Annotated in this window: 51 protein-coding genes and 2 riboswitches (2 of these 53 cut by a window edge); of the genes, 8 read left to right on the top strand and 43 right to left on the bottom strand. The window is 26.6% G+C overall.

The annotated features are described in order from the left end of the window. A protein-coding gene (locus AC07E4_RS09070) for a flagellar assembly protein A (protein WP_478216194.1) crosses the window boundary here: on the top strand, positions 1-1159 show its 3' portion. It extends 839 nt beyond the left edge of the window; the window shows 1159 of its 1998 coding nt (coding positions 840-1998); the start codon falls outside the window, past its left edge; the stop codon is at positions 1157-1159. An 83-nt stretch (positions 1160-1242) separates the two neighbouring features. Here AC07E4_RS09070 and AC07E4_RS09065 read toward each other — a convergent pair whose 3' ends face one another. Then, entirely contained in the window at positions 1243-2100 is an 858-nt protein-coding gene (locus AC07E4_RS09065) for an undecaprenyl-diphosphate phosphatase (RefSeq protein WP_040327292.1), read from the bottom strand. A gap of 925 nt (positions 2101-3025) precedes the next feature. Here AC07E4_RS09065 and AC07E4_RS09060 point away from each other — a divergent pair. Then, a complete protein-coding gene (locus tag AC07E4_RS09060) occupies positions 3026-3580 on the top strand; it encodes a flavodoxin family protein (RefSeq protein ID WP_478216193.1) in 555 nt (184 codons plus the stop codon). A gap of 46 nt (positions 3581-3626) precedes the next feature. On the opposite strand, the gene AC07E4_RS09055 is transcribed toward AC07E4_RS09060, so the two are convergent. The 3 genes from AC07E4_RS09055 to AC07E4_RS09045 all read right to left on the bottom strand — a co-directional run bounded on the left by AC07E4_RS09055 (position 3627) and on the right by AC07E4_RS09045 (position 6981). Next, on the bottom strand, positions 3627-4979 hold the full coding sequence (locus tag AC07E4_RS09055) for an MATE family efflux transporter (RefSeq protein WP_478216192.1): 1353 nt from the start codon (positions 4977-4979) through the stop codon (positions 3627-3629). 152 nt (positions 4980-5131) lie between these two features. Further along, complete coding sequence (locus AC07E4_RS09050; protein WP_040327290.1) at positions 5132-6520, bottom strand: MATE family efflux transporter; 1389 nt, start codon at positions 6518-6520, stop codon at positions 5132-5134. Next, complete coding sequence (locus AC07E4_RS09045) at positions 6517-6981, bottom strand: MarR family winged helix-turn-helix transcriptional regulator (protein WP_051540110.1); 465 nt, start codon at positions 6979-6981, stop codon at positions 6517-6519. Before AC07E4_RS09045 ends, AC07E4_RS09050 begins: the two co-directional genes overlap by 4 nt. A 208-nt stretch (positions 6982-7189) precedes the next feature. On the opposite strand from AC07E4_RS09045, the gene AC07E4_RS09040 reads away from it, so the two are divergent. Further along, positions 7190-8041: a hypothetical protein gene (locus tag AC07E4_RS09040; protein ID WP_478216191.1), complete on the top strand. Its 852-nt coding sequence runs from the start codon at positions 7190-7192 to the stop codon at positions 8039-8041. 89 nt (positions 8042-8130) lie between these two features. Next, on the top strand, positions 8131-8286 hold the full coding sequence (locus AC07E4_RS09035; RefSeq protein ID WP_187372128.1) for a hypothetical protein: 156 nt from the start codon (positions 8131-8133) through the stop codon (positions 8284-8286). Positions 8287-8588: 302 nt separating this feature from the next. Here AC07E4_RS09035 and AC07E4_RS09030 read toward each other — a convergent pair whose 3' ends face one another. The 7 genes from AC07E4_RS09030 to AC07E4_RS09000 all read right to left on the bottom strand — a co-directional run bounded on the left by AC07E4_RS09030 (position 8589) and on the right by AC07E4_RS09000 (position 14922). Beyond that, positions 8589-9962: a Na+/H+ antiporter NhaC family protein gene (locus AC07E4_RS09030; RefSeq protein WP_051540107.1), complete on the bottom strand. Its 1374-nt coding sequence runs from the start codon at positions 9960-9962 to the stop codon at positions 8589-8591. Between the two features lie 84 nt (positions 9963-10046). Next, positions 10047-11114 carry a methylcobamide--CoM methyltransferase gene (locus tag AC07E4_RS09025; RefSeq protein ID WP_040327289.1) on the bottom strand — a complete coding sequence of 356 codons (1068 nt, stop codon included), beginning with the start codon at positions 11112-11114 and terminating at the stop codon, positions 10047-10049. Between the two features lie 236 nt (positions 11115-11350). Further along, entirely contained in the window at positions 11351-11860 is a 510-nt protein-coding gene (locus AC07E4_RS09020) for a GNAT family N-acetyltransferase (RefSeq protein WP_478216190.1), read from the bottom strand. A 38-nt stretch (positions 11861-11898) separates the two neighbouring features. After that, positions 11899-12444 carry a spore protease YyaC gene (gene yyaC, locus AC07E4_RS09015; protein ID WP_478216189.1) on the bottom strand — a complete coding sequence of 182 codons (546 nt, stop codon included), beginning with the start codon at positions 12442-12444 and terminating at the stop codon, positions 11899-11901. Positions 12445-12672: 228 nt separating this feature from the next. Further along, the gene (locus tag AC07E4_RS09010) at positions 12673-12930 is read right to left on the bottom strand and encodes a hypothetical protein (protein ID WP_040327288.1); all 258 of its coding nucleotides are present in this window, start codon (positions 12928-12930) and stop codon (positions 12673-12675) included. A 9-nt stretch (positions 12931-12939) separates the two neighbouring features. Beyond that, positions 12940-13725 (bottom strand): class I SAM-dependent methyltransferase, encoded by a 786-nt coding sequence (locus tag AC07E4_RS09005; protein WP_040327287.1) that lies wholly within the window; start codon positions 13723-13725, stop codon positions 12940-12942. A 348-nt stretch (positions 13726-14073) separates the two neighbouring features. Then, a complete protein-coding gene (locus tag AC07E4_RS09000; protein WP_478216188.1) occupies positions 14074-14922 on the bottom strand; it encodes a Nif3-like dinuclear metal center hexameric protein in 849 nt (282 codons plus the stop codon). Positions 14923-15457: 535 nt separating this feature from the next. On the opposite strand from AC07E4_RS09000, the gene AC07E4_RS08995 reads away from it, so the two are divergent. Beyond that, entirely contained in the window at positions 15458-15985 is a 528-nt protein-coding gene (locus tag AC07E4_RS08995; protein ID WP_478216187.1) for a GNAT family N-acetyltransferase, read from the top strand. A gap of 530 nt (positions 15986-16515) precedes the next feature. On the opposite strand, the gene AC07E4_RS08990 is transcribed toward AC07E4_RS08995, so the two are convergent. The 4 genes from AC07E4_RS08990 to AC07E4_RS08975 all read right to left on the bottom strand — a co-directional run bounded on the left by AC07E4_RS08990 (position 16516) and on the right by AC07E4_RS08975 (position 19304). Further along, positions 16516-16758: a hypothetical protein gene (locus tag AC07E4_RS08990; protein ID WP_478216186.1), complete on the bottom strand. Its 243-nt coding sequence runs from the start codon at positions 16756-16758 to the stop codon at positions 16516-16518. Positions 16759-16871: 113 nt separating this feature from the next. After that, complete coding sequence (locus AC07E4_RS08985) at positions 16872-17270, bottom strand: DUF3888 domain-containing protein (RefSeq protein ID WP_478216185.1); 399 nt, start codon at positions 17268-17270, stop codon at positions 16872-16874. 110 nt (positions 17271-17380) lie between these two features. Beyond that, on the bottom strand, positions 17381-18817 hold the full coding sequence (locus AC07E4_RS08980; RefSeq protein ID WP_478216184.1) for a PH domain-containing protein: 1437 nt from the start codon (positions 18815-18817) through the stop codon (positions 17381-17383). Continuing rightward, positions 18801-19304, bottom strand: a complete 504-nt coding sequence (locus tag AC07E4_RS08975; RefSeq protein ID WP_478216183.1) for a PH domain-containing protein — start codon at positions 19302-19304, stop codon at positions 18801-18803. The genes AC07E4_RS08980 and AC07E4_RS08975 overlap by 17 nt, the downstream gene beginning before the upstream one ends. Before the next feature lie 173 nt (positions 19305-19477). Here AC07E4_RS08975 and AC07E4_RS08970 point away from each other — a divergent pair, with 173 nt between their 5' ends. Both AC07E4_RS08970 and AC07E4_RS08965 read left to right on the top strand, forming a co-directional pair. After that, positions 19478-20110: a hypothetical protein gene (locus tag AC07E4_RS08970; protein WP_478216182.1), complete on the top strand. Its 633-nt coding sequence runs from the start codon at positions 19478-19480 to the stop codon at positions 20108-20110. 170 nt (positions 20111-20280) lie between these two features. Next, positions 20281-21048 carry an SDR family NAD(P)-dependent oxidoreductase gene (locus AC07E4_RS08965; RefSeq protein WP_478216181.1) on the top strand — a complete coding sequence of 256 codons (768 nt, stop codon included), beginning with the start codon at positions 20281-20283 and terminating at the stop codon, positions 21046-21048. Between the two features lie 195 nt (positions 21049-21243). Here AC07E4_RS08965 and AC07E4_RS08960 read toward each other — a convergent pair whose 3' ends face one another. The 14 genes from AC07E4_RS08960 to AC07E4_RS08895 all read right to left on the bottom strand — a co-directional run bounded on the left by AC07E4_RS08960 (position 21244) and on the right by AC07E4_RS08895 (position 41558). Next, positions 21244-21894, bottom strand: coding sequence for an ABC transporter ATP-binding protein (locus AC07E4_RS08960; protein ID WP_478216180.1), 651 nt, complete (start codon positions 21892-21894; stop codon positions 21244-21246). A gap of 4 nt (positions 21895-21898) precedes the next feature. Continuing rightward, the gene (locus AC07E4_RS08955; RefSeq protein ID WP_478216179.1) at positions 21899-22969 is read right to left on the bottom strand and encodes a hypothetical protein; all 1071 of its coding nucleotides are present in this window, start codon (positions 22967-22969) and stop codon (positions 21899-21901) included. A gap of 18 nt (positions 22970-22987) precedes the next feature. Continuing rightward, entirely contained in the window at positions 22988-24112 is a 1125-nt protein-coding gene (locus AC07E4_RS08950) for a hypothetical protein (protein ID WP_478216178.1), read from the bottom strand. Positions 24113-24463: 351 nt separating this feature from the next. Further along, a complete protein-coding gene (locus AC07E4_RS08945) occupies positions 24464-25144 on the bottom strand; it encodes a nitrite/sulfite reductase domain-containing protein (protein ID WP_040327280.1) in 681 nt (226 codons plus the stop codon). A 215-nt stretch (positions 25145-25359) separates the two neighbouring features. After that, positions 25360-26205, bottom strand: a complete 846-nt coding sequence (locus AC07E4_RS08940) for a DegV family protein (RefSeq protein ID WP_478216177.1) — start codon at positions 26203-26205, stop codon at positions 25360-25362. Between the two features lie 318 nt (positions 26206-26523). Continuing rightward, the gene (locus AC07E4_RS08935) at positions 26524-28425 is read right to left on the bottom strand and encodes a magnesium chelatase subunit D family protein (RefSeq protein WP_478216176.1); all 1902 of its coding nucleotides are present in this window, start codon (positions 28423-28425) and stop codon (positions 26524-26526) included. Beyond that, positions 28426-29457: a magnesium chelatase ATPase subunit I gene (locus AC07E4_RS08930; protein WP_478216175.1), complete on the bottom strand. Its 1032-nt coding sequence runs from the start codon at positions 29455-29457 to the stop codon at positions 28426-28428. A 16-nt stretch (positions 29458-29473) separates the two neighbouring features. After that, entirely contained in the window at positions 29474-30442 is a 969-nt protein-coding gene (locus AC07E4_RS08925; protein ID WP_478216174.1) for a TIM barrel protein, read from the bottom strand. A 676-nt stretch (positions 30443-31118) separates the two neighbouring features. Beyond that, positions 31119-32135, bottom strand: coding sequence for a radical SAM protein (locus AC07E4_RS08920; RefSeq protein WP_478216173.1), 1017 nt, complete (start codon positions 32133-32135; stop codon positions 31119-31121). Then, positions 32128-35874, bottom strand: a complete 3747-nt coding sequence (gene cobN, locus AC07E4_RS08915) for a cobaltochelatase subunit CobN (RefSeq protein ID WP_478216172.1) — start codon at positions 35872-35874, stop codon at positions 32128-32130. The genes AC07E4_RS08920 and cobN overlap by 8 nt, the downstream gene beginning before the upstream one ends. Further along, a complete protein-coding gene (locus AC07E4_RS08910; protein ID WP_478216171.1) occupies positions 35867-37009 on the bottom strand; it encodes an adenosylcobinamide amidohydrolase in 1143 nt (380 codons plus the stop codon). The genes cobN and AC07E4_RS08910 overlap by 8 nt, the downstream gene beginning before the upstream one ends. A gap of 655 nt (positions 37010-37664) precedes the next feature. Continuing rightward, the gene (locus tag AC07E4_RS08905; RefSeq protein WP_478216170.1) at positions 37665-38864 is read right to left on the bottom strand and encodes an ABC transporter ATP-binding protein; all 1200 of its coding nucleotides are present in this window, start codon (positions 38862-38864) and stop codon (positions 37665-37667) included. After that, positions 38861-39889, bottom strand: a complete 1029-nt coding sequence (locus AC07E4_RS08900) for a FecCD family ABC transporter permease (RefSeq protein ID WP_478216169.1) — start codon at positions 39887-39889, stop codon at positions 38861-38863. Before AC07E4_RS08900 ends, AC07E4_RS08905 begins: the two co-directional genes overlap by 4 nt. A 220-nt stretch (positions 39890-40109) precedes the next feature. After that, positions 40110-41558, bottom strand: a complete 1449-nt coding sequence (locus AC07E4_RS08895; RefSeq protein ID WP_478216168.1) for an ABC transporter substrate-binding protein — start codon at positions 41556-41558, stop codon at positions 40110-40112. A 234-nt stretch (positions 41559-41792) separates the two neighbouring features. Then, a riboswitch (cobalamin riboswitch) is annotated at positions 41793-41981 on the bottom strand. A gap of 385 nt (positions 41982-42366) precedes the next feature. Here AC07E4_RS08895 and AC07E4_RS08890 point away from each other — a divergent pair. Then, entirely contained in the window at positions 42367-42822 is a 456-nt protein-coding gene (locus AC07E4_RS08890) for a GNAT family N-acetyltransferase (RefSeq protein ID WP_478216167.1), read from the top strand. Between the two features lie 139 nt (positions 42823-42961). Here AC07E4_RS08890 and AC07E4_RS08885 read toward each other — a convergent pair whose 3' ends face one another. The 14 genes from AC07E4_RS08885 to AC07E4_RS08820 all read right to left on the bottom strand — a co-directional run. Beyond that, positions 42962-43933: a stalk domain-containing protein gene (locus tag AC07E4_RS08885; protein ID WP_478216166.1), complete on the bottom strand. Its 972-nt coding sequence runs from the start codon at positions 43931-43933 to the stop codon at positions 42962-42964. Between the two features lie 159 nt (positions 43934-44092). Then, positions 44093-44266: riboswitch (cobalamin riboswitch) on the bottom strand. A 452-nt stretch (positions 44267-44718) separates the two neighbouring features. Then, positions 44719-44895 carry a hypothetical protein gene (locus tag AC07E4_RS08880; RefSeq protein ID WP_478216165.1) on the bottom strand — a complete coding sequence of 59 codons (177 nt, stop codon included), beginning with the start codon at positions 44893-44895 and terminating at the stop codon, positions 44719-44721. 323 nt (positions 44896-45218) lie between these two features. Continuing rightward, positions 45219-46178, bottom strand: a complete 960-nt coding sequence (locus tag AC07E4_RS08875; protein ID WP_478216164.1) for a stalk domain-containing protein — start codon at positions 46176-46178, stop codon at positions 45219-45221. 189 nt (positions 46179-46367) lie between these two features. Next, positions 46368-46544 carry a hypothetical protein gene (locus AC07E4_RS08870; protein ID WP_478216163.1) on the bottom strand — a complete coding sequence of 59 codons (177 nt, stop codon included), beginning with the start codon at positions 46542-46544 and terminating at the stop codon, positions 46368-46370. A 206-nt stretch (positions 46545-46750) separates the two neighbouring features. Then, on the bottom strand, positions 46751-46954 hold the full coding sequence (locus AC07E4_RS08865) for a hypothetical protein (protein ID WP_478216162.1): 204 nt from the start codon (positions 46952-46954) through the stop codon (positions 46751-46753). Between the two features lie 97 nt (positions 46955-47051). After that, a complete protein-coding gene (locus tag AC07E4_RS08860) occupies positions 47052-48749 on the bottom strand; it encodes a restriction endonuclease subunit S (protein ID WP_478216161.1) in 1698 nt (565 codons plus the stop codon). Position 48750: 1 nt separating this feature from the next. After that, positions 48751-50190, bottom strand: coding sequence for a type I restriction-modification system subunit M (locus AC07E4_RS08855; RefSeq protein ID WP_478216160.1), 1440 nt, complete (start codon positions 50188-50190; stop codon positions 48751-48753). Between the two features lie 24 nt (positions 50191-50214). After that, a complete protein-coding gene (gene hsdR, locus AC07E4_RS08850; RefSeq protein ID WP_478216159.1) occupies positions 50215-52608 on the bottom strand; it encodes an EcoAI/FtnUII family type I restriction enzme subunit R in 2394 nt (797 codons plus the stop codon). A gap of 902 nt (positions 52609-53510) precedes the next feature. Next, the gene (locus AC07E4_RS08845) at positions 53511-53879 is read right to left on the bottom strand and encodes a hypothetical protein (RefSeq protein ID WP_478216158.1); all 369 of its coding nucleotides are present in this window, start codon (positions 53877-53879) and stop codon (positions 53511-53513) included. 15 nt (positions 53880-53894) lie between these two features. Further along, positions 53895-54164 (bottom strand): hypothetical protein, encoded by a 270-nt coding sequence (locus AC07E4_RS08840; RefSeq protein ID WP_478216157.1) that lies wholly within the window; start codon positions 54162-54164, stop codon positions 53895-53897. Between the two features lie 865 nt (positions 54165-55029). Next, a complete protein-coding gene (locus AC07E4_RS08835; RefSeq protein ID WP_478216156.1) occupies positions 55030-55515 on the bottom strand; it encodes a hypothetical protein in 486 nt (161 codons plus the stop codon). 16 nt (positions 55516-55531) lie between these two features. Further along, positions 55532-55723, bottom strand: coding sequence for a hypothetical protein (locus AC07E4_RS08830; protein WP_478216155.1), 192 nt, complete (start codon positions 55721-55723; stop codon positions 55532-55534). Positions 55724-56053: 330 nt separating this feature from the next. Next, positions 56054-56533 carry a hypothetical protein gene (locus AC07E4_RS08825; protein ID WP_478216154.1) on the bottom strand — a complete coding sequence of 160 codons (480 nt, stop codon included), beginning with the start codon at positions 56531-56533 and terminating at the stop codon, positions 56054-56056. 573 nt (positions 56534-57106) lie between these two features. Then, positions 57107-57671 carry the 3' portion of an MATE family efflux transporter gene (locus AC07E4_RS08820; protein WP_040327266.1) on the bottom strand. Its footprint extends 794 nt past the window's final position, so only the last 565 of its 1359 coding nucleotides appear in the window; its start codon lies off the right edge, out of view; its stop codon occupies positions 57107-57109.

Here is a 57671-nt window from a genome sequence, read left to right as displayed (position 1 = left end):
TATGTCATATGTGAAAACTCAAGATATAATTGCTAAAATTATTCCAGGCTCCATTGGTGAAGATGGAATAAATATATATGGTGACATAGTAAAGAAATTAACTATAAAAAATACACCCATTAATGTAGGTGATGGCTGTAGAGTTAAAAATAATATAATTACATCTACAACTTCTGGACGACCTGTTGTTCAAAATGGTGTTATATCTGTTAACCCTGTTTATATGCTAGATAATATAGATGAGGATTCTGGTGACATTACTTTTAAAGGTGATATTGAAGTATCTAGTAATATTACAAACAACAACAAAGTTATAAGTACTAATTCCATATTAGTAAAAGGTAATGTTTTATATTCTAAATTGTCTTGTACTGGAAACATTAAAATTTTTAAAAATGTAATAAGTTCAACACTTATTTCAGGTGGAAAAGATTTAAATCCTTTAAAAGAATCTTATCTTAATACATTAAAAATTTATATAAATGAACTAGGTAATATAATAAATGCTACAGAAAGGTTATTAACACATTATCCTAATAAAACTATTGGAGAACTTACTAAAATACTTATAGAAACTAGATATAAAACCTTACCGAAACTTTCAACTAACATTCTGACATATAACTTAAAACAAGGCATTATAAATAGTGATGTTTTAGACTTTATAAAAAATAAACTAGTAGGTTTATGTAGTTTTAAAGTTTCTTCAATTAAAGAACTATATAACTTTAAATTTATTCTTGAAAATGAATTTAAGAATTTAAATGTAAATGTAATAATTCCATCTGATGTTTATATATCTTACACAGAATCAAGTTTAATAAAATCTACAAAAGATATTATTATTTCTGGCAAAGGTTCCTATAACTCTGAAATAAGAGCTCTCTCAAATATAAAATTTCTTGATGAAAACGCTGTAGCTATGAGAGGAACTTTATATGCTGGAAATCATTTAGATTTAAAAACTGTTGGAAGCCCTTCTGGAATAAAAACTAAATTACAAGTTGATGAATTTGGTGTAATAACTGCTGATAAAGCATATTCAAATACGTTATTTACCATTGGATATAAACAATATTTACTTGAAAGACCTATGAGAAACATTAAAATTCAATTAAACTCTCATGGTGAAATAGACATAGAAGGTTTAGATTTATAAATTATACTGGTTTTATATAAATTTTAAAATACATTATAAAAATTAAGAGAGAACAGTATTTTGTTCTCTCTTTAAATCATTTGTTATGCACTTAATGTTATTACTTTTGTAAATACTAGTATTGCAAGTAAAACTCCTGCTGCTACTCTGTATATAGCAAATATTCTCATTGGTCTTTTCTTTAAGAATGTTACAAACTTATCCATAACTATTATTGATACTATGAATGCAACGATAAATCCAATTATAAGAGCTATCCATAATGTTGGAGTCATTATAGAAAAGTCAAATTCAAATAAATCTTTTCCTGATGATCCTATCATTGCTGGAATTGCTAAGAAAAATGAAAATTCTGCTGCTATTGGTGTTGAAAGTCCTGCAATCCATCCACCCATTATTGTAGATGCACTTCTTGACATCCCTGGCCACATAGATAACACTTGGAATATACCAACTTTTAATGATTGCATGTAGCTTATATTATCTATATCTCTTGTAGCATGTTTTTTCTTTCTAAACATGTTTTCTATAACTAATAATAATATACCACCAACTATAAAGCCTACAATTACAGCTTCTGGTTTAAATAGTTTCTTTATATCACTATAAAATAAAACACCAACTATACCTGCTGGAATAGAACCTACTATTACATTTATTCCAAATTTAAAACCTGTTCTTCCTTGTTTACCTTTTGTAAAAATATATTTAAAAAACTCGATTACACTGTCTTTTATTTTTTTCCAATATAGCACAACTACTGCAAGTATTGCTCCAAGCTGAATTACAACTTCAAACATTTTTGCAAATTCACCGTGAAAATTAATAGCACTTCCTACTAAAATCATATGTCCTGTAGATGATACTGGAATAAATTCCGTTAATCCTTCTACTATTGCGACTATAATTGCTTTAAAAATAAATAAAATATCTAATCCCATTATAAATCACTCTTTCTTTCTAAATCATTAACAATATATATCTAAATTAATATAAATCTAAGTTATTTTGACACTATATATCCTATGTAACCACTCCCATCACCATCAAATTAAGTACAACAACCATTATTTTATCACATATAAGTTTACATGACAATTATTGATATTTTATTCCATTTCTTATATCTAGGGTTCCAAGTTCAAATTTAAAGTAATGTCTTTCTCAAATGATAGTACTAATCTTACAGTTTATTTTTATATTTGGAACCAAGTAAGAGTTAAGAGTGAAAAGTGAAAAGTTATAGTTGGTATTACTCACTTCGCTTTTAATATCTAAAAATAGAAATGCTTAAAAACTACGTTTTTATATTGTTTTCAACTAATTTGCTCTGCAAATTTAATAAAAAATCATTCTTTAAAATTGGAAGTCCAATTTTTACATTCACTTTCAATTTTCAATTTTCCATTTTCAATTAAATTAATTAGAATTCTCAGCTGAAACATAAATAACTTAAAGTTTCAACTTGGATACCCTTAAGAGTGAGACTAGCTCGGAATCATTTTATAATAAGTATTCTTTTGAAATCAATATATTTACAGCTTTAAAAAGAGTTTTGAATTCGAGCTTGTTTCACTATAGAATTAAATCTTCATTAAGTTTTACCTGCACTTTAAACTAGACAACCTATCTTAAATCTCTGTACTTGTGATTTTAATTCTTAACTGTTTGCCCTATTAAATTATTGACTAAAAATCTAATTATTTTCATATACCTTATATTAAATAAAAATTTATAAATGTACCATTCATTTGTCTAACATATATCTAATTTAAAATTACATTTATGTAACTTTGGATTTTTCATGTATTTTAAATACATTTATGTTATGATATACAAAATAAAAATAATTAGGGGGATTTATTTATGAAAGCAATATGTATAGTTGGAAGTCCAAACTCTAATGGAAGTACATCATATGTATCTGATAAAATTATAGAAGGTCTTAAAGTTAATAACATTGAAACAAAAAAATATGTTCTTGGGGAAATGAACATAAATTATTGTAAGGGTTGTAATTTATGTCATGAAACAAGAAAATGCATTCAAACTGATGATATGGATAAAATCTTTGCGGATTTATATGATTCAGATATTGTTATAATTGCATCATCTTCATACTGGGGTGATGTTACTGGACAATTAAAAGTTTTTTTTGATCGCTCTACTCCACTTTGTGATACAAATGGTGAAACATTAGTTCCTAAAGGAAAACTTGGAATTTCTGTTTCAATTAGAGCAGGTAGCCATGTTGAAGAAAATATACATTTAATTAACGCTATAGAACATTACTATGGTCACCTAGGCATAAAACCAATTAAAAGATTTACTATAGAAGGTGTAAACACTAAAAATGATCTTATAAAAAAACAAGACAAACTTAATGAAGCATTTGAATTAGGTAAACATATTTTAGTCTAATTTATAATTCAAATAACCTTGTAAATACAACGTTAAAATGTAATATTTACAAGATTATTTTCTTTTTCATGTTTTTAATTGTTTTTACAAGTATAATAGCTGTTATTACGGCTGAAAGTCCATCTGATATAGCTCCTGATAGCCATACTCCTGTAATTCCTTTAAACTTAGGAACTATTATCATACATGGTATCAATATAATTACTTGCCTTAATAAACTTAAAACCATAGCTATTTTCACTTTACCAATTGCTTGAAATAAATTAGATATGATTACTTGAAAGCCAACTAATGGCATCATCATAAGATATATTTTTATACCCTTTACAGTTGTATTTATAAGCTCAGAATTATCATTAAACATTGATATAAGTACTTTAGGTATAAGCTGAATAATTAAAAATCCTAACATAAGAATAATAGTTGCTACTATTACTCCATATTTTACTGTTTCTTTAACTCTCTCATAATTTTTAGCGCCATAATTAAATCCTATTATAGGTTGTGAGCCTTGATTTATACCAAATACAGGCATCATAAATATCATTGAAATACTTGAAATTATAGCCATAGCTGCTATTGCATTATCTCCCCCATAAGTTTTTAATGCATTATTTGATATTAATTGCACAAATCCCTGTGAAATTTGTATACAAAATGGCACCATTCCTATAGTAATTATACTTATTACAACTTCTTTTTTTAATTTCATATTACTTTTCTTAATTTTAAGTATACTTTTTCCTTTAGTAAAATAATATAAAATCCATATTGTAGAAATAGACCGTGCTATAATTGTTGCTATTGCAGCACCCCTAACACCCATATCTAATACAAATATAAATATTGGATCTAATATGATGTTGGCTATGGCTCCTATTAACATAGAAAACATAGCTGTCTTTGGACTACCATCGCTTCTTATTGAGTGATTTAACCCAAAACTTAACATATTAAATACAGTTCCTATAAATATTATTTCTATATAATCTCTAGCAAATCCAATTGTATTTTTACTAGCACCAAATATATTTAATATAGGGTCAATAAATACAAGCCCTACAACTGATGCTAAAAAACTTAGTAATAATAACAATGTTACTGCATTGCCTAAATGATTTTCTGCACTTTCTTTGTCATTTTCGCCTAATTTTATTGATATTTTATAGGAAGTACCTATTCCAACCATCATGCTAAAAGCAGACACTACTGTAACTATTGGCATTGCTATGCCAACACCGCTTAATGCTAAGTTGCCAATTCCTTTTATATGACCTATATACATTCTATCTACTATATTATATAAAGTATTTACAATCATCCCCACTATTGCTGGGATTGAAAACTCTAATAATAACTTATATATTTTCTCTTCACCTAATCGCTTTTGCATATCCATTATTTAAATCCTCCATATCCACTCCTTTAAAACCCTTTTAATTGTATATTCTACATGAAAGTTTAAATTACCTTTAACACTTTTTGACCAAAAATAATTTACTATAAAAAAAAATGATATACCATCTTGTGATATACCATTTCAAAAATAAATTATTTTGTTTCTAATGCAATTTTACCTTCTTCAATTTCATTACCATTTTCATCTTTTAAAGATCTAATTGTTTTTATAAATATTACCGCAGTTATAAGTGCTGATAATCCATCTGCTACTGCTCCAGATAACCATACTCCTGTAAGTCCTTTAAATCTTGGTAATATTAACATACATGGTATTAATATTATAACTTGTCTTAATAAACTTAAGAACATAGATATTTTCGCTTTACCAATTGATTGAAAAAAGTTAGAACTAACTACTTGGAATCCTATAACTGGCAACATCATAAGGAATATTCTTATTCCATGTACACCCATTTCAACAAGTTCTGGGTCGCTATTAAACATTGATATTAACATTTTTGGTGCAAGTTCAACTGCTAAAAATCCAATTGTAACAATAGTTGTTGCTGCTAAAACAGCATATTTAACTGCCATCTTAGCTCTTTTATACTTTTTAGCACCATAGTTAAATCCTATTATAGGTTGTGAGCCTTGATTTATTCCAAATACAGGCATCATAAATATCATTGAAATACTTGAAATTATAGCCATAGCACCAATTGCATTATCTCCACCGTATGTTTTTAATGAATTGTTAGCTATTAATTGAACAATACTTTGTGCAATTTGCATACTAAATGGACTCATTCCAATGGCAAATATACTTAATACAACTTCTTTTCTTAATATCATATATTTTTTCTTAATTTTAAGTACGCTCTTACCCTTTGTAAAGTAATATAATATCCATATAGTTGAAACAATTTGAGATATAACTGTTGCTATAGCTCCACCTCTAACTCCCATATCTAATGCAAATATAAATATAGGGTCTAAAACTATATTTGTTATAGCTCCTATAAGCATAGAACCCATTGCAACTTTTGGGCTACCATCACTTCTTATTGAGTGATTAAGACCAAAGCTTAACATGTTAAATATAGTTCCCATAAAGATTATTTGTACATAATCTTTTGCATAAACAAATGTATCTTTACTAGCTCCAAATATATTTAATAAAGGATCAATAAACACAAGTCCTATAATTGATATTAAAATACTTATTATTAGTAATAATGTAAATGCATTTCCTAAATGATTTTCTGCACTTTCTCTTTCGTTTTGTCCAAGCTTTATTGATATTTTTGCTGAAGTTCCTATACCAACAAGCATACCAAATGCTAATATTATTGTCATAATTGGTAGTGTAATTCCTACACCTGTAAGTGCTAAGTTTCCAACCTTAGGTATATGTCCTATATACATTCTGTCAATTATGTTATACAGAGTATTTACAACCATTCCTATAATTGCTGGAACTGAAAATTCTAAAAGCAATTTAGATACTTTTTCTTCACCTAATCTTTTTTGATGATTCATTCTTCAAACTCTCCCTTCATAAACCAATCACTTAAAACTATTTTCTTTAATACTTTTAAAGTAATATCTGACTCTTCTTTTGTTATTGTTTTACTTATAAGTTCTTTCCAATCATTTAAAACATGAAAAAACTCATTTTCTATATCATGAGCTTTTTTCGTTAATCTTAAATTATATGAACGTTTATCATCTTCTTTCCTAGTCCTTATAACATATCCTTCTTCTTCAAGTTTCTTAATAGCTCTTGCTGTAGTTCCTTTATCAACTCTAACTTCATCAGTCAGCTGTTCTTGAGTTATATTGTCATTTCTATATAAAAATAGTAGAAATAAATATTGTCCTGCTCCAATATTAAACTTAGCAAATTTTTTAGAATAGAACATAATTTGAGTTCTATATATTTCTGCTACATATCTACCTATAGAGTCACAATCAGTTATTTCTATATCATTTATATTCATAAAATTCACCTTCTAAATATTTATAATATAGTTGCGCCAACAACTATATTATCACTAATTAGTTGTCATTGCAACTAATTTAAGAATAAAATTTTATCTTATAAAAAAATTGTCTTATTTTAATTCTTGACATAATTATGTAATCCAATTTATTCTATATTAATAGGATGAACCTATACTTATTTTATATAGAAAAGAGGTGTTATAAATGAGCATTCCTATTTGGAAATATGCTTTATCTATGCTTACATACTTTGTAGTATTGCTATGCATAACAGAATTACTGAGGAAGAAATACAAACTTGCAAATATTGTTTGGATTTGTTCTTTGTTAACATTCCCACTTTGGTTAATGGGTGGTGTTAGTGGTTGGTTCCGTTGGGCAAAAATATTAAGTGTTATATTACCTACAATTGTAGTTGGTTTTTGCAGAATTGCTAACTTTGAAGAAAGAAAAGGTTCATTTTGGGAGTTCTTTCAAAAAGGTTGGATTCTTTGGTTCGTTTATGGAATACTATTTTTAAATATACTAGAAGCAACATTAAAAGATGTAAGTTTAGGAAACTATGCTAATGCAGCTTGTGGTTTTTTACTATGTGCAACTATCCCTTTTGCACCTAAGTTTTGGGAGTATTCAAAAACTGGTGAAGGTGATTTAATATGTTACACAACTGTAGGCTGGAATTTCTTATATACTACTTGGAATTTATGTTTTGTATATGGTGAAAGTCCTAATTACTTTGCTAGTACAATCTGTATTTTAATGGCTGCAGAACTATATCCTATTTTCAAGAAGAAACCTGAATTGTATATTATGTCACGAGTTTACACTTTAGCAACTCATATGATTTTACGTTCTTGTTTTGGAACAATGTTCTTAAAAGTAATGGATGCATCAACATGGTATAATGCAAGTTTTGCAAAATACTGGGGCATTCTAAACTTTATACTAATTATACCTTATTTATTTTGGTATATGTGGCAACTTCACACTGGAAAAGCGGAAATATCATTTAAACGAGGAAAAACAAATAATAATGTAACTACATTAAATACTTAATATAACTTTTGTATAGTAAAAGCCTTTTGTAGCATACTAAGTTTATAAATTAAATATTTATTTAAAACTTTAAGAAAGGACTTTTAAATATGAAAGATAAAAATCAAAAAGAATACACTAAAGAAAATTACTTAAAAAACGGTAATAAAACTCAACATCAATATGCTAATAGTAGTTTTAATACCACAATTGAAGAACCTGGAACAAACGAAAGCGGAATTATTGCTAAAAAGAAAGGTTTTTAGGTATAAAAAACAAGTTAAATATTAATATTTAACTTGTTTTTTTACTTTACATAAATTTAAACTTCTTTATAAAAAACTATATTATTAGTATATGGTTCAAATTTTAAATAACACATTTATCAAATAAAAACTGTTTCTTCATCAATAACCAGAAATTATTTACATAAGTATTTCTTTAAAAATTGATTTAGAAAATTTTTATGAATACCGTTTTAAATAATTACTGATTCCTTTAATAACTTTGTTTTCATTTGATATATTAATAATTTCATTTTTCAAATTGAAACCCTATAAAAATAATTTTAAGCATCTAACTCATTAGATATTCCACTTGAATTTTCATTAAAATTCCAAGGATGTTTTTTTATATATCCATTTCCTAAAGGAGTCATTATTGATAAAACTGCAAATACTATTAATACAAATGAATACCACATATATGGAACTATTTGAACTGGACTTACCATTCCATTTGAAAAACTTCCAGCTATAAGCAGTTGTGCTCCATATGGTATAAGTCCTTGCATTATACAAGAAAATGCATCTAGTAATGACGCTGTTTTTCTTGGATCTATATTATGTTCTTTTGATAATTTCTTTGAAAGTTCTCCACTTACAATAATAGATACAGTATTGTTTGCTGTTGCTGCATCAGTAAGTGCTACTAGTGCACTAATTCCTATTTGAGCAGATTTTTCACCTTTTATTCTCTTGTTTATTTTATATAATAAATAGTCAAGTCCGCCACCTTTAGATACCATGTTTGCAAGTCCACCAGTTAATAAAGATAACACAAATATATCAAACATACCTGTGAATCCTGCATATATTTCTTTAACAAAACCTAAAAATGAAAAACTTCCATAGAACATTCCAATAGCTCCTGAAAGAATAATTCCTCCAGTTAAAACAGCAAATACATTTTTCCCTGCTAATGCCATAATCAAAACAAACATATATGGAACTATTTTTATTAAGTTAAATGCATGACTTTCAATTTGTGGTGTAGTTACTGGTTTACCAAATATGAATAAAAATATTATTGTAACTATTGCTGCCGGTAATACAAATCCTAAGTTAACCCTAAACTTATCTTTCATTGATACACCTTGAGTTCTTGTTGCTGCTATAGTTGTATCTGATATAATAGATAGATTATCTCCAAGCATTGCTCCACCAACCAATGCTCCTAATGCTAATGGCATATTCAGCCCAGCCTTTTCAACAAGTTCAACAGCTATAGGTGCTACAGCAACAATAGTTCCTACAGATGTTCCTGTTGAAATAGCTATAAAAGCTCCTATTATAAATATACCAACTATTATAAATTGTGCTGGTATTAAAGTTAATCCTAAATTTACTGTAGCATCAACACCACCCATAGCTTTTGAAACTGCTGAGAATCCTCCTGCTAATAAATATATGATACACATAATAATTATATTGTCATCTCCACAACCTTTTATAAATGTATCAAACTTACTATCTAAATTTCCTTTTATAAGTATAAATGCAACTATTATTCCTATGATTGCTGCTATTGGTGCTGGAAATTGATAAAATGCCATTTCCTCACCTTTTATAGAAAGTATAATCCCCGATGATAAATATACTAAAACAAATACAACAAATGGTATAAGTGCTAATCCATTCCCCTTTTTTTCATTATTTTTCATTTTATTTTCCCCCTTGTGTAATTAATGACATTCATTAATTACAGTAGCTCATCCTTTTTAAATCCCTATTTTCCTTTAAGTCATTTACTCATTTAGTAAATTTATATCTATAGGATATTTTCCATACTTTTTAGCCGCATCCATAAACATTTCAATATTTTCAATTGGTGTATGCATTGGAATTTGACAGCCTGTACTTAAAACATATCCTTTTTTAGAATCATGACCTTTTCTAATACATGTTTTAACTGCTTCAAAAATTTCTTCCTTAGTACCTGAGTGTACCGCATCTACAGGTGGAACATTTCCTGTTATAACTACTCTATCCCCTATCATATTTTTAGCTTCTTCTAAATCTTCTACATTATCTATACTAAAGTTTGAAACTCCTGCATTAACAACATCTTCCCAAATTTCTTTACTTTTACCACAAATATGTATTCCTGGTGCACTGCCTGTTGTTTCTTTTATTTTATCAATATTCTTTTTTAATGCTGGTAATGAAAATTCTCTAAATTGCTTTGCACTTATTAAACTAGTAGATGATACTGGATCTGCAAATCCTATAGATAAACCAAGTTTAGCTACCTCTTCAATGTATTTATTATTGCACTCTGCAATTATATCCATTAAAGTGTGAACTTTTTTAGGATATTTAATCATCCATTTTAATAAATTTTCTGTTCCTACTACAGATGCTGCCACACTAAAAGGACCTGACATTGCTGCACTAACATCAACTTCATCTATAAGTGCATCTCTTGTTAGAGTCAATGCTTTAAGTAAAGTAGGTAAATTTCCATCTTTTAATGGATTAATTATTTTAAGTGATTCTATTTCATCTACAGATTTAATAGCTGGTTCTATTAAGTAAGAAATTCCATATTCAGGATACCCAACTTTTGCACCCATTGCTTCTGCAACACCTCTAAGACTTGTAGATATTCCTACTCCATCATGACGTAATCTTTTAAACAATGCTATTTCTAAATCGGCCATAAGCTCTGCTGAGTGATAATAATCACTTGCTTTAACTCCAGTAAATGGTGTCATTGTAACTCCCATATCTGGAACGCATATAACTCTATCAATTTCCTGTCCTTTAGAGAATGCTATCATTCTTTCCTTTGGTGTCATTTCTTCTCTAATCAATTTTAAAACCCCTTTCTTAAAAAATATTTATTTTAATATTTTTTACTCTACATCCTTTATATGTTAGCACCCTCCTATAACACTTTCTATAATTATAAATATTTCTAATAGATAAGAATTTCTTATAATTTTTTATAATATTATAAAAAGCAATAAAACCATAACTGATTTTATTGCTTTAATATGAAAAAATTGTATTTTTATTTCAACATAACAAATAATTTAATAGTCTAATTTTATAATTTGTCTAATCGCCACCAAAAACACTCCTCATCTTCCTTATACAAAGTCATACCTAATTTCTTTAATAAATTTTGAGATGGAATATTACTTTTTACCGTATCTGCAATTACACTTTTAACATCATTATTTAAAAATATCCATTCTATGATACATTTTAAAACTTCTTCCATGTACCCTTGTCTTCTATATTCTTTTCTTATAACGTATCCAATTAACACTTCACCATTTTCATCTGGATATCCTTTTATCATCAAATGTCCAATATATTTATTTTCATATTTAGATATTATAATCCATGTTGTGTACCACATATATTCTTCATTATTTTTAACTACATTTTTTAGCCTTATTAAAAAAACATTTCTATCTTTATCTTCTATATTCTTTTCAGAACAACTTAATCCTATATTTTTCTCAAACTTCTTAAAATCATTTATACACAATCTTAAATGTTCTTCATTTAAAGCTAAAATATCCAATCTTTTTGTATTAAGTTTCAACATTTTTATACCTCTTAATTTTTCTCATATAAAATTACTATTTACATTAACATTTCTAATTTCTCTATAATTTTATATATCTCTTCTACTCCTCTATTTATATATTTTATGTCTACATTATTTAATTGAAAAAATGGGTTATACCCTTCTTCGTTAACTATATATAATATTGATATATCCCCAATAGAAGGCAAACTACTTCTTAGTCCTTTTCTAGGTGAAATAGCTTTATTTCTAACATATACTTTTCCAATATCACATTCATCATCACAGAGACATGCATCTATAACTATTACAAAAGCATTTTCATGATGTTTATCTATATAATCAATTTTTTCTCTAAAGTTTTTTGCATGAATAGGATCATCTAAAGTTCCATAAAATTTAATACTCATATTATGTTCTTCCATATAGCTTCCAAGCATTGGAGCAAAACTATCTCCAACACATTTATCAGTACCTACATTAATTATTATTAATTCATCTTTTGCACTTAATTTATAATGCTCTAAAATAAAATTAACTACATCACTAATATTTATTTCATCTAATTTGAAACTTAACTCTTTATATAAAAGTTTCTCCATTCATCAATTACCCTTTCTAATATTAATTTAAGCTTTTATAAAAAATTCCTATAATAGTATTTTAAATTAATTTTAAGAAAATTCAAATTATTTTTTATATTTTATTTGATTTTTCACATAAAGTTTAAAATATATTACTTACAATTTTTAAAACAACTTCTCTTATCTTAAATTAAAATTTCTATATAAAAAAATAAGCTAATATAAAAAATTAGCTTATTTTTTTGCTTAACCTACACTTTTGTATAAATACATTGTATATAAACCAACAAATATAACAAATATTGAACTCATTAAAAACAAAATAGCATCCATTTTCTTTTCATTTTTAAAAGAATTATATGCATAAATTATATTTAATACACCTAGCATTAATAATGAAATTGACATACCTATTTTAGAGTCAATGACTTTAAATAAACATAATACCGCATTAGCTATAAGAGCTATGACTAAAATAATTATTACTACTTTTAACCTCTTCATTTTTGCACCCTATAATTCATTTTTATGTGCAACTAATGTAAATTCACCCGGTATGTTTTTATGTTCATCAAATCTAGGTCCTTCAATAAGTTTTTCAATAACAAATCCAGCCTCTGCAAATGATGTTATTATTTCTCCCATGGTCCAGTATCTTAATAAGCACTTAGGGAATTGCTCTTCACAATTAATTTCCATTAGTTTTTCATAAGCTACTTCTGCCTCATGTAAATCATTTTCAAAGTAATCACCTACTACATCTAAGCTATCAGCATTATTTACAAAGATATCTCTGTCTTTAAATATCTTTCTTATAGGATGAAAATCATTTAAAATTAACTTTCCTCCTACCTTTAACATATCATACACTTTTCTTGAAAAATCATTTAATTCTGAAAAATAATGCAGTATTCCACCTTCCATATATGCAATATCAAAGCTATTTTTAATATTCTTTATATCAACTTCTAAAAAATCAGACACTATATATGTTAAATCTACCTTTGCATTTTTTGAAACTTCCATTGCATAATTTCTATTTTCACTTGATATATCTATAACTGTAACATCTGCTCCAAGTACTGCAAGTGGTACTGCTTTCTTACCACAAGAACCAAGTATATTAACAATCTTCTTATCTTTAACATCTCCTAAAAATTCAATGTGTCTTCTTAAATATTTATTAGGATCATTAACCATATCAATAGCAACCTTATCTGGGTTTCCTAAATCTTTTATCCAATGCTCATTTGCCCTATAATTCCATGCTCTTTTATTAATATCACTTTGTTTTTTCATAAACTTCTCCCCTTTATATACTCACTCCACATTACAGTATAATTTCAATTATATCACAATTATAATTTTTATTGTAAAAGGATATAATGTTCCAAGTACAAATTTAAAGTAATATCTGTATAAAATGATAGGACTAAAATCACATATTAATTCTATTTTAATGTTGGGAACCAATTAAGAAGTAAGAGTGAAAAGTTATGGTAGTTATTACTCACTTTGTTCCTAATATCTAAGATGGAAATACTTAAAAGCTACGTTTTTATGTGATGCTTAAATAACAAATTTATCAATTGAAAAATTTTTTTCTTTCATTAAATTATTATATTTATTTTATAAAATTTTTATAACTTACATATCCTCATATACTGGTTCTCCTTCAATAAAACAAGATGGAATTCCAAGGTTTTGAAAATATATACACATCTTTTGACATGCAAATTTTTCTGTAGAATAATGTGTTCCTCCCAAAATATTAATATGATTTTTTTCTTCAAACTCATGAACTTCTGAATATTTTTTGTTATTTATAGAAACACCTGTGATAAGAATATTTACATTATTTTCAATCATTTCTTTAGCAGTTTCTATGCTATTTCCCCCACCTGCTATAATTGCTACTCTTTCATCTTTTATATGGTTGTTTCCATACAAATAAAGTTTTGTATCATGACCTAAAACCTTGGAAAACTTATTATGCAGTTCTTCCATGGTTTTACATGCTGTTTTACCAATTACACCACTTAAGGCTCCACAATAGTTTTTAAATGGTTTTTCAATTTCTATATCCAAAATATCAGCTAAAGTTTTACTTGTTGAATATTCACCAAAATTATCTAATGGCACATGTAAATTATATATCGATATCTTATTTTCTTTAAATTTTTCTATTAGTTCTTTATCCATTTGATAAAATGACTTTTCTCCTCTAATATCCCAAATAGAAGGATGATGTAAAAACAACATTGAGTTTTTAACACCATCATCAATTATACTCTTTAAAACTTCTTTAGTAGGGAAAACAGCACAATACACCTTTTCAATTTCATTTGTGAAATCACAAACTAACCCCATACTTCTTTCCTTAAAATTTTTAGAAAGATAACAATCTAATTTTGTCATAAAAATTGCCCAAGTATCATTCATCTCATTTGTTATAAAGTCCTTTTCTAATTTATAATACAAATCAATAGCCCTCATAAAAACCCCCCTAATCCTATAAGTATTATATACTTATAATTTTAAGTTGATTATATCTCTTACAATTATTCCTTGCAAATATATAGGAATACAAGTCTAAACTTTAAGTTATTCATGTTTTAGTTGAGAAATATATATTTAAACTATTGTAGAAAAATTAATAATTAACGATAAACATTTTTTTGAAATCAATATATCCAAGTGACGTTTGGCAAAAATGAATTCTCGCCTACAAAGGTGAAAATAGCATTTAAGAATAGACACACTTTTTTTCCTTTCGTAGTCTAGGTTTTAACCTTAGTGATCTTTAATTTTAATAGAAATACTTAGAAACTTAGCTTTAATATTCACTTTCAATTCTCAATTTTTCATTTTCCATTAAATTAATTAGAATTTTCACTTGAAACATGAATAAACTCATCTTTAACTATATATCTATATTAAAAATGAGATGACATTCATTACTTTAATTTACTTTATTTCTAGTTTATTGTATAATAATATAAATTTTATGCTTTTACTTTGGAGGTAGCATATGAATATTATTATTGAATTAGGAAAAGAATCTGATATAAATGAATTAGAAAATCTTTATAATGATTTAAATGATTATTTGGCAAGTGGAATAAATTATCCCGGATGGAAAAAAGGTATATATCCTATAAGAGAAGATGCAGCTAATGGAATTAAAAATAGAAATCTTTATATAGCAAAGTATAATGGTAAAATTATTGGTTCTATTATTTTAAGTAATACGCCTGAAGAAGCATATCATAATGCTACTTGGAACTTCAAATCTGACTATTCAAAAATTTTAGTTATATATACTTTTGTTGTTCATCCAAAGTTTATGAAATGTGGTGTAGGTAAAAGATTAATTGATTTCGCTACTGAATATGCTATTAATTTAAATATAAAATCTATTAGATTAGATGTTTATGAAGGTAATACACCAGCCATTAAGCTTTATGAAAAATGTGGTTTTAAGTATATTGACACTGTAGACTTAGGACTTAAGCATTATGGATTAGAATTTTTTAAACTATATGAAAAATTAATATAAAATAATATAAATAAAAAAATATTAGAACCACATAAAATTTAAGGCTCTAATATTTTCTTTATGCGAAATAAGTTGTTTTAACTATTTTTCTAGTATTCACTATTATGATATCAAAATTTGATATTACTTACTTATTTTAATATTTAGAACCAATTAATAACTAAAAAATAAGAATGAAAAGTTTCTTTACTAACATTATTCATATTTCAGTTGAGAAAGAGCAATTTAAAGTGTTATACAAAAATGAACAATTAACAATGAAGAATAAAACTGAAAGCTCAATTTTTTTAATAGATTTTTAAAATAATTTGTACAACAAATTAATTAAAGATTATATAAAAACTTAGTTTTTATAGATTTCTATTCAAAAATATTAGTAACGAAGTGAGTAATATTAACCATCATTGTTAACTGCTAATTGTTAATTGGTTCCAAGCATTATAATAAAATAAGCTGTGAGATTATTATTGTCATTTGAGAAAGCTATTATTTTGAATTTAAAATTGGAACCCTATATAATCTAATAAAATCTAACCTATAAATATTACAATTGCAACTACTACAATAAATAAAGAAGTTGCACTGTATATTACAGTATCCATTTTCTTTTGATTTTGAAAAGAATTATATGCATAAATTATATTTGATATACCTATCATTAAAAGTGAAATTGGCATTCCTATGTTAGAATCAATAACTTTAAATAAACATAATAAAGATATAACTATTATAGCTATACCTAAAACAATTATTGCTGATTTGAACTTTTTCATAACTCCCCCCACTTATCTACTTTTTTGTATATTGTTATAATTTATATTATATCATACCTACTACTTTTTATTTTTAAAATATATAAATTATAATTATTATATATAAATCTCTATTATAAATACTTATCTTGAAATTTAACTAATTTAGTTCCATAAGGACTAGTTTTAAATGTCATTCTAACTAATCCATCTGGTGGATTATGGGCACCTGTATATGTATCTACTTCTATAATTATATAAAACTCAAATTTTTCACTAGGCCTTTTTATACTAATTACATTTGCATCAAATAAATCAAAGTTTCTTTCTGTACCAAAATACTTTTCAATTGAACTTTGAATATATGGGGATAACATACTCATTAAAGCTTCATGACATAATTTTTGTGACTGCTCATTATTATTATCTTTATAATTTATTAATTCCTCAGCATTAACATTTAAAGTAGAAATATTTAAAAACAAATATACAGTAATAATTATTAAATATACAATTTCTTCAAATCTTTTCAATATATCACCTCGCTTTTATATCTAAACTTTTTGCTTTAAAAAGAGTTTAAATCTCTATAAAATTAAAAAGTATTAGAACCTTAAATTATTTTGATTCTAATACTTTATGTTTATACTCTTAAGTTTTCTTCCATTTCTTTTATAAGTTCACACTCTAAATGTTTTACCTCAACTACTTCCCCAAAGTAATTTGTGCATACATCAACTTTGTAATTGCAAACATTTCTAAATCGTTGTAATGGATTTTGTTTTGTCCCAATTGATTGAACTGTTTTTTGTTTTATTAAATGAGTTGTTTTTACTACTGCTCCACTGCTCATTACTATAACATCCCTATTTAATCCTATTGATGTATTTTTATAATTTCTATATCCCAATAAAATTTGACTTAAAATGCACATACCTATAAGAATTAACTTTAAAGGAATTGTTGGTATAAAATATACTGCTGGACTTATTAAAATTAAAGAAATTATATTTCTCTTAACTATAAATTTAAATATTGATCTTTTAGGAGGATTGTTGAAATGTCCCTCAAAATTAAACTCAGGTAATAATGTATTTATTATATGATTTTTTAATTTTTCATTAGCAACTGGAAATATTATTGCTTTTTTATCATCTTCATCACCATATCCAATAACTATCCCCTCCATATTATACAGTCCTAAAAATTGTCCTAAAAAATTTTGTTTAAGTTTTAACGCCTGTATTTTTTCTATAGGTAATGAATATTTCTTTTTAGTAATTAATCCATACTCTATATTTAATTTATTAGAGCTTTCATAAAGGCTAAAATTATAGTATTTTATAATCTCTATTAATATTGATACTACACTTACAATGATATACAAAAATAAAATCACTAATATAACACTTATAACTATAAATGCTATAGAAGTAGAATTTTTTGCAATATCTCCTATTCCATTTACAAAACTTTCTGCTTTATTATCTATTGAATTTAAAAAGTCTTCACTTAAAAATTCATTTATTTGAGAAAGTATAGCAAATAGTCCTACAAGCCATCCTAGTTTATTTTTCGTAATACCATATATAGCTAAATCCTTCATGCTAGCTTTTATATAGTATTCTTTTAAAGATTTATCTTCTTTAATCTCTTCACTACTTTTATAACTTTTTAAAAGTTCTTCTCTAAATTTCTTAGCAAAATCCATTTTTACTGTAATTTTTACTTCTGTTTGTCCATCTCCTACTGCTCCACTATCAACTTTTAAATTACAAACATCAAAAATGCGATTTATTAAGTTTTGTTCCATATCTACTGTACTTATTTTATCTAAAGGAATTTCTTGTTTTTTTCTTGATAAAATTCCTTGCTTATAAACTAACATTTCATCGCTAATATAAAATTTTATATTATACCATTTAATTATAGAATATATTAAAATTATTACGCATGCTAAAACTATATAATACCATTTAACTTTAAAGAATAAAATTATTAATAAAAATAACCATTCTTTTAAACTACTTACTGCTTCATAACCTATAAAGATCCAATGATTTTTATTCTCTACATTCATTATCATTTTCCACCTTTATTTTTATCTTGCTTTTTAAATACTCACAAATTTCTTCAGCTTTTTGAATTTCTATATTAGGTATTCTATGACTTCCTCCAGCTGTTACAATTTCTACATCAGCAAGTTTAAACATCCTATTTATAGGACCTTGATTTATCTTTATATGTTGTACTCTTATTATAGGTATTACAGTTCTTTTAATAGAAAATATACCTTCTGAGAAATCAATCTTATCATCAGTTATAGCATATTTCCATTGCTTATATTCTATAATTGGATATAATAATGTGTTTAAAAGTAATAGTCCTAAAATAATTGCTATTGTAAGATTTATAACAAAACTATATTTAGTTATCCAACCTAAATCAAAATAATCTCTTAAAAACCACTTACCTCCAATTAAAACTCCCGAAAATATAATTGTTGTTATAAGCCTTGCTATAAACCATGACTTTTTTGAGTTAGCATTAAGCTTATTATAATCCATATAATCCCATCCTTTATTCTATTATTTTTTTATATAATATCATATAAAGAAAATACACATCATATACTTTATAAATATTTTATAAATGCATATATGTTTTCACTAAGTATAAGGTATAATATATAAGAAGTTAAATTCAAATCTTAAAGTATATTTATAGGAGATTTTTTAAAATGAGTAAAAAGAAAAGTTTGTTACGCATACCATTAATAATATTATCAGTAATTCTTGTTTTATTATTAGCAGTTATTAGTATTTATTACATTTGGTTTAAACCTAAAGTTGAAGTTAAACCTATTGATTCTGAAATAACCATAAACAAAGGTGATATGATAAAAAAATTCATTCCTAATGATTTAAACTTTAGTAATAAAAAAATTACTGCTACTGCTACTGCTTCATTTAGTGAAGAAGAACTTACTGACTTATCAATAGAGATATTTAAAAATATAGATGAATTAAAACCTTATTTGACTGGTTCTAAAATATATTTAAATGACAACTCATTAGATTTATATTTGCATCTACAATATAAGAATATTCCTTTAGAAGGTAAACTTAAATTTACTTATTCAGTAAGTGATGGCAATGCTATTTTCCATTACGAGGAAGGTAAAGTAGGTTTCTTTAATATTCCAAGAGACATACTATTTTCACGTTTAACTGAAACTTCATCTGTTAAAATAAATAGTGAAAATGGAGATGTTATATTAACACTTGATGATTTAAATGTTGTTGATATAACAAATATAACTATCGAAGATAACCTTCTTAAAATAAGCTTTGAAGGTAGTATAAAATTTTAAAATAAAAGAAGCTGTTACATTTATAGATTTTATTATTTATAAATGTAACAGCTTCTTTTATTTTAAAAAGTAATTTATTTTTATCTTGTTATTTTTATTGACATAATGAATATATATATGAAATATACTGTTAATATCCAATTTTTAAAGTATTTATAGGGGGAATTTTTATGAGTAAATTATTTGATTTAACTTCTAAAGTTGCAGTAATAGTTGGTGCTTCAAGTGGTATAGGTGTACAAGTTGCTAAAGGCCTTGCAAACGAAGGCGCTAATGTAGCTATACTTGCTAGAAGATATGACAAGTTAAAAGATGTAGCTAAAGAAATTGAAACTCTTGGTGTTAAGGCACTTCCTGTTAAATGTGATGTTACAAGTGAAGAAGAAGTAAAAAATGCTGTTAATAGCATAATAAAAGAATATGGAAAAATAGATATATTATTTAATAATGCTGGTGTAGCCTCAATGGCTGATGTTGACAGTTTAGATGAAAATGAATGGAATAGAGTTATGGATACAAATGTTAAAGGTATATTTCTAATGACTAAATATGTTGTACCTTATATGAAAAATAATCATTACGGAAAAATTATAAACACATCTTCAGTTATGAGTTCTGTTGCTGCTAAAGCTGCTCCACTTCATGCATATGAAGCATCTAAAAGTGCGGTATTAGGTCTTACAAGAGGAATGGCTTCTTCTTGGGCTCAATATGGAATTACTGTGAATGCCATTTGTCCTGGCCTTTTCAAAACAGAAATGACAGAACATACTTTATTTGAAGAATCATTTCTAATGAGATATAACGCAGTATGTCCAGCATCAAGACCTGGAAAAGAAGGCGAACTAAATGGCGCTGTAATATACTTTGCTTCAGATGCATCTAATTACACTACTGGCCAAGCATTATTTGTAGATGGTGGTTGGACATCAGTTTAATTAAAACAATAAATTGTCAAGCTAAGTGTTGCACTTAACTTGGCAATTCATAATCTATTTTCTTTCTTATATAGAAAACTAATAGCTATTAGGTTTAATTTCTATAAATACACAAGTTTTTATACATATATAAATTTACTTTCAATTGTAATATTTTACTTAGTCTTCGTTAATCTTGACAAGAGAATATTTATATCAACAATCTAAAATATTAATTATTCTATCAGCTTCATTTGCTAAATCTTTGCTATGAGTAACCATCATTATGGTCTTTCCATACTGTTTGCTTAAATCTTTAATTAGACTAAATGCTATTTCAGCAGCTACAGAATCTAAAGATCCAGTTGGTTCATCTACAAGAATGATATCACCTGGTTTAAGTATTGTTCTTGCTAGTGCCACTCTTTGTTGTTCACCACCTGAGAGTGTATTAACCTTTTCATTTTTTAATTCATCTAAATGAACTTTTTTTAATATTTCATCTATTTTTGTATCCTTTTCTTTATTAGTGATTTTCAAAAAATTCATTGCTAAAAAAAGGTTCTGATAAATTGTCATATCATTAATTAACGCAAATGATTGAAATAAATAGTTAATTGTATTACGTCTTAACATTGTAGCTTTGTTGCTTTCTATTTTAGGAATTTCTTTTCCTTTTAGCCTAATTTGACCCTCATCTCTTGATTCTAAAAGACCTATCATATTTAGGAGAGTTGATTTTCCACAACCACTTGGACCAACAAGCGCAACAAATTCCCCTTCTTCAACAGACAAATTTAAATTTTGAAATATATATCTTTTTCCAAATTTTTTTGTAACATTTAATACTTCTATTGCTTTTGCCATAACTCTACTCTCCTTTAAACGCCATACGTATGTTTTCAATTTCACATTTAGTCATATACCTTGAAAAAATGAGTATTTGAATAACTGCCAAGATAAGCATTAACAGTAATCCAAACTTAGAACCTATAATAAACATAATGATAAGCTCAATGCATATAACAGAAATAAGCATAATAATTGGCATTCTATATAAATTAATAAATCCATATCCTAAAAATTTCTTAACATTAATTTTTTCCTGATTTGCAATTCTAAAAACTGCTGCAAGCGCAATTAGTATTCCTAGCAGAACAAGAGTTAATATTAAAAATACAATTCCAAACCATGCAACTGTAGCTATTAAATCTTTTTGTAATCCATCAATGTAATTTTTTACATTTGTAAATTCAATATTATTATCATTTAATTTATATTTTTCAAGTACATCCTTATCCAGATGTTTTTCTGCTGCTGTTTTATTTGCAAATTTTATATAACCATTAAAGGCATTTGCTCTAAGACTCTCTGATTCAAAATAGGTCATATTTTCTGGTGTACATATATAAATAACTGGATTATTACATGTGTTTTTATATGTTGCCTTAGTATTCCATGTAAACATGTTATCTTTAGAAGTATATTCTATAATTTTTACATTTTTCTCCTTATTAAATACAGTACTTATTCTGCCTTCTCCTTTTGTTGATGATTCTGTAAGCCAGTTTTTCAACTTAACTTTTTCATTTTCTGAATATGATTTTGGTATAAGGTACACTCTTATTCCTGATTTTGCCTCGTTTATGATATTACTATCAATATTTAAACCCATAGCCTCTATATAATTTGGCGAATATAAAAAATACCAAAATGGGGTTTCTGGAATATTATCATATACCTTATTTTCTTTCCATACCTTTAATACTTCATTATCAAAATACGTTGTGTTTATTAGATATACTCCATCTTCTTCATACATTCCTTTGTACCAATCATACAAATTTTGATCAAACTCTTTTGAATTTCCACTAAATGAACTTTGATCATTTCCCATAGAGACATTTTTTAAAACCTGAAACTCTGATACACTATCCCACATTTTTGAAAGCCTTGCATTTTATGATATTATTTTTATAGGGGCATCCACATAAGTCCCACAAAACACTATTCCCACGCTTACTCCAATATATGCTATCAATCCAAAAATATATAATATATTTTTTGGTATTCTGCCCTTAATTGCATTCAATGGATTAATTGATATTTGAATTATAGCAGAAATTGCAATTTCTAATATTACTAAGATGACGTTTATAACTGCAAATAATATAAAATAACTAATAAATAAACCTGTTATTTTGCCCCAACCAGAAAGCAGAATTCCTATCACGATTTGAAGTGGAATATTTAAAATTGCATAACTAACAAATATTCCTAAGGTTTTATTACAATATGTGGCTCTTGACCATCCTAAAAGTGCTAATTTACCACTTTTACTTATGTTTCGTATAGTTATAATCATAAAATAAACAGCATTTAAAAATACTTGAGCAAAAATAAATACAAGTATTATTGTTTTTTGAAAATTATTATCTATAACAGAACCACCCATACTATTGAGAAGATTATCAGCGGACACATTACATGCTAAAGCTAATCCCTGTATAAAATCATTTTTATTACTATCATTTAATCCAAGCACAATGTAATTTCCGTTAATAGTACCACTTTCTTCTATTAAGTAGTCTAATTTTTTGAAAACAGTTTTTTCTCCAAACCTAAATGAAGGAATTTCACCAACACTATAAACACTACCTTTATCTATTCCAAGAGTACTTTCATCCTTTTTTGATAAAAGGAGCTTATTAAGTATATCTTTATCAATAATTTTTTTACCATAAACCTCAAATGAAACTTCATTATTTTCAACATTACCATTTATGCCAAAAGTATAACCAGAAAATATACATTCATCATTTAATCTTGAATCTTTTCTAGCTACAAAGAGATTTTTTTCAAGTGCTTCATTATGTAGGAATTTTTTAATATTATCTTTAGAATCCTCGGAAATATCTTTAAGATAAACATTAAGTGCATAATCTGTTTTTAAATATTTATTCCATTTATTTTGATAACTACTATTCATCATAAAAATAGCAAGTAAAGCAATTAAAATGCCTTGCACTACTATTAATATAGCTCCAATATAGCGAGTAGTACCAACAAAAGATACTTTTTTCATTATCGCCACCCCCAAATAAACTATAGCTTTATCTTTCTTTAAAATTAATCATAATATTTAGAATTGTTTACACATTTAAATAACTTAAACATCACAATTTAAATTTGCCAATATAAGGATTATAATAAAGCATTGCTAAAATTATAGTCTTAAAATATAAAAACTATTTTAAATAAGTTTCTCTACATAAATTATACACTATTTTTTATATTGCAAATATACTTATTTTTCTATATTTATGTATAATTTACTAATATTATATATAATGTCAGTAATAAAATCTACAATATTCAACTTTTTTCATAAAAAATAGATATACCTAAAGAAAGGCATATCTATTTTTTATATTATTTAAGCATTAAGAAAATTTTCAAGATCTAATTTGTTTTTAAGTTCATCTAATCCTACTCTATCTATATAATCTCCTAATCTTTCTTTTCCTTCTGCGTTTTCATCATACACAGCAATTATGTTTTCAATTAATTTAGTTACTTTTTCTTCTTCTACATTAATGCAAAGTTTATCACCAAGTCTTGGTTTTACTCCACCTTTTCCACCAACATAAACTGTCCAACCTTTAGGACCTCCAATAAGGCCTATATCTCTTGTGTGGCTATCAGCACAACTATTAGGACATCCACTTATACCCATTTTAAGTTTGTTAGGTAGATTTCTTCCATGATAAGCACCATCTAATTTTGTACCCATTCCTACTGAATCTTGCATACCTCTTTTACAGAAAGTAGTACCTGGACAAATCTTAACACTTCTTACACAAAGACCTATTGCAGCACCTGGCTTCATACCTAAATCTTCCCATACGCTGTCTATATCTTCTTCTTTTAATCCAACAATAGCTATACGTTGCGCACCTGTAACTTTTATAGCTTGAGCATTGTATTTATCTGCCACATCAGCAATAGTTCTAAGTTGATCTGAAGTAATAAGACCACCTGTTAAATGTGGAGCAATTGCATAAGTTTCCTTATCTCTTTGAAGTACTGCACCTTTTTCTAATAAATCTTTCATAATATATAATTCCTCCTTAAAACGCTTTCGTATAATACTAATTATTAACTAATAATTAGTATTATACTATATATGTATATAATTTACAACAATTTATTAATAAAATAATATTCACTTCTTACATAAGTATTTCCATTACAGCATAACTTTATTTATAAAACTACAAAAAGAAACCAATTAATGATATTATCACTAATTGGTTTTTAAATTATTTTTTATTAATTTTCTTCTAAAATGCATATTCCTAAAGCACCAGGACCAGTATGTACTCCCATAGCTGCTCCTATTGTTTCTAAAGAAATATCTGTTATGTTAGGATGATTTTTAATATCATTATAAAAAGCAGTTGCTTCTTCTAATGCATCCCCACTTAGCACCCATACTCTGCATTTAGATGATTCTAAATATGTCATTAAAATCTCTTTAAGTTTTGATATTGATTGTTTTCTTCCTCTTGTTTTACAATATGTATAAAGTATACCTTCTTCGTCTGAAGATACTATAGGTTTTAAATGTAGTATATTTCCTATTTTTCCCGCAACTCTACCTATTCTTCCGCCTTTTATTAAATAATCTAAAGTATCAAAAGTTATAAACCCATGAACTTTATTTTGAATTAATGGAAGGCTTGTCATTATCTCTTCAACACTATGTCCTTTTTCTATCATTTTTGCAGCTTCTAATACAATAGCACCTTGAGGATATCCTAGTGTTTTAGTATCAAAAAACTCAAATTTAAATTCTTCATGATGTTCACATAATAGCCTTAAACTATTAAGTGTTCCTGATAGTTTACTTGATACTGTAGCTACAATTATATGTGTATATCCTTCAATTTTAAGCTCTTCTAAAACTTTATTACAGTAATCTACATCAGGTAATGAAGTTGTTGGCAATTCTTCTTTTAAAGATGCATACATTTCTTCTGATGTTATATTAACCTTGTCCAAATATTCTCTATTTTTATAAATTATTCTTATTGGTAGTAACTTAATATTGTACCTTTCTAAAGTTTTATTATCTAGATCACAACTACTATCCGTTAATAATGCTATTTTTTGCAACCGCAACTCCTCCTTAGAGTAATGTATATTAAATCAAGCTTTAAACTTCATAGATTTTTAAACCATTTAATTGTAAGGCTTGTATAATTTATTTTTTCAAATTTATATGTATAAATTTTTTATACATAGTGTTTAAACTATACCATAATATTTTACGTAAAACAATATTTTTTATACGACTTAATTTTATTTTATTAAATTTAAGTATGAATATTTGTAATATTGTTTTATTTTACTTTCAAATATTCTTATAATTCTACTTTATTCTTATGTTTTAAACAAAAATACTTTCCAAATATGAAAAGTATTTTCTCCAATTTATTCTATATTTCTTATTGTTTTTGCAATTTCATCTGCCTTTAAATCTTCAAGTTTATAGTAATCTGCATTCATTTCAGTTGCAAGTTCTTTAGCAAGTCCTAGCTTTATAAAATCTTCTTCTGTATCTATAACTATAGTTTGTATTTTTTCTTCACTTATAGTTTTTCCTATTTTTAAAGCTTCTTCAAATGGATCACATTTGTTTATAGCTTGATTAGTTCTACCGTCTGATAATATTACCATGACTTGAATCATGTCTTTATCTTTCTTTTTATAATTTTTTAATACTTCATATGCCTTAGATAATCCTAATGAAAGTGGTGTCTTACCTCCAGTTGGCAAATATTCTAAATTTTTCTTTGCAAGTTCTACACTTCTTGTAACATCTAACAATAATTCTGCTTTTCCTTTTCTAAATGCAATCATACCTACCTTATCTCTCTTTTCATAAGCATCAGTAAGAAGTGACACTATTGTACCTTTTACGGCTTCCATTCTCTTTTTTGCTCCCATTGAACCACTTGCATCAACAACAAACATTATAGTGCTTCCTGTTCTTCTTTCTCTGACCTTTTCTCTAAAATCGCTTTTCTTTATATCTATGGCAACACTTTTCTTTTCATCTTTGTTTTGATGAATACAAGCAGCTCTTAAAGTAGCATCAAATGCTAAATCTTTAACTTTTTCTTTTGGAAAATCATATTTTACATATCGTCCTTGAATTAATGTTGTTCTTGTTTTACTTCTCTTTCCAGTACCTTTTCTTTTCCTTTTTTCCATAGGTTTTATATCTAGTTTTTTTACTTTAAATATATTACCTATATCATCTAATTTATCACTACTAGAACCTTCATTATTGCTTTCTTGTTTATTTTCTATATCTAAATCTTCTTCTAATTCATTATTATTAGTATCATTTTCATTATTTCTAGACTCATCTTCTGAATTTAAATTGTCCTCATTATTTTGTTCATTTGAGCTATTATTATCATCATCCTTTTCCTCTTTGTTTTCTTCTTTATTTTCATCATCTTCTTTTTCATTTGGAAGATTTCTCATTCTATGAAGTAAAGCAAAGCGTGAAGCTTCTTTTATATCATCTAGTGTCACATTTTTTCTAGAATCTAATGCTGCAATTGCCTTTGCTGTTTCAATGATTACAATTTCTCCTCTATGACCTTCACAATTAGCTTTATCACAAATTTCTGCTGCAAGTTTCATTGCTTCTTCAGAAACTTTAACAAGATTTAATATTTTTTTAGCTTTTTTTATACTATCTAAAATACTATTATTTTCACATTTATATTTTTCTATATATTTTATAGGATTACTTTCATATTCTAATCTTCTCTTTATTATTTTTTTTCTTTCATAAATATTTTTATTACTATGTATATCTAAATATAAACCAAATTTATCTAATAGTTGACTTCTAAGCTCTCCTTCTTCAGGGTTCATTGTTCCAACTAATATAAAATTACATTCATGTGAAAAAGATATTCCCTCTCTTTCCACTTTATTAACTTTTGACGATGATATTTGCAGTATTGAATTTACTATGTTATCACTTAAAAGATTCACTTCATCTATATAAAGTATATTTTTATGAGCTTTTTTAAAAATACCTTCTTCAAAAGTTCTTTTTCCTTCTAATATGGCATCTTCTATATTTATACTTCCTATAAGTCTATCTTCTGTAATATTTAAAGGTACATCTACAATTTCTACATCATCTATAATTGCACCTAAACTTCTAACTAAAGTAGATTTTGCAGTACCTTTTTCACCACAAAGTAAAACTCCTCCAATTTGAGGATTTATTATATTTAATACAAGAGCTTTTTTAGCATCATCTTGTCCTATAACCGCAGCAAAAGGATATATACTTTTAGTAATCATTTAAAATTTTTCCTCAATTATTTCTTTAACTTTTGAAATATCAAAACTCTTTTCTTCAAAAGGTTTTTTTCTCATTCTATGAGGAAGTACAAATTCTGCTGCTTCTAACATATCTTCTTTAATTACTTTAGTTCTACCATTAAATGCTGCTATAGTCATAGCTGTTTTTATCATGCTAATATCAGATCTGTGTCCATCTACATCCATTTCAATACTTATAATTGCTGCGATTTCTAAAATATCATCATCATATTTAACTTCTTTTAAAATACTTTGTGCTTTTTCAATTTTTTCTCTTAACTTTTCTTGACTATCTTCAAATTTTTCTTGAAAACTTTTTTTATCTTTTTCATATTCAATTCTTCTTTTTATAACTTCTACTCTTTTTTTAGTATCTCTTTCTCCCATAACATCAACAACCATTGGAAATCTATCTAAAAGCTGAGGTCTTAAATCACCTTCTTCTGGATTCATAGTTCCAACTAATATAAATTTTGATGGATGTGAAAAAGAAACACCTTCTCTTTCTATTGTGTTAACTCCCATAGCTGCTGAATCTAAAAGTACATCTACAATATGATCATCAAGTAAATTTATTTCATCAACATAAAGTATATTTCTATTTGCTTCTCCTAGTATTCCAGGTTCAAATTTCTTTTTACCATTCTTTATTGCATATTCAATATCTAAAGTTCCAACAACTCTGTCTTCTGTGGCACTTACAGGAAGATCCACAACCTTCATATTCTCAGTAACTAACTCTATCTCTTCATTTTCCTCAAATTTTCTTTTACATTCATTACACATACTACTTTTATCATCAATACTGCATCTAAAAGCACAACCCTTAATCTCACTTCTTAATGGTAATAAATCAGCTATACCTCTAACAGCTGTAGACTTTGCTGTTCCCTTCTCACCTCTAATTAAAACTCCTCCTAAAGTTGGATTTATAACATTAAGTATCAATGCCTTTTTCATAGACTCCTGACCAACTATTGCTGTAAACGGATACATATTCTTTCTTTCCATACAATTCTCACTCTTTCTATAATAAAACTTTATTTTGAACTTCTACATATTCATTTAATTGATTTAATGAAGTAGTTATAAATTCATAAGTTAAATACTTTGGATTCACACTTTCAACTATTTTTTTAGCAGTATAACTTCTAAAAGGTTTATGTTCATCTATATTTATTACATGACCATGAATATTTTTCTTCATTTCTTCTAATGTAAATTTAGATTTATCATTTCTTTGTTTTCTTATTTGTGCCCTAACATAATCTCCACTTAATGAATAATTAAAATGAATTCCTTTTATAAAGGATTTAACATCTTTTAAATCTTCTAAAACCTTTAATATATATTCTATAGCTTCATTTTCTGAACTTATATTAACATTTGTGTTAATTAAATGACCTGTATCTAGCATTATCCCTTTATTCTCATAATTTATCTTTTCAATAAAATTCCTAGTTTCTACTCTATTTAAAAGTGTTAATCCTGGCCACCACAAATTTTCAAATAGAATTTCTATTTTAGTATCTAATCCCTTTAACACTTCATTTATAAATTCTACAGATGCTTTTAAAACTTCTTCATTAGAAGTTTTAAATTTGTAATTATAAGTTTCTTCTAGTTCTACATGTGATATATGAAAAACCACATATTTTGCTTCAATTCTATCTGCCATTTTTATTTCATTTCTAAACTTTTCAATTAAAACCTGCTTGTCCAAACTTCCATAATAAATTCTAATCTCTTCATCATTTTTAAATTGTCTTTTTAAAGCTTCTTCATCTTCATTCCAAAAATCAACCCATATAGGATAATAAGATAAATGAACACCCTTTATTAATCTTTTAGGTATTATATCTTCATCCAATGCACCAACTCCTAATAATTCAACACCATCTAATGAATTTTGATTTAAAAACTTCTCTATCTCTTTATAATCACCTTTAAACCTCTCCACATCATACCTATAAGTTGACATATTAATAAGCATCATACTCTCAACCCCCTTCAAATTTAAAATAACATCTTTATCAAGTAATATTATTAAGCTTACACTTTATTCTATTATCATGGTTAAAACCAATTAAGAATTAAGAGTGAAAAGTGAAAAGTTATGGTAGATATTACTCACTTAGTTCCTAATATTTTTGAATAGAAATCCATAGAAACTAAGTTTTTATATTGCATTTAAATAATTTACTTTGCAAATCTAATAAAAAATCGTTTTTTAAAATTGGATCTCCAATTTTTACATTCACTTTCAACTTTCAATTTTCCATTTTCAATTAAATTAATTAGAATTCCCAAATGAAACAAAAATAATTGTACTTTTGAACTTGTTTCGCTATATAGGGTTCTAAGTTCAAATTGAAAAACTTTTTTTAATCAAGGAACAGGAATTATTTAAATAAGTATTTCTTTAAAAATTGATTTAGAAAATCTTATTAATTTGTCTTTTATTTTCAAGACCTGAACCCAAGGACGGGTTCAGCGACTGCCTAGACAGGACGTCGATTCAGCCGTTTAGTCTTGAAAATAAAATGGCAAATTTATTAGAGTTTCTTTGAAATTTTTATAAATAACGTTTTAAATAATTACTGTTTCTTGGAATAATTTTGTTCTTATTGGATATTTTAATAATTTCATTTTTCCAGTTCAAACCCATTAAATCAATTAAAATTATCACATATTTCAAATGACACTTTTCTAAGGTAACAATCTTCTTTTGAAACCTGCCCATTAGAATTTATAATACTTCTAGCTGGGCATCCTTTTGTACAAATATTATTAAATCTACAACTGTTACAACTTTCGTTTTCTGCAGTATTTATAGTAATCATTCTTAAGGATTTCAAATCATGTACATTTCCCATATAATACTTTTTACTTCCACTTAAAGATCCACAAGGATATACATCTCCACTTGGATAAACAACCATAGAACCACCATAAGTTGCATGACAATAATTTGTATTACAATAACTTGAAGAATGTTTAATTCTACCTTTTGCATCCTCAATTTCTCTTATTATCACTTTTCTATTTGTTAAAGAACTTAAATACTCAGTTTTTTTATAAGCTTCATTAAGATATTTTTCTATATCCTTGTAACTTGCCACCTCTAAATTATTCTTTTTTGCTCTACCTGTTATTCTTAATAAATCTAAACCTATTCCATTAACATTACCAAGATAATAAGCAAGCTCAATTAATTTACTTAAACTTCTTATACTATCTTTTGTTATTACTGTGTTTAAATTTACTATTACTCCATTTTTACCTAAAGCTTTTATACCATTTATAGCTTCTACACTTTTCCCTCTAAGTTTTTCATTTATGTCTAATCCACCATCAAAACTTATACCCATTTTTATATCCATTTTTTTAATTTCTTTAGAAATTTCATCATCTATTAACGTTCCATTGCTTTGCATTTGTAATGTTATTTTTTTATCTTTACTTTGAACATAATTATAAATATCTCTTATAAGAGAAAAATTCATCATTGGCTCTCCACCAGCAAATTGAATTTTGAAACTATCACTTTTAATCATATCAATAGCTTTTTTAGCTGTATCAAAAGTCATATATTCCTTCTTTTCTCCACCATTTGCATAGCAATATTTACAATTTAAATTACAATCATTTGTAACCCACACAACTAACAACTTAACATTACTAAACATAATCTTCTAAATCGCCTTCTACATTAAGATATATTTTTCTAAGCTCATTTAAAGTGTCTTTATCTCCATTCCACATACCTCTTTTATTTGCTTCTAATAATCTTTCTGTCATATTGTAAACTGCCCATGGATTAGCCTCTTTTATCCAATCTCTTCTTTCTTCATTTAAAAGATATTCTCTTGCAACACCATCATACATCCAATCTTCTATAACACTTGATGTGGCATCCCATCCAAACATAATATCTACCATAGCTGAAACTTCCTGTGCCCCTTTATAACCATGTTCTTTTAACCCTTCAAACCATTTTGGATTCAATATTCTTGATCTCATTATCCTAGCTGTTTCTTCATTTATATCTTTTAATTTAACTCTTTTAGGATCACTGCTATTTCCTGAGTATGATTTTGGCATGTTGCCTGATGCTCTACTTACAGCAGCTACAAGCCCACCATGATAGTTATAAAAATCATCACTATCTAGCATATCTATCTCCATTGAAGATTCATTTTTAACAGTAACCTCCACACTAGACAATCTTCTTTCAAACACTTCCTTAACTTTTTTACCATGAATATTTTTTCCGTAGGCATGTCCACCCCAAAGAGTATACACATCACCTAAATCATTTCTATCATTCCACTTTTTACTGTTGATTAAAATATCTACACCTGCACCATAAGTACCTGGTGGGCAACCAAAAATTCTCATACCAGCTTCTTCTTTTGCCACTTCTAAAGAAATTCCTTCACTTAAAAGTTCATCTATTTCATTTAAAACATGTTTTCTTAAGTAATTGCTTTTTTCATCTTCTGGAAGACTAGAAGCTAGATTAACAGCATCTTCTATAAGTTCAATAAGATTTGGAAATGTATCTCTAAAAAGACCTGTAATTCTTAATGTTACATCAATTCTTGGTCTTTTTAGCTCTTCTAAACTAATTTTTTCAATACCAACTACTTTTTGAGACCCTTCAAGCCACTTTGGTTTAATGCCCATAAGATATAAAATTTCTGCTATATCATCACCAGTAGTTTTAATAGTTTCCCCTGAATAAACTACAATTGAAATACTTTCAGGATATTTCCCCTCATCTTTTAAATATCTATTTATTAATTCATCACCTAGTCTTTTGCCAACTTCCCAAGCTGATTTAGTTGGAACAGACGTTGGATCTATCGTATAAAAATTTCTACCAGTAGGTAATATGTCCACTCTTCCTCTTGTTGGGCATCCAGAACCACCACTAGATACAAACTCTCCATTAACACCTTTAATAAGATTTTTTAATTCATCAGTTGTATCATTTAACTTTTTAGTTACAACCTTTGAAACAAACTTAAGTACTTTATCTAAATCACTTGCTTTTTCTTTATCAAAATATTTTGTAATTATAGAAGTTATAGAATCTTCACTATAATTTTCTTTATGAAAATCATCTATAATTCTTCTACTTAAATCTAAAAGCTTGTCCAAAATCATTAAATTAGTTTCATCATTTTCATTTTTTTCATAAGGCTTATCTTTTAAAGTGTTATAATTTATATTTTTAGCTATGCATACACTTTCTATTAATGAAGGAACTTCTCCATTAGGTAAATTTAAAAGTGCAACTATCATATTTACATATCGTTTTTCTTTTGGAGCAACACCAAATATATGAAGCCCATCTTTTATTAAAGAACATTTAATTTCTTCAATCCAACCATGTAATTTTTCTATGCTATTAAAACTATCTTCTCTTAACTCTTCCTCTTTTATATTTAAATCATCATGAAAATTATTCTTTATCATTAGCTCTATAAGTTCATTTTTAATTCCATCTACTTTACCTACATCACTGTTTTTAGCATGATAATATTGTTTTATAAGTTCATCTATATTTTCCATTTCTCCATATAGTCCACTCTCCATCAGTGATGGAATTAAGTGATCTAAAACTGTTGCATATGACCTTCTTTTAGCCTGTGCACCTTCACCAGGAACATCTATTATATATGGATATAAGTTAGGAATATCATCAATGTTTATATCTGGATAACATTCATCTGTAAGCCCTATTTCCTTACCTGGAAGCCACTCTAATGAGCCATGGGTTCCAACATGTATAATGACATCTGCTTTGAATACATTTCTTATCCACTTATAAAAAGCTATATATTGATGTGGTGGAACTATATCTGTACTATGATAGACTTCTTCTGCTTTATCTTCATATCCTCTTGCTGGTTGAAGTCCTATAAACACATTTCCATTAAGAATTCCTGGCACTGGGAATTTATCATCATAAACCATAAATTCTCCTGGTGCTTTTCCCCAATCTCTCTCCATTTTTTCTTGTACATTGTAACTTAATTTTGAAAACCAACTAATATAAGTATCTTTATCTATTAAATCTATGCTTTTTTCTTTAACCTTTTCTTCACTTAGCCACTTAGAATCATTGCTAACACAATCTATGATATTATTTATAATTTCATCACCATTTTCAAAATCATAATCTAGTTTAACATTATTACTTTTTAATTCATTTACAATGTTAAAAACACTTTGTGGTGTATCTAATCCAAAAGCACAACCTATCATGTCATTTCTTGGTGGCATATTATGAAATATTATTGCAACTTTTTTATCTTTGTTTTCTTTTCTTCTAAGTTTTGCAAAATTAAGTGCTAGCCTACATACCTTATTTACACGCTCTTCAATAGGGAAAAATGCATACCTATCTCCAAGTTCATCTCTTATAAGCTCATTAGTTGCTGTAGCTACTGTTATAATTTGGCCATCAAATTCAGGATCATAAACATTACCGCAAAGTGCCATACTATCTATTCCCTTAATTGATTTTTTAAAGCTTTCATAACTTTGATAAGTTCCAATTGCTTGAAGCACAGGTACTTTTAATTTTTCAAAAATGCTTTCTTCTACATATGTAGTTCCATCTCCTGGATTTCCAAGAATACTTTGTGCATGAGCCATAGTATTTATAACTACATCTACTATAGGCTCATTTTCTTCCATTAAATACTTATCTATAACATATTGAATGCCTTTATATCCTACAGATTCATCTTTTGCAGATGCAGTATATACAGCTAAAGGAACTCCACCTAAATTTTCTACTTCTTCTATAAATTTATCTATATGTCTTGTATTATTTTCAAAGTAATAATTACTATAAAACAATATTCCAACTACTGACTTATTACTATCTTTTGCTTTTTTTATATACTCTTTTTCATCTTCAACTTTTCTTCCCTTGTAATAAATCCCTTCCCAAACTCTTTTTTCAGCATCACTATAATTATAGTTTTTATTACTATAGGTAGATGCTAAGTATAAAACCATATTTCTAAAGTTATTATTTCCACCTATTTTATAGTATTTAAATATGCTACCAAACTCTTCTTTTGATATACTAGACTTTCTAAGTAAAAGTTCATTTTCTCCATCAACTGAAGAATATATAAAAAACTTCTTTTTCCCATTAAATTCATCTATCAGTGAATTCACTGTTTTAAAATATGTAATTCCACTATGAAGTGATATAAAGATAAAATCTGATTTATTAAATATATCTTTATATTCATCTAAATTTTCTTTATCATTTTCAATTTGTCTACTTTCCAAAAAATTAAATACAAATTCATTTTTAAATTCTTCTTTTAAATTTCTACAAACTTCTTTTAATCTATACTGTGCATCAAAATTTGACATTACAAATGTTATATTAAACATCTCTTTTCACCCCAGCTATAAGTGTTATAATAAGCATAAATTTATCTATTAATTTTGAAATAATCTGGTCTTTTGAATCTTCAACATTAATATTTAACTTAGCATGACCACTTAATGGACTTTCTAAATCAAAATTACTGCAAATTTCATTTAAAATATTAATACATTCTAATGAAACTTCTTCTTTTGATAAAAGCTCCCAATCTAATTCATCTATAAGATGAGCATATAAAGATGTTAGTGTTACAAGTCTATTATTTCTTTCAATTTTATGTACACTATTAATAAATTCTGCTTTTGTTAGGTCTACTTGAGCTTTTTTATGAATACAAATATTCTTGTATTTTTCCCAAAGTTTATCTTCATCTACTTTAAATCTTTTCATTCTCTTTAAAAAGCTATGTTGATACTTTGGGCTTAATTCTGTTTGTAAAAAAAGTGCTTCTTTTACTGCTGACTTTACAGAAAGTCCTATAAGTTCACCAAGCTTTGAATGTTTTCCTGCATCAGTTAACTTATTATCTGAACTTGGATTAGAAACTACTATTATTCCATCAGTTCCTGAACCAGTAGCAAGTCCTCTTGAATACATGCTTCCTGCCATAAGCTCTGTAATTGCTGCTGTCTTTGCTTCTGTCGCTGTAACCACTGACCTAACCATTGTTCCTTCTGCTAAATCAGCATCTATAACCAAAATAATATTAATAGTTCCTAGTTTTAACTTACTAATTTTTTTATTTCTTTCAACATAAGATGCAGGGTCACCAGCTCTTCCACCATTCACATCTATACCACCAGTTACTATTGCTGTTACTTTAACATCTTCAAACTCTTCCTCTTTTATAGATACATTATCCATTGATGCAGCAGTACAAAGACCACTTGCAAATTCCCCATCAAGTCCAAGCTCTGTTGCTGTTATCATCATATGTTCTTCATAAGTTTCCCCCTTCATTGTACAAGCAATTCCTGCACCAGGATTAGAATCATTATTAAAAACATACTTCAAATCTTCTCTATAACCTCCATTTAAAGGCCCTGAACTAACCACCTTTTTTTCACCTTTAAAAGGTATAACTATACTTTTATCATATCTATGTACTTCATCACCAGTTGACAATTTATATATCATCATAAAAAAACCTCCTCATCACATGGTTTTAATCTCTTTCTCAAATGATAGTACTAAAGTTACATTTTATTTCTATTTTTATATTGAAAACCAGGTAAGAACTAAGAGTGAAAAGTTATGGTAGTTATTACTCACTTTGTTCCTAATATCTAAAAATAGAAACACATAAAAAATCATTCTTTAAAATTGGAAATCCAATTTTTACATTCACTTTCAATTTTCAATTTTTAATTAAATTAATTAGAATTATCAACTTAACCATGAATAACTTAAAGTTTCAACTTGGAACCCTATAGTTTGTAAAATTATTAATTAATACTGAATTCACATTTAATTTATCGATTTGTATTTGAAACCAATTAAGAATTATGGTGAATATCCCCGGGGATTGAAATCCCCGCTACAATTTTTTTATTTGTACTTCAAATAAAATTAATATAATATTTATCCATAAAAAGTTCATTTTGGAGAATAAATTCCCCATTATAATATTCTTACTGACCATAGTTTTAATAGTAAATATACCTATTGCTTTAGATACTTCAGTTTTATCATTAATTGTTAATTTTATTTAACGTTTTAAATAATTCCTGTTTCCTTTACTAACATTAATCACATTTACATCTTAAATAATTTTATTTTAGAACTTTAAATTATATTAAACATTTACTACTTTGTAAAATTCCTTTAAAACATCTGAAACATTATTAAAATAAACTATATTTTTATAATTATCACCATATAGTTTCATACTGTCTTCTTTGCTTCTTAAAGATACTACAGTTTTTTTTCTTTTTATGGCTTCTTTAATTATTTCTGTATTTTTAAAGTTTATATCTCCTATGATGCTGCCTGCATCTATTACAAAATTAATATCATTTAATTCATTCTTTATATGTACAACATCACCATCTTCTACTTTCTTATATGGCTTTAAACTGTATATTTTTATTCCCATAGTTCTTGCAATTTCATAATCTATATCATTCTCATAAATTATACCAGTTGAAATTCCTATATCTGATTTTGTAAATATTCTATATATTGGTGTTCCTTTTCCACATCCACCTAAAACAAAAACTTCTGGTTTTAATGTGTTTTCTATTTCAACAGAACCTAATAAATTATTATAATTAGACTCCATTCCATATAAGTTATTTATTATCTTTTCATCTACAACATCTTCTGGTGCTCCATAAGCAAATATTTTATTATCCTTTACAAGAACTACTTTATCAGCACTTTTAAGAGCAATATCAATTTCATGTAAACACACAATAACTGCTATATTTTTATCTTTGCTAAGTTTTTTTAATATATCCATAAGTTCTAATCTATGCTTTATATCAAGATGAGTAGTTGGCTCATCTAATATAATAATTTCTGGTTCTCCAGCTAATGCTCTTGCAACTAAGACTTTTTGTTTTTCACCATCACTTAATTCGTCAAAATAACGCTCTTTTAACTTATCCGCATTTACAGTTTTTAATGCATCAAATACAATTTCATTATCTTTTTCACTAAGCTTTCCAAAAAATCCTGTGTGAGGATACCTTCCCATAGCTACAACTTCATATACAGTTGTAAGAGAGCCTTCAAATTTATTAGTTAAAACTAATGCTAATTTTTTAGCTAATTCTTTTTTATCAATTTGAAGCAAATTTTTTTCTTTTATATAAACTTCTCCACTTATAGAAGTTAAAAGACCTGATAAAGTTCTAAGTATTGTTGTTTTACCAGCTCCATTAGCACCTAAAAAACATAATATCTCCCCACTATTCACTTCAATTTCAACATTGTCTACTACTATTTTCTTCTCATATCCAACAGTTAATTTATTTGTATTTAACATAATCATAATGAAGCCCTCCTTTTTAACACAAGGAATATTACAATTGGTGCTCCAACAAAAGAAGTTACTGCACTTATTGGAAGTTCCACTGGTGACACTATTGTTCTTGCAATTAAATCACAAATAGAAGTAACTATTCCCCCAAGCATTATAGTTCCTGGCAAAAGTACTTTATTATCTGTAGTCTTAAATAGCAATCTTGAAATTTGAGGAACAGCTAGTCCAATAAATGCAACTGGACCTGCAAAAGCCGTAACAACTGCTGCTAAAATACTTGAAATGGCTACAATAGCTATTCTAAATCCTTTTATATTAACCCCCATACTTTTTGCATACTCTTCACCTAACAAAAATGCATTCAATGGTTTTACTATACACATACTTAATAAAATTACTGGAATACCTATTATAATAAGCACTTTAACTTGATTCCATGTAAATGCAGAAAAAGTACCCATTCTCCACATTGTAAAACCTTGAAGCTTTTCTTTATCTGCAAAAGCTGTTAATACACTTGTAACTCCACTACATAAATATCCAACCATCATACCTATTACAAGTAATGTAACTACATTTTTAACCTTTCCTGCAAATAAAATTACTATAGCCATAACTATAAGTGAACCTAAAAAAGCACCTAACACTAACATAAATGGTGATACTGTCTCAAATCCAAGAGTTACACCACCAAGCATTATAACTCCAACAAATAATGATGCTCCAGATGAAACACCTAAAACATAAGGCTCTACTATTGGGTTTTTAAAAAATATTTGTAATAAAAGTCCTGATGCTGCAAGAGAACATCCTCCTATAATCGTCGCTACAGCTCTTGGGAATCTAATATTCCAAACTATATCGTAAAAAGGATTCACTGTAGCTTCTTTATTAAATAAAATATCTAAAATTTCCCTAAGCCCAATCTTAACCGAACCAAATCCAACACATAACGCTAAAGTTAAAAACAGCAAACACGCTAATATAACAAAAACTATTGCATACCTAACCTTAGACTTTCTTAAAAAATCCATATTTTATCCTCTCCAAATTCAAATTTAAAGTAATGTCTTTCTCAAATTCTTGGAATACTACCATTCTCATTTAATATTTGAATAATTTCATTTTACATTTAGATTTATATATTTTGATTTAAAATATATAAGATGTACCAATTCAAAATAGTACATCTCTATATTTAATATCTATTTATATGTCAGCTCTATTTTTAGAGCTTCTGTAGGATTTTTGTTTTTATTCTTTATAATTTATATAGTGTTTAATTTCATTTCCAGTTGAACCTGGGTGGAACATTTCCATTAAATCTATAATAAGTTCATCACTTTTATCTATTGATTGGAAATAATCCGGTGCAAAACACCATACTTTTTTATCTTTTACAAGTTGGAGTTTTTCAAGTATAGGAGCTTTTTCTACTACACTTTTTAATGTTGGACTATAATTTGTTGAAGATGAATAAACAAAAATATCTGCTTCATTAGCTTTTGCATATAATTCTTCTATACTTATAGTTCCACTTCCTACACCATCATCTTTTAAAATATATTCTCCTCCAGCCATTTCAATCATTTTTGCAACATATGAATCACTTTTAGGAACATATACTTTACCTTTACTTATAGTTGCCCATACTACTTTTGGTTTTTCTTTGCCTTCTATCTTTTTACTTACAGCTTCTACATTTTTTATTGCCTTATCAAATTGCTTTTCAGCCTCTTCTTCTTTATCATAAAATGCTGACATTAACTTAGACCATTCCATTCTTCCATATGGATTTTCCTCTAAATATTCATTATCAACTACATAATTTATTTTTAACTCATCTAATTTTTCCATAAGTTTTTGTTGACCAGCTGGACCACTATAAACTACTGCTAAATCCGGCTTTAAAACTGATATCTTTTCAAAATCTGGAGAATCACCTTTTCCAACAAATTCTATATTTCCATTTTCAAGTCCTGTTTTAATTTCATCTATACTCCAATTTTTAGCTTCAGTTGTCACAGCTTTAACACTATCAAGTTCACCTATTGCTCTTAAAAGACATGCCTGAGTAGTTGAACCTAACAACACATTTTTAGCTGGTGTTTTTATAACTATTTCATTTTTAAATTCTTCAGGTACTTCTTTTCCTTCTGGCACTATTATTAAAGTTCTTTTATCACCATCAACAACTTTTTTAATTCCACCCTTAAGATATTTCACACTAAATGCTTTTGTACACTTAAGTGGCATTTCTGTTCTTATATTTAAAACCTTTTCTTCCTTATCATAATTAAATCTTGCATCTATAGCATCACTTAAAAATTCTATTGGAACATATATATCTTCCTTGTCAGCTTTAGTTTTTTGTTCTAATTTTATTTCTTTTGAATTTACCTTTGCAGTTTCACTATCCTTATTTACTACAATTTCATCATTATTTATTTTTACTACTGCGTCTTTATCATTTAATTTAAATTCACACTTAAAATAATTACATGTATCTTTTAATGAAACAAAAACTTTCTCTTCATCAATTTTAGTTTTAACCACATTTTCTGTTTTTTCATTATCTACAACTACACTTGACTCTGTACTTTTCCCTTCTCCTATTGAGCACCCAATGAGACTCATAGATATAGCTGTACATAATGCAGCACTTATAACTAATTTGCTTATTCTTTTATTATTTCTCAACATTCCCTTATCCTCCAAAAATATGTACTTATTAAGATTTAAACTATCTTTAATCTTATTTTTTATATAAATTATTAATTTTATATTTTAGCTTTAAAATATATATTGATTTTTGCAATAAAAAAACCTCTTTAAATAGAGGTTTTTTTAATATATCACTAATTTTAAAAACATTAAAAATATTTTAAAATTAAAAAATAAATTTTGATATACTTTGATTTCCCTCCGAAACCTCTGATCTAAACATCTATTTAGGCAGGTCTCCTGACTAACGACTTAACCTTAGTCATCCTTCCCAGTTAAAAACCAGTGGATTTGACTTCGTATCCGTTACAGTAGCGGGGGCTGTAGTGGATTTTCACCACTTTCCCTATTAAACTCTTTTATAAAATGCAAACTTTTTAAACTTAAAAACTTGTACAACTTATATCATGAAATTAATTTCACAGTGAGTACCTAAATATAACTATTAAATTTTCAAACAACCACATTATATTGCTAAATTTTACATAATTCAATACCATTTTTTGTATTGTTTTGATGATTATTTTATATTTTTTAATTTTTTATAATATTTTTCTAAAAATCAAACTAGTTTCAATGCCCTATTTATCTCATTTCACGTTATATTTATTTAAGTTTTAATATACTAAAATTTAAACACATTCCATTTTGGAATATATGGTTATTTTTGAAATTTTTATAATCTACAGCTGATAATTTTAACTTTTTTTTACATAATTGTATTAATACATAGTATAATTTTTATTATTAATTAAAATACAAATTTGTATAAGTGAGGTACTGATTCATGAATAATAAAATAACTCCTGAAAACATCAACTTAATTTTATCTAATATCTCATTACCAGATGGCTTTTACATTAGAGAATTTGAGGAAAATGACTTTTCATATATTCAAAAAATATATGAAACTGAAGGTTGGTTAACCATTATAAAAAGACCTAATGATGCTATAAAAGCCTTTAAAAACTCTGATATAGTTCTTGTTATACTTTATGAAGGTAGCATTGCTGGTGTTCTACGTGGATTAACTGATACAGAAATAACTACTTATATTATAGAATTAATAATTAATAAAGATTTTAGAGGAAAAAGCCTTGGAAAAGCTCTTATCAATGCTTGCCATTTATTATATCCTAAAACAAGAATTGAACTTCTAGGCAGTAATAGTTCTAAAGATTTTTATAAAGCTAATGAATTTAGAGATTTCTTTGGTTTTAGAAAAAGCTTCAAAAATGACTAAAATCTACACTCTAAACTGAAACATGAATAACTTAAAGTTAAAAACTAAGTTATTCATGTTTCAATTCAAAGTTTTAATCTAATTTTTTTACATTCATTTTTCACTTAAGGTACTTTGCTTTAAACTTGATAATTATTATTTATTTTACTACCTTTACTTTATCTTCTTTGTCATAAAATGCACCCATTAGTTTGCCCCATTCATTCTTTGCATTTTGATTATTTTCTAAATTTGAATTTTCAACTACATAATTTATATTTAACTCTTCTAATTTCTTTACTATATCTTCATAATCCTTTAATCCTCTATCAACTATAACAAGCTTGGGACTAAAAAATGATATCTTATCAAAATCAAATTCATCATCTTTACTTACATATTGTATAATTCCATCTTGAAGCCCCATTTTTAATTCTATTTCATTTGAAGTTGCTGCTTCCTTTGTAACTTCTTTTATACTTTTTATTTCGTCTATATTTTTTAAGATTCCTCCTTGGTGCTCTGATGTTATTAAAACATTTTTTACTGGTGTTCTTACAATATTTTCACCTTTAAACTCTTTAGGTATATCCTTATCTTCTGGAACAAGAATTAAAGTATGATTTTCTCCATCTATAACCTTTTTTACTCCACCTTTAAAATATTCAACACTAAAACCACTAGTATATTGAAGGTGCATACATTTTTCTATAATCAAATCATTTTCTTCCCTATTGTAATTAAAATTTGCATCTACATTATCTTTTAAAAAATCTAACGGTACGTATATATCATCTTTATCCCTTTCTATATTAGCCATAAGATTAACATCTTTTTTATTAACTTTTATAATGTAACTATTGTCACTTACAACTATTTCATTATTATTTATATTTGATATTGCTTTATCATCTTCCATTTTAAAATTCCCATCAAAATAATTTGTAGTGCTTTTTAAAGATGCAAATACAATATTATTTTTTACTTTAGTTTTAACATCATCAGTATTTTCATAGTTCTCAACTTCACTTGAACTTGTACTTATATCTTCATTATTAGAACACCCTATTAAAGATGTACAAATAACACTTCCTATAACTAAGCATATTAACTTTTTATTTAACATTAACATTTAAAAATTTCCTCCCTAAACCCTACTTAAAGAAATTTTGTGCAAAATAAAAAACCCCTATAAAACAGAGGTTTTTCAATATAACTTTAAAACGCATCAAAAATACGCTTTAAATTAAAGCTTACATTATCATAATTCAATCTCCCTCCGAAATTTCTTTTACATACTTATAATTAGGTAGGTCTCCTGACTAACGGCTTAGCCTTAGTCATCCTTCCCAGTTAAAAACCAGTGGATTTGACTTCGTATCCGTATACAGTAGCGGGGGCTGTAGTGGATTTTCACCACTTTCCCTATTAAACCTATTTAGGTACCTAAATATATTTTATTCAATTTTCAAACAATTACATTGTAGTACTAATCTAATAAAAACTCAATAGTCTTCCTTGTAATAATATTTTATTTTTTCATTACTGAATTTGATTTATAGGAAAACAAGTTGAAAAATGAAATTACTATTATTTCAATTGAGAAAGATATGTTTAAACGAGTGTACAAAAATTAACAATTAACAATGAAGGATAAAACTGAAGTCTCAGTTTTTTAAATCAATTTTTATAATGATTTGCGAAGCAAATTATTTAAACACAATATAAAAACTTAGTTTTTAGATATTTCTATTCATAAATATTAAGAACAAAGTGAATAATATTAACCATCATTGTTAATTGCTAACTGTTAATTGTTAATTGGTTCCAAACATAATAATTGACTTAATTGTAATATGGCTAGTGTTATTTGATAAAGCTATTATTTTTGAGTCAAATTTGGAACTCTATACTAATTTATTTTATTTCTTTTCTTAATTCTTTCACTTTATTTATATCTAACACTGTTTTTAATGCTATTGTTTTATCATCTAATATATCCAATAAATTTATAGCAATTTTTAACTTTTGCTTTTCTATACCTTTTTCTATTCCTTTTTTGTAAACTTCTGGATCATATAATGTTTTTGTCATCGTAATCACCTCTTCTTCTATTTTTTCATCATTAAAATAATTTCTATTTAAGTATTCTACTAAGTTTTGTATTGCAAGAAGCATTTTATGAAAATCATCATGTAGTATTTCATTTTCATGTAATAAATATCTATTTTAAAATGAATTAATCCTACCACCTAGCAATCAAAACAATATTTTCACATTAAAACATAGCTATACTAATGTTAATAATTATATTATAATTTTTTCTAAAAAAGTTCAAATTCCCATACAATAAAAAAGATAGATAACAAAATGTTTACCTATCTTTTATATCCTATAAATTAATTCAATTTTTGCATTTATTCCTTATCATAAAATACACTTATGAATTTTCCCCATTCATTTTTTGCATTTTGATTATTTTCTAAACTTGAATTTTCAACTACATAATTTATATTTAACTCATCTAATTTTTTTACTATATTTTCATAATCTTTTAATCCTCTATCAACTATAACAAGTTTTGGACTTAAAAATGATATCTTATCAAAATCAAATTCATCATCTTTACTTACATATTGTACAACTCCATCTTGAAGTCCCATTTTAATTTCTATAACATCAGAAGTTACAGCTTCTTTTGTTACTTCTTTTACACTGTTTATTTCACCTATGTTTTTTAAAACATCTATTTCATCTTTTGATGTTGCTAAAACGTTTTTTAGTGGTGTTTTTATAATAGTTTCATTTTTAAACTCTTCTGGTACAACTTTTCCCTCAGGAACAATAACCAAAGTTCTATTTGCTCCATCTGTAACTTTCTTAACTCCACCTTTAAAATACTCTACACTAAATCCACTTGCATACTGAAGTTTCATACTGCTTTCTAAAGTTAATCTTCCACTCAATCTATCATAAGTAAATCTTGCATTTACATTATCTCTTAAAAAATCTAATGGCACATATATGTCATCATCATACATTCTAGCCTTTGTCATAAGACTCACACTCTTAGAATTCACTCTTGCAACTTCTCTTTCAGAGTTCACTACTATCTCATCACCATTTATATTAACTATAGCTTCATCACCATTTAATTTAAAATCCCCTTTAAAAAAGTTCGAAACATCTCTTAGTGATGCAAAAACAACATTACTTTCCATTCTTGTTTTAACTACATCATTATTACTAGTCTCGCTCATAACTACATTTGAACTCTTTAATTCCTCTTCCCCCATACATACACTAGCCATACCTGTAACCATAACGCCACAAATCATAGCTCCTAAAACAACCTTACTTAATCTCTTGCTTAACATAACAAAATCCTCCTTAAACTATAGGGTTCCAAGTTCATCTTCATAATTATTAGTTCCAAAACTTGGATACCCTTAATAGTGAGACTAGCTCGTAATCATTTTATACTAAGTATTTCTTTTGAAAGCAATATATTTACAGCTTTAGAAATAGTTTTGAATTCGAGCTTGTTTCCCTATAATAAACCCTCTTTATGCAAAACATAAAACCTTTTGTAATGAGATGCTATGTTTTACATAAACATTTAAATAATTAATGGAAATATCACTACCATAAAATTTAACCATATATGCAATTATTTCCTTAACCACCTCTATATTAGTACTACTATTTACAAAAAGCAATGGATTTTGTGTTTTTTTTAACATTTAAATTTATCTTTATAATGAGAAATCATTAAATTTTCTAACTATTTTACTATATTAAAGCACTTTTCTCATTTATTTACTAATTTCGACAAATATTTTTCATATAATTAATGTTAAATTTATAACAAGTATAAATTGTTCAATTTTTAAATATAAAGTATTACTTTTACTAGATTATAATTATAACTTCAGTTCTAAAACAATTTTTAATATCTTCTTAGTGATAAATAATCCTTTAAAATATTTGTACCTTTAGTAAATATAAATTTATCAAAGTTCCTATTAAGATCTTCTGTATTTATATCATTTACTAAAATATCAGCGAGAAACCTTTCTTCTATTAGTTCATCCGCAAAGGTTATTAATTCATCAAATAACTCATCAATTTCTACTTCTATTGTATCTAACATAACCCATTCCCCCCTTACATCTTAATCTTAACGTAAGGTATATATAATTGTCTGCCATTAATTTTAATATAGAAAAAGCATAGAGTTGTGCTCTATGCTAAAATGAACTTTTAAGAATAGATTCCATTAATCTATTACTATAATCCTTTTGTTTTTGAATTTTCCTTTCTAATTCATCACACAATATCATTAATGAATTAACTTTTTCTACTATGCGTTTTTGCTCTTGTAATGGTGGAAGTGGAATAACAAGTTCACTTAATGAAACTGCATTTACATTAGGTTGACCTGTTCCCTGTGATTTATCAATTATCTGTTTCCAATATGTTGGAGTTTCCAAAAATAATTTTATATATTGTGCATAACTTATTTCTAATGGTATCATTCTAATTAAATATGATGCAAATACTGCAACACTGCTAACATTTCTTACTAAAAATGACTTGCCAATAGTTCCCCCTGTTCTTGCAATTAAAATGTCATTATTTCTTAACTTGCAACTTTCTAATTTTCTATTATCTATTTCACAAAATGGTACTTTGCTCCATTGGACAGTATTATTTTGAATATCTGTAATTCTTACAAATTTGATACCTGTATCATTAGAAACTGCCGATGCTGTATGACCATAATGAATGTTTTCTAATAATTCTCTTATCCTAATATACTTCCATCCACAAGGCAATTCAAATAGTTTTTCTTCTTCACTTATATCTGCTAAAGGCTTTTCTTTCTTTATCTTCTTTTCTTTAATTAATCTTTCTTTTTCTTCTCTTATCTTCTCTAAAAGAACCTCTGCTGGTTCATCATTTGGATCTTGTTGTACTAATTTTCCTTGTACTGCTAATTGAAGTATACAATTTTTCAATTCTTTTACTGCATTATCTCCTAAAGATAAATCTTTAAAATTTAATAATATAAACCTTAAAACTTCTTCTAATTCTTCTACACTATCAACATTACCTACAGCATTAAATACAGATTTAGCACTTAACTCTCCATAATTAACTTTTTTCTCTAATGCTTTTTCTAACTTATCACAAAAAGCCATTAATGAATTAACTTTTTCTACAATACGTTTTTGTTCCATAAGCGGAGGAAGTGGTATTATTGTATCTTGAATTCTTTTCAAAGCCAATTTAGGTTGAGCCATTTGATTTACTTTATCTAATAAAATTCTTTGTATAAATGTAGATTCAATAAATGACTTTAACCAAAATTTATTTACCTTACATGGTATTATTCTTGCTGCATTTTCAGTTAAATTCATATTATCAAATTTATCAGGAACAATACCTACCTCACCTATTGTTCCAGCAATTGTAATATATAAATCATCTTTTGTAATAATATAACTCTTTATTTTTTCATAAACTTCATCACTTATATATTTCAAATCATAATTTTTAATAGATCCATTTTTCATATCAGTAATTCTAATATAAACATGACTAGTTTCCTCTTGTAGTAATGAATAACCTTTAGGCAACCTCTTGCCACCTTTTAATGTAATTATCTCACCTATTCTTGTCAATTCCCAACCATAAGGCAACTCAAAAGTCTTTTCAGTTTCACTTATTTTTGCTAATGGCTTTTCTTTCTTAATTCTCTTTTCCCTAATTAATCTTTCTTTCTCTTCCCTAATTCTCTCAAGTAAAACACTTGCTGGTTCATCATTAGGATTTTGCTCCACTAATTTCCCTCTTACTGCTAAATCAAGTATAGTTTCTCTTAACTTCTTAACCTTTTCTGGTCTATCAAAGATGGTTTTAAACTGTTCTAACATCATATCCATATTAATTGCCACCTAAAATCTTTGTTAATTCTTCTATAAGTTGATTTTGTATTTCATCTACTTCTGCTTTAGCATTATTATACTTTTCAAGTAGTGCAACTGGATCTCCTAAATCCTCTTCTTCCTTATTTGGATTCTTAAAATCTAAATTATAATTTCTGTTTTTGATTTCTTCAATTGATACCTTCCAAGCATTTTCACTTTCTTCTCTATTAGTCCACCAATTCTTTTCAAGTTCAAACTCTTCACTTCTTATTGGTTTAGTTTTTGTATAGTTTTTATATCCTTCTGGTAGTGGATGTTCAAAATACCAAACTTCCTCTGTTGCTTTTCCTTTTTCAAAAAATAGAAGATTTGTATTAATTCCTGTATATGGAGCAAATACACCATTAGGCATTCTAACTATTGTATGAAGATTAAATTCACTTAATAGTTTTTCTTTTATCTTAGTTTTAACACCTTCACCAAAAAGGAAACCATCAGGTAAAACTACCCCTGCTCTTCCATTTTCACTTAATCTATACATTATCAAAGTCATAAATAGATCAGCAGTTTCTTTTGTTTGGAATTGGCTTGGGAAGTTTGTTAATACTGTATCTTCTTCAATTCCACCAAAAGGAGGATTCATTGCTATTACATCTATCATTTCTGATGGTTTTAAATCCCTTACATTCTTCATAAGAGAGTTATCGTGCTTTATTTGTGGCACATCTATATCATGAAGAATTAAGTTTGTTGTTGCTAATAGATGTGGTAATGGTTTCTTTTCTACACCTATTATTGATTCTCCTAATACCTTTAAATCTTCAACCTTACTTTGTTGATTTTTCATATGCTCAATAGCACAAGTTAAGAACCCAGCAGTACCACAAGCAAAATCTGCTACCTTTTCACCTAATTGTGGATTTAATGTTTCTATTATAAATTGTGTTACAGGTCTTGGAGTATAGAATTCTCCTGAATTTCCTGCACTTTGTAAGTCTTTTAATATATTTTCATAAATATCATTAAATAAATGCCTGTCTTCACTTGCTGTAAAATCTATTTCATTTAATTTATTTATAACCTGTCTTATTAGTGCTCCAGATTTCATGTAGTTATATGAATCTTCAAATATAGCCTTAACTAAGAAACTTTTTGGGTCTGAATTTTCATCTAGTTCTAATTCCTTTAATTCTTTAAATAGTCTGTTATTAACAAAGTCTAAAAGTTCATCTCCTGTGATTCCCTCGTCATCAGCAGCCCAAGCACTCCATCTTAAATCTTCTGGAATTATTGGTTCATAGTCATCTTGTTCTAATTCCCATTCTTCTTCCTTTGCATCAAATACCTTTAAAAATATCATCCATACTAATTGTGATATTCTTTGAGCATCTCCATCTACTCCTGCATCTTGACGCATAATATCTTGAACACCTTTTATTACTCCTGTAACTGACATATCTTTAGTCTCCTTCTATCTAGTTTAAGCAATAGTATATAGTTCTTTAACTAATTCCTTAACTGCCTTTTCATATTCTTTCTTTCCACCAAAAACCTTTTTTACTATTTCAAGTTGTGTTCCAACTTCCTTAAAGTCTGGTAGTTTTAAAACCTTAATATCTTCTATGTTTTCTATTCCTTCATTTGAGTATTTATCAAGAAGTTTTTCTAATACTATTCTTGCCTTTTCATTATACTTACCAAAGTAATTTCTCTTTTTAACATTGTTTGCTCTTTCTTTTCTTGTTAATGCTGGCATATCAAAGGCAACATGGCATACTAAATCAAATACATCCATATCCTTTCCTACTTCTTCAATTAAATCTTCTAAGAAAATTCCTTCCTCTTCAAAGTGTTTTCTTAATTCTTCTTTCTTTTCAGTTTCAGTCCATTTTCTTAAAAATTCATCTAAAGTAGAGAATTCCTTCTTTATATTCTTTTTAGTGTAATCAATTAATGATTCAGTTATTAACTTCCCATCAGCGCCATAATATTGAACTCTATCATTAATAACTCTTACTTCTACATCATTAACATAATACTTCTTTCTTCCCTCTCCACCTTTAAAAGGATCATTTATAAATCCAGAACCATTAGGATTATCATCACCTGGTTCATCATAAGTTGTTCCTTCATTTTCTTCATCTAATAAATTATCATCAATTATTTCATCTTCTTCATCTGGAACTTCATCAGTTGAAACTTCTTTAATTCTTACAGGATCTCCATCAAAGTCCTTATCTGCAAATAACCTTGAAACATCTCTAAAGTCTATAAGCGTAAAATACATCTTTCCATAATCTTCTCTTATTCTTGTTCCTCTTCCTAAGATTTGCTTAAATTCAATCATTGAATTAATTTCTGAATCTATAACTATAAACTCACAAGTTTTACAATCCACTCCTGTTGTTAATAACTTTGATGTAGTTACTAATGTAGGATATTTTTCACTTGGAGTGATGAAGTTTTCTAATTCATCTTTTCCTTCTTCATCATCCCCTGTAATTTTCATTACATACTTGGAGTTTTGTGAATATAAATCACTATTTTCATTAATAAGTGCTCTTTTCATTCTATCTGCATGGTCAATATCTGTACAGAAGAATATTGTTTTAGCCATTCTCTTATTATTTTTCTTTAAATAATCACTTACATATTTAGCAACTATTTCTGTTCTTTTTTCTAGTATAAGATTTCTATCAAAATCCTTCTTATTATATATTCTATCATCTAACTCTTCACCATATTTATCTCTTTTACCTTTTTCAGGTCTATAGCCTTCTAAATCTCTATCTAATCCAACTCTTACTACTTTATAGGGTGCTAAGAATCCATCATCTATTCCTTGCTTTAAGGAATATGTGAATAAAGCCTCTCCAAAGTAATCTATATTAGATACATCTTTAGTTTCCTTTGGTGTAGCAGTTAATCCAACCTTTGTAGCAGAATCAAAATGATCTAAAATTTCTCTCCATGCTGAATCATCCTTAGCAGAACCTCTATGACACTCATCTATAATAATAAGGTCAAAATAATCCTTACTATACTTTTTATATAACTTCTTTTCCTCTGTTTCACCAGTTAGACTTTGATATAGTGCGAATTGGATTTCCCTTGACTTATCAGCAGTTCTATTTTTTATCTTATTAATATTATCCTGAAGAGGTTTAAAATCTCCAATTATCGTTTGATCTACAAGTATATTTCTATCGGCTAAATACAGTATTCTCTTTTTCATACCTGACTTAAATAACTTATAAACTATTTGAAAGGCTGTATATGTTTTCCCTGTTCCTGTTGCCATTACAAGTAAAACTCTGTCCTGCCCTTTTGCTATAGCCTCTACAGTTCTATTAATTGCAATCCTTTGATAATACCTTGGTGGGAAACAATCTTGGTCATAGTAATAACTATGAGTTACTACATCTTCCTGTTCTTCTGTTATTCCCTTATAGTCTTTATATCTATTCCACAACTCTTCTGGAGTTGGAAACTCATCTAAAGCAAGTTCTCTTTCAATAGTTCCTTCTGTTTTAGTTCTATCATGCTCTATAAAGCCATCACCATTACTTGAATATACAAACGGAATGTCCAAAATTTCACCATAATTTAATCCCTGCTGCATTCCTGCATCAAGTGTATGTTTATTATCCTTAGCCTCAATGATGGCTAGAGGTAAATTATTTTTATAGTAAAGGATTATGTCAGCCCTTTTTCTTTTTCCCCTTGTTACAACCTTTTTTCTAACAATTATTCGTCCATCTGTAAAACTTATCTCTTGTGCTATTTGCTTTTGCTTATCCCATCCTGCATTTTCTATAGCAGGCATAATATACTTTGAAATAATACTTGCTTCACTTAGGCTTTTCTTATTCACAGTAATCCCCCTTTACCATCTTCTATACAACTCTATTTTAACATATAATTCACTTGTTTTTTAGTACTATTTGTTATTTTTACATATTTTACCTCAAAACCTTCACAATTGAAAACAATATATAATATTCTAGCTTATTTTATCGGATTTTAAGTCAATTGTGCTATTAATTGCTATTACTTTTTACAACATAATTATTTTTAATATCATGTTTAATTAAAAACATCATTAGTAAATAAATTATTGTAATTTTTTTAATGTTCATGGCTGATTTTGAACTTTTGATGTTATAGTTAAATATTACATTAAAAATTAAATTTCTTAATTATATTATAAAATATCCTCTAATACAAAATATGTTCATTAGCTTACTTCATAATATTTTCAATAAAAAAAGATAGACTATTAAAAATCTATCTTTTTTATAAATCTACTTATATACGTTCATAAGTTATTTGTTACACCTATATGAATAATTATATCATTCTATAGTTTATTATTTTTATTTACGTAATGTACATAGTAATTCTATCTAAAATTTTATTTTTCAAGTCTGACTATATAGTATTGATAGTTAAAACTAAATACAAAGTTTTTCATCTTGATAGCTTCAATATTTATTTTGTTCTTGCTCAAATGTTAACTAATATATAATACTATTTCTTTAAAATAAATACTGCTATACCCTAAATTGCCTTCCATTTTTATATAGTATCTAAAAAAATCAACCTTATTTCCTGTGTACTTTTTCAATCTCATTTGCTAGTTTATTAACTACTTTAAACTAATTAAAATTTCAAGTTCTATTCTTATAAAATAATAAAAACATCTTTGTAGTTCTTCTAATAATACAACTTTATATTCCTTTTTATCTTCATTAATTTCTCAGAAACTTTTGTAAATTACCAATACCATTTTTCCAATAATCTTGTTGCCTTTACCTTACAACCTGTTTTAGGATTATCTACATTAACAATCTCAACAATACCTGCATCACATAAAACATCTGATATAATATTCGCCGTTCTCAAATTTATATTTAAGACTTCTTTAATTCTCTTATCTAATCCATCTGGTGTTTTTTCTTTTATAGCATTGCGTGAATTTTGTGGAAGTATTTTAGTAGTTTCATCATTAAGTATTTCTATTGTAGACTTAATTAATTCATGAGATATTTTTATCCCCCTAAGTTTAAAGGGTATAGTACCAAAACTTAATTCAACATTATTATATATACGTTCTAATAGTTCTAATGTAATATTATTTTTCATAATTATTTTTTAACCTCACTCTAAACAAATTCTTTTGTCATTAAGTATAGCCCAAATATATGCCGGCCCCCTAACAACATTATTAATTACTCCTGGCCCTTTAAGTGGCATCATATCAAATGCTTTTTTAAACTCACTTTTAGATAACTTATATTGTGTCCTACTTGTTACAAGACCATCATTACATATTTTATAAGTAAAATCTAGACCTCTCTTAGTCTTAAAAGTATTTCCTTCATTTTTAACAATTCTATTCCATACTTCATTAAACAAATTGTACTTCATTTATTTTGCCTCCAAACTCATCTTCCTAAATAACTACTTTCTTTAGTTGTCATAAAATGCATAAAATCAGAATCTATAACATATATAATAAACTATTAATTAAAAAAGATTATCTAATGATTAACTTCTATTTCTCATCTATATAAAATCTTATTTTTATATTCAATACTCTATTTAATCAAATCTATTTCTACAGATTATAGACGGTGTTACTAACTTTCAGTTATATCCCTTTTTATCCTTAAAACTCCCCTTTACCATTATCCATATTATGTATAATAACAATAAAGTCATATTAAAATCATTATCTCATTTATCTTTTCAAAATATTTCCCAATACTACTACCACTACGACAACGTAATAATTTCCTCAGGATTTCATTGCATAAACATATGCTTTAAATCTTGGTGTTTTCATATCTATACCTCTTTTTGTTACACCTATATAAATAATTATATCGTTCTTTATATAAAGATTACCATCTATTTACTCTATATTTAAATTTTTTATTTCGTAAAGAAACAGGAATTATTTAAATTAGTATTTCTTTAAAAATTGATTTAGAAAGTCTTATTAATTTGTTTTTTATTTTCAAGACCTGAACCCAAGGACGGGTTCAGCGAATGCCTAGACAGGACGTCGATTCATCCGTTTAGTCTTGAAAATAAAATGGCAAATTTATTAGAGTTTCTTTGAAATTTTTATGAATAACGTTTTAAATAATTACTGTTTCCTTTACTACTACTATTCTCATTTAATATTTGAATAATTTCATTTTTCAGCTTGTAACCATGTATTACATTTATCTATTTTTACATAAATAAAAATAGATAGACTATTAAAAAGCCTATCCACTTAAAGTATTTACATTGTTTCGCAATGAAGCCAACTTTCATCCTGATTTTTACAATTCAAACAAGTTATATTAGCACTAATCCACTCAAAAGCATTAACCCAATCGCTTTCATTTAAAGTTTCTCCATGGGAATTTTCAAGGCAACTTTCATCAATAAAATCTTCTTTTCCTTGAGAAGCTATAGTAACTTCTATTTCAAATTTATCATTGTTACACTTTGAACATTTTGTAATGTTTAAAGATTCTTCTCTATTTAAAAAGTTATCATTACATACAAATCCATTCCATCCATGTTTATCTTCGTCAAACAATATTAACTCTTCATTACATAATGAACAAAAAACTTTCACTATCATTTTATTATTACTTTCATAAATTTTAAAACTTTTTGAACCACATTTACATTTCACTATTCCTTTAATTTTAAATTCGTCATTTTCATCACCAATTAATTCTAAGTAATTTTTTAAATGACTAGGTATTGGGTACTCCATTAAATTAAATCTCCTTTTATATAATTTTTTTATTTTTCTTTTTGTAGTTTTTTCGTTTTTTTATTTTAATTTTTAAAAATCTAATAATCCATTTTATAATCTTAACTAAGATTATAACTAACGTCTCAATTGTTCTTGAAAGTATAAAATATAAAATTACAGCTTCAAAAATTCTACTTAGGAAAAATCCTATTGTGCCAAACTCCATTGTCTTTCTTACTCCTTAAATTTAATATATAACACTTATTCTAAATTATGATATTAAACTTAAAACATCATCCACCACGGTTTCAAAAATAATCTCAGGTAAATTTAGATTAAATGTGTTAGTTATATTATAAAATATCCTCTAGTACAAAATATGTCCATAAGCTTATTTCATAATATTTTAAATATAAAAAAGATAGACTATTAGAAATCTATCTTTTTTATATTATTAAATTTTTTAAATTTAGTTACATATGTAAATAAGTTATTTATTCCAATAATGTAATGAACTTTCAATTTGTATGAACTCATATTTCAATTGTTTATATATCTATATTTTTCCTAAGGATTTCATTGCATAAGCATATGATTTAAATCTTGGCGTTTTCATATCTATATCTCTTTTGGTTACACCCATATAAATAATTATATCATTATATAGTTTATTATTTCCATTTACAATACGCAAATTACCTGAATTTACTTCTATTTGGATTATAGTATGTTTTTCTATATCACTTATAAGTTTATATGCTCTTATATCTAATTCATCCAAATTTACATTATAACTATACTTTAAACTTTCTAAAAACATTTCTTTTTCAATACCTGAAACTTGAAAAGGAACAGCATTATAATTTTTAATTAAATATTCTTCAACTTTTAAAAAACTTTTATTATTAGCTTTTATTTTTGATGATGCATATTCTAAAAACTTATTATCATCATCTATATTAATTTCAACTTCACCATCTGAGCCACCAATTATATTATGTGTTTTTAAAAAATCTTTTTCATTTAAACAATTCACAGCATTTTATCTCCTATATTATATTTTATCTATTTTTTCATATTTAATTTCGCACAATATTAATTACACATATTATACATTATTTTTATATTTTACCCAATATTTCTCATTTAATATAAAAGGTATTCTCTATTTACTTCATATTTTGAATATTTGTTTTCACTTGAATTTAGTTTACAATAATTTGTATCGTCTTAATTATAATTATGTAAACTAAAATGGATTTTAAAATAGTACTTTAGATTTTTTATCCAACATCACGGACTTTTTTACATGGGTCTGTGGATTCAAAAAAGATCACACTTATATAGTTAAAATTTAAAATAATATATTTATCAATTGAAAAACTTTTTTCTTTCATAAAGAAACATGAATTATTAAAATTAGTATTTCTTTAAAAATTGATTTAGAAAATCTTATTAATTTGTTTTTTATTTTCAAGACCTGAACCCAAGGATGGGTTAAGGTCTTGAAAATAAAATATCAAATTCATTAGAGTTTCTTTGAAATTTTTATGAATAACGTTTTAAATAATTACTATTTCCTTGGAATAACCTTTTTCTCATTTCATACTTAAATAATTTCACTTTTCATATTACAATTACATAGTTTCATATATTCCTTTTTTATTAAAATTAAACTTCCTATAACAATAATTGTGTCTACTACTGGTTGAGTATACCAAACTGCTGGCAATTTAAAAATTGAAGTCATTATTATAACACTTGGAATAAATAAAATTATTTGCCTAAACATAACTAATAATCCTGAAACTTTTCCATTTCCTATGGATTGAAAGAACGTAATAGCCATAACTATACATCCATTTAACGGGAATATACTATAAAAAATTCTAAAGTATTTAATTCCTTCTGCTACTAAATTTTTGTCTTTTATAAAAAGACTTAGTATTTGCCTCGGATATAATTCTATTGGAATCCAAAATAATAGTCCTAAACATACAGCTCCAATAATAAAAGTATTAGTAGATTTTCTTACACGATTATAACTTTTAGCGCCAAAATTAGTTCCCACTACTGGTTGTAATCCTTGAGACATTCCCCAAAGAGGTATAAATGAAAATGAATAAATTCTCATTACTGCTCCCATTAAAATTCCTTGATTATCTCCACCATAT

The organism is Clostridium amazonense (genome assembly GCF_056431285.1).
The sequence above is the reverse complement of the archived record's forward strand: the minus strand, read 5'-3'. Positions and strand labels throughout refer to the sequence as shown.

Coding starts and splice junctions, on each gene's coding strand:
- AC07E4_RS09065 (WP_040327292.1), bottom strand. CDS start 2,100: ATGGGATTAGATATTTTATTTATTTTTAAAGCAATTATAGTCGCAATA.
- AC07E4_RS09060 (WP_478216193.1), top strand. CDS start 3,026: ATGAAAGCAATATGTATAGTTGGAAGTCCAAACTCTAATGGAAGTACA.
- AC07E4_RS09055 (WP_478216192.1), bottom strand. CDS start 4,979: ATGGATATGCAAAAGCGATTAGGTGAAGAGAAAATATATAAGTTATTA.
- AC07E4_RS09050 (WP_040327290.1), bottom strand. CDS start 6,520: ATGAATCATCAAAAAAGATTAGGTGAAGAAAAAGTATCTAAATTGCTT.
- AC07E4_RS09045 (WP_051540110.1), bottom strand. CDS start 6,981: ATGAATATAAATGATATAGAAATAACTGATTGTGACTCTATAGGTAGA.
- AC07E4_RS09040 (WP_478216191.1), top strand. CDS start 7,190: ATGAGCATTCCTATTTGGAAATATGCTTTATCTATGCTTACATACTTT.
- AC07E4_RS09035 (WP_187372128.1), top strand. CDS start 8,131: ATGAAAGATAAAAATCAAAAAGAATACACTAAAGAAAATTACTTAAAA.
- AC07E4_RS09030 (WP_051540107.1), bottom strand. CDS start 9,962: ATGAAAAATAATGAAAAAAAGGGGAATGGATTAGCACTTATACCATTT.
- AC07E4_RS09020 (WP_478216190.1), bottom strand. CDS start 11,860: ATGTTGAAACTTAATACAAAAAGATTGGATATTTTAGCTTTAAATGAA.
- yyaC (WP_478216189.1), bottom strand. CDS start 12,444: ATGGAGAAACTTTTATATAAAGAGTTAAGTTTCAAATTAGATGAAATA.
- AC07E4_RS09010 (WP_040327288.1), bottom strand. CDS start 12,930: ATGAAGAGGTTAAAAGTAGTAATAATTATTTTAGTCATAGCTCTTATA.
- AC07E4_RS09005 (WP_040327287.1), bottom strand. CDS start 13,725: ATGAAAAAACAAAGTGATATTAATAAAAGAGCATGGAATTATAGGGCA.
- AC07E4_RS09000 (WP_478216188.1), bottom strand. CDS start 14,922: ATGAGGGCTATTGATTTGTATTATAAATTAGAAAAGGACTTTATAACA.
- AC07E4_RS08995 (WP_478216187.1), top strand. CDS start 15,458: ATGAATATTATTATTGAATTAGGAAAAGAATCTGATATAAATGAATTA.
- AC07E4_RS08990 (WP_478216186.1), bottom strand. CDS start 16,758: ATGAAAAAGTTCAAATCAGCAATAATTGTTTTAGGTATAGCTATAATA.
- AC07E4_RS08980 (WP_478216184.1), bottom strand. CDS start 18,817: ATGAATGTAGAGAATAAAAATCATTGGATCTTTATAGGTTATGAAGCA.
- AC07E4_RS08975 (WP_478216183.1), bottom strand. CDS start 19,304: ATGGATTATAATAAGCTTAATGCTAACTCAAAAAAGTCATGGTTTATA.
- AC07E4_RS08970 (WP_478216182.1), top strand. CDS start 19,478: ATGAGTAAAAAGAAAAGTTTGTTACGCATACCATTAATAATATTATCA.
- AC07E4_RS08965 (WP_478216181.1), top strand. CDS start 20,281: ATGAGTAAATTATTTGATTTAACTTCTAAAGTTGCAGTAATAGTTGGT.
- AC07E4_RS08960 (WP_478216180.1), bottom strand. CDS start 21,894: ATGGCAAAAGCAATAGAAGTATTAAATGTTACAAAAAAATTTGGAAAA.
- AC07E4_RS08955 (WP_478216179.1), bottom strand. CDS start 22,969: ATGTGGGATAGTGTATCAGAGTTTCAGGTTTTAAAAAATGTCTCTATG.
- AC07E4_RS08950 (WP_478216178.1), bottom strand. CDS start 24,112: ATGAAAAAAGTATCTTTTGTTGGTACTACTCGCTATATTGGAGCTATA.
- AC07E4_RS08935 (WP_478216176.1), bottom strand. CDS start 28,425: ATGATTACTAAAAGTATATATCCTTTTGCTGCGGTTATAGGACAAGAT.
- AC07E4_RS08930 (WP_478216175.1), bottom strand. CDS start 29,457: ATGGAAAGAAAGAATATGTATCCGTTTACAGCAATAGTTGGTCAGGAG.
- AC07E4_RS08925 (WP_478216174.1), bottom strand. CDS start 30,442: ATGATGCTTATTAATATGTCAACTTATAGGTATGATGTGGAGAGGTTT.
- AC07E4_RS08920 (WP_478216173.1), bottom strand. CDS start 32,135: ATGTTTAGTAATGTTAAGTTGTTAGTTGTGTGGGTTACAAATGATTGT.
- cobN (WP_478216172.1), bottom strand. CDS start 35,874: ATGTTTAATATAACATTTGTAATGTCAAATTTTGATGCACAGTATAGA.
- AC07E4_RS08910 (WP_478216171.1), bottom strand. CDS start 37,009: ATGATGATATATAAATTGTCAACTGGTGATGAAGTACATAGATATGAT.
- AC07E4_RS08905 (WP_478216170.1), bottom strand. CDS start 38,864: ATGATTATGTTAAATACAAATAAATTAACTGTTGGATATGAGAAGAAA.
- AC07E4_RS08900 (WP_478216169.1), bottom strand. CDS start 39,889: ATGGATTTTTTAAGAAAGTCTAAGGTTAGGTATGCAATAGTTTTTGTT.
- AC07E4_RS08895 (WP_478216168.1), bottom strand. CDS start 41,558: ATGTTGAGAAATAATAAAAGAATAAGCAAATTAGTTATAAGTGCTGCA.
- AC07E4_RS08890 (WP_478216167.1), top strand. CDS start 42,367: ATGAATAATAAAATAACTCCTGAAAACATCAACTTAATTTTATCTAAT.
- AC07E4_RS08885 (WP_478216166.1), bottom strand. CDS start 43,933: ATGTTAATGTTAAATAAAAAGTTAATATGCTTAGTTATAGGAAGTGTT.
- AC07E4_RS08880 (WP_478216165.1), bottom strand. CDS start 44,895: ATGACAAAAACATTATATGATCCAGAAGTTTACAAAAAAGGAATAGAA.
- AC07E4_RS08875 (WP_478216164.1), bottom strand. CDS start 46,178: ATGTTAAGCAAGAGATTAAGTAAGGTTGTTTTAGGAGCTATGATTTGT.
- AC07E4_RS08870 (WP_478216163.1), bottom strand. CDS start 46,544: ATGTTAAAAAAAACACAAAATCCATTGCTTTTTGTAAATAGTAGTACT.
- AC07E4_RS08865 (WP_478216162.1), bottom strand. CDS start 46,954: ATGTTAGATACAATAGAAGTAGAAATTGATGAGTTATTTGATGAATTA.
- AC07E4_RS08860 (WP_478216161.1), bottom strand. CDS start 48,749: ATGGATATGATGTTAGAACAGTTTAAAACCATCTTTGATAGACCAGAA.
- AC07E4_RS08855 (WP_478216160.1), bottom strand. CDS start 50,190: ATGTCAGTTACAGGAGTAATAAAAGGTGTTCAAGATATTATGCGTCAA.
- AC07E4_RS08845 (WP_478216158.1), bottom strand. CDS start 53,879: ATGAAAAATAATATTACATTAGAACTATTAGAACGTATATATAATAAT.
- AC07E4_RS08840 (WP_478216157.1), bottom strand. CDS start 54,164: ATGAAGTACAATTTGTTTAATGAAGTATGGAATAGAATTGTTAAAAAT.
- AC07E4_RS08835 (WP_478216156.1), bottom strand. CDS start 55,515: ATGGAGTACCCAATACCTAGTCATTTAAAAAATTACTTAGAATTAATT.
- AC07E4_RS08830 (WP_478216155.1), bottom strand. CDS start 55,723: ATGGAGTTTGGCACAATAGGATTTTTCCTAAGTAGAATTTTTGAAGCT.